This is a genomic window from Clostridium sulfidigenes, from assembly GCF_000732635.1.
Lineage (GTDB): Bacteria > Bacillota > Clostridia > Clostridiales > Clostridiaceae > Clostridium_J > Clostridium_J sulfidigenes.
This window is the reverse complement of sequence record NZ_JPMD01000013.1, coordinates 57,672-114,490: the sequence shown is the minus strand read 5'-3', so window position 1 is coordinate 114,490 and position 56,819 is coordinate 57,672. Positions and strand designations below refer to the sequence as shown.

Sequence of the window (56,819 nt, the reverse complement as noted above, 5' to 3'; positions counted from 1 at the left end):
ATAAATAGAATAAATAACCCCTTTTTATTTATACGTATAACCTAACCCCAAGGGTTATACAAGTTATTTTATGTCGAATATAATTGTATATTATTGCAAGGAAAAAACCCATTGGTTACCCCCGATGGGTTTTTTCTTGTAATAAAATTTATTTTTGGAAAACATATGTTTAAGAAGTTAAATATAGAAATTATGTAGCATATACTGTAAACTATATAATATGTAAATATCTAATATAAAAAACACATAACATTGATTTAATAGAGCAATAATAGTAAATAGATATACTAATTATAAACAGAGTTCTTAGTTTCGGCGAGAGTTTTAGAGATAGTTATCCAGGGACGTAGCAGCTTTTAACCCCAACTTTAAAAAAGATAGGAGTATTAGAGTTGGTAGTCATCGGATAAACAGAGTTCTTAGCTTTTTTGAAGCTTTAGAGATGGTAGGCATTATATAAAAAATAGTATGTATTAAGAGGATATATTACGTAAAGATGAGAAAAGTATGAAAGGAAGTGCATTATGAATATAAGAGAAGTACTTGTAAGCTTTATGAAAGAAAAAGCTTATAAACCGATGAGTTTAAAAGAGTTGTCTAAAATATTTGGTATAGGTAAAAAAGAGTCTAAAGAGTTTTTAAACCTATTAAATGAAATGGAGAAAGATGGAGAAATAATAAAAAATAGAGCAGAGCTATATGGAATTCCAGAGAGAATGGGTATACTTAAAGGGGTTTTTGCTGCTCACCAAAAGGGTTTTGGTTTTGTAATTGTAGAAGAAGATAGACCAGATATATTTATCCCTGCTAGTAATGTAAATAGTGCCATGAACAATGACGTGGTGTTAGTTAAAGTATTAAAAGATGAAAATAACGGTAAGAAATCTGAAGGAGAAATTATCAGAATTGTTGAAAGAAAGAATAAAAAATTAGTTGGAACCTATGAAGATAGCAAAAACTTTGGATTCGTTGTACCAGATGATAAAAAGATAGGTCAAGACGTATTCATTTCAAAAAATGATAGAAATGGGGCAAAATCAGGTCAAATAGTAGTGGTAGAAATCACTAGCTGGCCAGAGAAAAGAAGAAATCCAGAAGGAAAGATCATTGAAATCCTAGGAGAAAAAGGAGATAAGGGAATAGATATCCTAACTATAATTAGAAAGCACAATCTTCCTGAAGAATTCCCATTACAGGTAGAGGAATATGCGGAAAGAATAGAAGATATGGTTCCTCAAAGTGAAATAGACAGAAGAAGAGATCTTAGAGATGTGACTATGGTTACCATAGATGGAGAAGATGCAAAGGACCTAGATGATGCTGTTTCAGTAGAAGTTCTGAAAAATGGAAACTTCAAGCTAGGAGTTCATATTGCAGACGTATCACACTATGTAAGAGAAAATAATGTCCTTGATAAGGAAGCCTTTAAAAGAGGTACCTCTGTATACCTAATTGATAGAGTAATTCCAATGCTACCTAGAAAACTATCAAATGGAGTATGTAGCTTAAATCCAAAGGTAGATAGACTTGCTCTTAGTTGCTTTATGGAAATTGATCCTACAGGAAAAGTAGTAGACCATGATATCTTTGAAAGTGTAATAAAAACTAATGAAAGAATGACCTACACTGATGTAACTAAGATTCTTAGAGATGAAGATGCTGAAACTATAGAAAAATTTAAACACCTTCATGAAGACTTTAAGAACATGGGTAGATTATTTGAGCTCTTAAATAAAAAGAGATTATCAAGAGGTGCTATAGACTTTGATTTTGAAGAATGTAGAATAATCCTAGATGACACTGGTAAACCAATAGATATCCTACCTCGTGAAAGAGCCATTGCCAATAGAATAATAGAAGAATTTATGCTAATCTGTAATGAAACTGTAGCAGAGCACTTCTTCTGGCTTAATGCACCATTTGTTTATAGAGTTCACGAAGACCCAGATATGGAGAAGTTATTACACTTTAGTGAATTCGTATATAACCTAGGATACCATGTAAGATTTAAAGAAGATGAAATTCATCCAAGGGAGCTTCAAAAGATTCTAGAAAAGGTTAAAGGCAAGAAGGAAGAAACAGTAGTTAGTACCTTACTTTTAAGATCTATGATGAAGGCAAAATATTCCCATTTATGTGTAGGACACTTTGGTCTTGCTGCTAAATACTATTGTCACTTCACATCTCCAATAAGAAGATATCCTGACCTAGTAATTCATAGAATTATAAAGGAAATGATAAACGAAGGATTAAATTCTAAGAGAGAGAAGAGATTAAGAACCTTTGTAATAGATGCTTCAAAACAATCCTCTGATACAGAAAGAATGGCTGTGGATGCAGAACGTGAAGTAGATGACTTAAAGAAAGCTGAATACATGATGGATAAGATAGGAGAAGAATTCGAAGGAATCATATCCTCTGTAACTAGCTTTGGTATGTTCGTTGAACTTCCTAACACCATAGAAGGTTTAGTTCATATTAGTGAGCTTCATGATGACTACTATATCTATGATGAAAAGCATCTAGCTTTAGTTGGTGAGAGAACTAAGAATATCTACAGACTAGGAGATGAAGTTAAGGTAGTTTGCTCTAAGGTTGACATAGATGCCCACGATATTTACTTTGAAATAGTTAAACCACAAGTAGAAGAAGAGGAAGAAGAAATGTCCCTAGACATCGATGATTTAATTTTTGGAGAGTAAAATATAGTTAAGAAGAAAACTATAAGGATAAAAATTTAACATTATATAAGAAGAGATAAAATTTTGTTTATTAAATTAAATATGATTTTATCTCTTCTTTTTTATGTAATTTGCTATAAATTAAGGGAAACAAATAAAAATATAGGATAATTTTACATAGTAGAGCGTAAAAATCAAAAAAAGATTGTTAAAAAGTTAAACAAATCAGATAAATTTTTAACAAAGTACTAGTATTTTTAGAAAAAGGTGGTATACTAAAATTATAAATGTTAAATAAATAACAAAATTTAAAGTTTGTAATAGGGAGGTTCATATTATGGCACGTTTTACATTACCAAGAGATATATATCATGGAGAAGGAGCGTTAGAAACTCTGAAAACTTTAAAAGGGAAGAGAGCTTTCGTAGTTGTTGGTGGCGGATCTATGAAGAGATTCGGATTCTTGCAAAAGGTTGAAGACTACCTAAAAGAAGCAGGTATGGAAGTTGAATTATTTGAAGGGGTAGAACCAGACCCATCAGTAGAAACAGTTATGAAAGGTGCAGAAGCTATGAGAAGCTTTGAGCCAGATTGGATAGTTTCTATAGGTGGAGGATCTCCAATAGATGCAGCAAAAGCAATGTGGATATTCTACGAATACCCAGAATTTACTTTTGAACAAGCAGTTATTCCATTTGGACTACCAGAATTAAGACAAAAAGCAAAATTCGTTGCAATACCATCAACTAGTGGTACAGCTACAGAAGTTACAGCATTTTCTGTAATTACTGATTACAAAGCTAAGATTAAATATCCATTAGCTGATTTCAATATAACACCAGATATAGCAATAATAGATCCAGCACTTGCACAAACAATGCCTAAGACTCTAGTTGCTCATACTGGAATGGATGCTTTAACTCATGCTATAGAAGCATACACAGCATCACTAAGATCAAACTTTTCAGATCCATTAGCATTAAAAGCAATTGAAATGGTAAAAGAACACTTAATAGATTCTTATAATGGATGTGAAAAATCAAGAAACTTAATGCACGAGGCTCAATGCCTTGCAGGAATGGCATTCTCAAATGCACTACTAGGAATAGTTCACTCCATGGCTCATAAAACAGGAGCAGTATTCCACATTCCTCATGGATGTGCAAATGCAATCTTCCTTCCATATGTAATTCAGTACAACAGAACTAAATGTGAAGATAGATATGCAGACATAGCTAGAATGTTAAAATTAAATGGAAATACAGATTCAGAATTAACTGATTCATTAATAGAAATGATCAATGACTTAAATACAAAACTAAGTATTCCTCACTCAATGAAGGAATACGGTGTTACCGAAGAAGACTTCAAAGCAAATCTTGAGTTCATAGCTCACAATGCAGTGCTTGATGCATGCACAGGCTCAAACCCAAGAGAAATAGACGACAAAACAATGGAAAGACTATTTGAATGCACTTACTACGGTAACAAAGTAGAGTTATAAGTAAGAGTCTAAATCTTTGATTTAGTTACTCGAACTTACTCATTGGAACGAAGTGAGAAGGAGTTTCCTCTCGAGCAAAGCGAGAAAATAAATCTTTAATTTGTCATTGCAACATGGTAAAAAGGGGTTTAATTGCAATAGAGGGAGACAATAATTAATTTTAGTTAGTGGAAGAAACTCCACTGAAAAGTGGGGTTTCTTATATTATGTTATTAATTCTGTTGAACTAAGGTACAGCAGATTTAAAAAATATCCTTATAATTCATCAAATCAAATCAAATCAACTTGGAAGAGCTGTCTCAAAGTAGAGTTAAAAAAATTCTACCGTGAGACAGCTCTTCTAAGTTCTACTCCAAATCTTTGAGGAAATCCCTGAAACCCCCACAGCGCCAACAACTAGTTATATAGTTATATAGGTAAATAGTTTCCTATATAAAAATAGAGCTATTTAAAAAGTTTTCTATATAAATATTTTTAATTTTGAATAGTTAAAATGTAGGTGTTCCCTAGAGGGCTTAAATACAGTTATATCAAGGGATTAGCTGTGGAAGAACATAAGAACATAAAAACATAAAAAGCTAAAAACATGGGAATTGGAGAAACTAAATTAATATAAGTTATTATACATTCTATATAAAATATAATTACGTGATTTATCACAAAATATATAGTGATATTTTATTTATTTTTTTGTTTTTCTCTAAAACCTAATAAATAGAAGAAAGTTCCTATAAGAACAAATATATAAATAAATATATTTATTCCAGGTATGGGTATGTCCATGATGTCTTGGCCAACCCACAAGTACCAATGTAAATATGAAATTAATCTTTCAATGGTGTATATTAATCCACTTGATATAATAAAGACAGTACCTAGTTGTAAATAATTTTTTTCATTCATAAATACCTCACCTTTTGAAAATTATATGGCTATACTAAATATGTAATATGGATTACTAATATTAACCTACAATTATAGTGTAATATAACTATATTATATTGTAGCTAAGTCAATAGGTAAAGAAAATTTAGGAAAAAACTCCATATTTTTAAATTATATATTATACTTAAGATATAAACTTTTTAGATAGTCAAAATTCATATATTTCAAGGTTAATAATTACAATATTTATAATTTAGGTTATAATAAAAATAGGTTATACTATACAATACATTTTAAATTTAGTAAAATCACATGTATAATGAGAAAATTATATATTAATGATAAAAGTAGGTGAAAACATGGCAAAGAAATTAGGAACTAAAACTTTAGTAGAAAATAGAAAAGCAAGACACGATTACTTCATAGAAGAAGCTATGGAAGCAGGAATAGTACTTGTAGGGACAGAAGTTAAATCTATAAGAGCTGGGAAAGCAAACCTTAGAGATAGCTATGCAGATGTATACAATGGAGAAGTTTTCGTAAAAAATATGCACATAAGCCCTTATGAGCAAGGAAACATATTTAACAAAGATCCTCTAAGAGTAAGAAAGCTACTTCTTCACAAAGGAGAAATAGATAAACTTTTAGGATTCACGGCTCAAAAGGGGTACACTCTAATACCACTTAGCTTATATCTTAAAGACGGTAAAGTAAAAGTGAACCTTGGAGTATGTAGAGGTAAAAAAGATTACGATAAGAGAGATGTAATGCTAGAAAAAGCAGCTAAGAGAGACATAGACAGACAAATGAAAGAGAAATATAGGTAAGAATCTAAATCTTTGATTTAGTTATTCGAACTTACTCATGGGAACGAATGTGAGCAGGAGTTTCCTTTGCACAATAGAATTTTGCTATGAAGTATGGGAAGTTTAAATAGGGGGAGCGGTAAAGGATGAAAAGAATAATTACCATTCAACATACTCAATCAGTGCATCACACCAATGGGATGATTGGTTCATGGACAGATTGGGATTTAACTAACCTAGGAAAAGAACAAGCAAATAACATTGGGATAAAGCTTAAGGAAGAACTTTCAAAAGATATTGTCTATGTTATGTATTCTTCAGACTTAAAAAGAGCAAAACAGACTGCTGAAATTGTAGCAAAGCATTTAAACTTAGAACCCGTTATTAATGAAGATCTAAGGGAACGTAACCTTGGTTCTGCTGTAGGCAAAAGTGTACAATGGCTTAGAGAAAATCAAACAGCATGGGAAAAGACAATTGATGATAGATGTGTACCAGATGCTGAATCTAGAAGAGAAACTTGGAAGCGTCTAGAACCTTTCTACAATGACATAATGAGCAGTGAGGATGAGAATATAATTATTGTTTCCCATGGGGACACATTAAGTATTTTCAACGCTATGTGGTTAGGACTTAAACCAGATGATCTTAATAACTGTGATTTATTTGGATTTGCAGGTGGAGTTTCTCATTTTATAGAAGATGACAACGGAAAACATATCATAAAGAGACTAAGCGACATGTCTTATATAAAATAGTTTGAGCTACCTATATTCGATAAAATAAACTTATATTTGGTGTGAAAGTATCATTAAAAGTGGTACTTTTTTTACATATATAGATTTGCCAAATACCATATGTAGAATCTAAAGGAAATATGTCCATAAACACTATAAAACTTTTTACAAAACTTTACTTGCTATAAGGATTGATATTGTTTATAATGAATATACGTGGTAATCACTAATAATTACCACTACCTAACATGGGGGCGTACTGGTTTCGACGGGGGTACGTGACATATAGGAAGCGAGTAGAGGGAACTCATGGGCCCGCTTTAAAAAACTATGGGATTAAAGATAAACGCAGAAGACAATTTTGCATTAGCAGCTTAATATAGCCGCTCGTCCTACCTTTGAGTCCCACGGCTTAGGATAGGGCGCCGATTAGTGGGGAACCGAGCCATGGAAAGCTTTGACCATGGAACGGAATTTATGAAGCTACTGAAGTAGAAACCCGGTCTCTAGGGGTTCTATGGAGGGAATGTTAAAATAGAGACTGCACTCGGAGATGCTTATGTGGAATGGCTTTCGGACAGGGGTTCGATTCAAAAGAGTCGCCTTAGAGAGTAATTTCTAAGTGAAAACTTGGCTTTATCGGTGAAACCGTAACAGATGGTGCTGACGGCAATACCGAGTGGTATGTGAAGAAATTCAACAGCCGTGTATCGACTTATAGGTTCCTAAGGAGTAATCTATGGAATACTAGGATAGAAGATATCAAACTAAACTATGCTTCTATAATACGCCAAGTGTCCTATACAGTATTAAAATTTAATAAGGAGAATATAGGACAGAGATATAGTCAATACCTGCAGAGATGTAGGAAGGATATGTCCCCTCGCCTCCACCATGAAATCCACGACAGGAATGTCGTGGATTTTTCACGTTTGTAAGGAATCTTAGAATTGCAAAAGGTAATGCTTATCATACCAAATTCTAAAAGCAATATTGTAGATTTCATGAAAGGGATAAAGTTTGTATTTAACATGAAGAATAGAGAGTTGGTTAAAATAGTAGTAGGATTTTAGAAATGGCAAATAAAAATAATAGATTTATTGGATAAGATACAATATTAAATAGCAATAACTTATATAAGATATTAGACTTACAGTTGTGAGCTAATATCTATTTGTGTTTGTAATAAATGTGTGAAAAAGTAAATTGTATGATATAATTGTAAATAAAAAGGCTAAATATAGAAAATATTTGAAATATCAGTATATAAAATAGTATTATAAATATAAGTAGAGTTAATTTTATAATTATAGGAGGTATTTCTTTGAATATTTCAAGCGATATTAGAAAATTGAGAAGAATTCATGCTGAAAAAAGAATGATTCCATTTATAGGAGCGGGATTATCTGCTCCATTTAACATCCCTAACTGGGACAAATTGATTTCAATGCTAAGTGAAGATTTAATAGGTGATACAGACATAAAAGATATGATTCAGCAAGAGGTAAGTAATAAAAGATATTGGGATGCAATGGAATCAATTAAAAAGTTTAGTTTTAAAAATGACTTTTATATTCAGAAAACTGTTGTAGATATAATTAAGAAACAAGAGAAGGAAGCTATTGATCATAATTATTCAGACTTAGCTAATTTGAATGCCCCTCATTATCTAACAACTAATTATGATAATTACTTAGCAAACAATATGAAAAGTGGATTTCAACCTGTAGTACTAAGTGATTCAGACAACAGTACACAAGATTTGGCTATGGAGAAGGATGGAAAAAGAATTGTTCATTTACACGGAATTTTGTCCAAGCCAGGATCGATTGTGTTAGGAAAAACGAAATATGATGAGGTATATTCAGACGAAAAGTATGTGGCGCTTTTTAACTTTTTTAGAAGTGGGTATACTTTTCTATTTTTAGGGTTTTCTTATTCTGATATATACATTGAATATTTAATGAAAAAGTATAACTACATATTTAATGACTATCATTACATATTGCTAGCAAATCCGACAGATGAAATAAGACGTAAGTTTATGGATGAATATAATTTAACAGTAATTGGATATACTGTGGTGGATATAAATAATTCACAAGAGCACATTGTAGCAATCAGAGAGATTTTGAATGCTATTAATTCTAATGAGGTGAGCGGAAATTTTTAGAAGCTCCTCCGACTAAAGATGAACTTAAAAAGTTGGAAGGAGCGCTTTTTGTAAAAAAAACTAAAAAAAGAAGAAATAGACAATGAGACAATCGGATATAGTAAAAAGACTTTTTTTTTATGCCGATGGTTATATAAGAAAGTTAGAAAAATATAATTTACCTATTGAAGTAGTAGAGGATACATTTAGCGCCTGTTACAATGTATATTCAGATATCAGATATAGAATGTATAGAAAAAATAAGAACAGCCAAAAGCTCGTTGAGGAAGTAATGGATAATCTATCAGACCATAACTTCAGTAGTTTAAACCTTTATGTACAGCCTAAATCTGTTCAAAAAACTGGAATAATTCATATATTAGCTAATGATGGAAAAAGAGATGTGTTCTGGGGAGAGGTAGATATAAATGAGTAGCGTAGATTTGCCAGTTTCCATAAAATTAGTTTTTGAAAATAAAAAATTGTTAACTATGAACTTACTCGTAACTGCATATATTCTTACACTTAGGAAAAAGAAGATAAATATTTACGAATGCTTATTTTACTATATATTATCTCTAACAAGTTTTAGTGAAAAGGCTGAACCTAAGTATGATAAAAAGGAGTTTCAATATAATTATTTTAAAATAGATAAGACATTGAAAGAACTATTGATTTATCTCGCTAACAGTGACCTTATTAGTTTAGACAGTAATAGTAGTAAGAATCTTTCTGAAATATCAATAATAGTAACTGATAGGGGAAAAAAGATGGTAAGCGACTTGCAAGGACCATATTTTGTTGATTTGAAGGAAAAGATAAAAGTCAGTTCTACTACGCTTAAGTATAAAAAGCAATATTATAAACAGTTTGTAGGTGAGGTTTTATGAAAGGAATTTATGTAAGTAAATTAAGAGTAGAAGGTGAGCATTATAGGAGAACTCTCCAATTTGATAGAGGGCTTAATATTATAGCTGGAGATATTTATTCAGGAAAATCATTAGTATTAAGATTAATTGATTATATTTTTGGTAAAGGGAAAATTAATTTAAAGGTTCAAAAAGCTCTAGACTTATATTGCGATAAAGTCTTTCTAGAGATTGAAATAAGCGGGAAAATATATACATTTAGGAGAAACTTGAAAAAAGCCAGCTCTAAGTTTTATATATACTTTTGTGAATTAAATCGAATTGCAGATTTTACCCCTAAGGTTATTGATAAAGGTGCATTTAGTAATTTTATATTAGATTTATTAGGTATGCCTTCATGCAAAATATTAAGACATAAAAGAAACAGCCCTGATAGACAATTAGAGACAATCAGCATTAGGGATATTTTTAGGTTTGTTTATATAGATCAGCACGATTTAGGTACAAACAATTTTTTAAAGAATAACGTAGAAAATAAAGCTAGAAAGAATAGGCCTACCTTTGAGTTAATAACAAATTTTATTGTTGAAGATAAGGAAGGCATTAAAGAAAAAATTGTAGAAGAAACCAGTGAAGTAAATAACATAGGTAAAATTGTCTCAGGTTTAAAAACATATTTAAGTGAATCGGATTTTATGACTTTAGAAGATACTAAAATTAAAAGGACATTTGAGCAGGAAAAGTTGGATAACCTAATTATTAAAAAAGAGAATTTTATTAATGATATAAAGAAAAAGAAAGGTGAAGTTAGTCCAGTATATAAACAAATAATAGGGGATATAAGAGATATTATAGATAAGGTAGGAAGTATAAATAAGGATATAAATGATTTAGAACTTGATTTAAGCGCAAAGAAGCAATTATTAAATACATATATTAAAGAAAAAAAAAGAAATTGAAGCCACGAAAGAGGCTAACTTTCATTTAGAGGAAATAAAGCATGAACTACAGTGTCCGTTATGTAATTCAAAAGTAGTAAGCATAAAATATTCTAATATAAATGAAACTATATTATCTAATGTGGATCATGAGCTAAATGAAAAAATACTAATGTTAACAAATTTAATTGATGGTATAGAGAAAGATAAGGAAGAACTTATATGTGAAAAAAAGTATTTGCAGTCAAAGGAGCAATTTCTTCAGAAGGCAGCTGAAAAATATAAGAAAAATGATGAAGTTGAGTTACCATATATAGCTGAAATTGAAAATATTAATATACTTATTGAAGAGGCTAGAAAGAATATTTCAGCATTTTCAGAAGTAGTGAAAATTTATAATAAGGTTGATGAGAAAGAAAAAGAGCGAGAGCGTAGACAAAGCCTACTAGATAATCTTAATGAGAGTCTAAATTCTCTGTTAAAAGATATAAAATTTAAAGATAACATATTAGAAAAAATAAATGATTCTTATATAACCTTACTTGATGCACTAGGGTACTCAATAGAAAAAGATAAAACATACATATCTAAAGAAGATTATGTAGCATATTATGATGAGGCTAGTGTTTTTGAACATGATAGTGGCGGAGTTTTGGTTTGCATTCAAATTGCATTTATAGGTGCTATACTTATGACGCAAAACGCGTTTGAGGAATTTGGCTTAAACCATCCTAACATACTAATGCTCGATACAATTGGAAAATATCTTGGAGCATATAAATCTATCTATACTGATAAAGATGAAAAGTTTGAGGTTATGGATGAAGAATTATATAAAAACTTATATGAATTACTAAAGATTATATCAAAACAGAGTCAAATTATTATAGTAGACAATACACCACCAGCAGAGGAAAAAAAATATATCAAATATATCTTTAGAAATGAAGATACCAAGAAAAAGACCATTAGTAAAAATGGGCTTATAGATTTAAGTAAAAATGAAATTTAAATATCTAAACGTGGTACTAATTGTTCAAAATATCTAAGCTAGTAGTAAGAATTTTAAAAAAGTGAGTTGTTAAACTGCCTTTTATTTAAGGTATACTTGTTGCTACTGACCAATGGCTTTGGCGAAGATTAGGTATGTACGTTTGGAAGAGATGGAAGAAAGTAAAAACAAGATATAAAATGCTTAGAAAACTTGGATTAAACTACAATAATGCTAAAAAGTATTCGTGCACAAGAAAAGGCTACTGGCGAATAGCCAAATACTAAACTGTACTATAACCGATAGGAAGTTAAGAGCTGCAGGATATACATTTTTCTTGGATTATTCTAAAACTGTAAGAGCATAAGCTGAGAAACCGCCGTATAAGGAATCGTAAGTATGGTGGTGGGTCGGTAGATACATAATTATTTACCTCGATTTTAAAGGATTATGAAGCCTTTAAGATTAGGTCATCTGCAAAAAAGTTACTTTATTCAAGAGGTATAGGCATAGTGCATAAACTTATTGAAACAGTCCTTATAATATCTTAATAAGGGCTGTTATGTCGTTAAAGCTGCATTTATTAATGTTATTAAGAATTTTAAGTTAAGTGAAATTAATTTAAAAAAGTAAGTGATATGATAATATTGAGTTGTGGATTAAATAGGGATACTCTTAGATTCATAAAGGCTAATATAATAAATAAATTTCAGAAATACATTGAAATGTAAGATGTAATAATCAAAAATTTAAAAGACATATCTAATAGTATTAAGTTGATTTTTCAAAAACATAAGAATTTACGGGGGGAATTATGAAATTTATGCAAGTACGAATATTAAAATTAAAGAATTATTTTAAAGAATGTAAACTGCGTACAAAGATAGCGGGACTTTCTATTATTTTATTATTAAATGCAAGTTTATCTTTTTGTATCAAACCTCATATATTATTGAATGAAAATCAGATTCTTTATTTGATGTCAACTATGGCACAAGTAATTGCTGGACTTTTTGGATTAGTGTTAGCTGCTTATGCAATCATTGATCCAAAACTTAAAGAAGTTGGTAGTAAAGATGAGCAATTAGCTGATAGTGTAGAAATACTACGCCATAAATATTTTAATAATATTATTATCTTGTCATTTATGTGTGCAATAACAATTATATCTTGCCTATTTACATTAAGTTTATATTATGAAATTTCAAGTAAAACAATACCTATACTTCTTAATCAATCAACATTATTATGTATTGGTAGTATTGTATTGTTTCTTTATTTTGGATGTTCGTTGTTGAATCCAAATGCACTTTCTAATTTAAGCAAAGAGGAATTGAAAAATATAGAGAAAGAATATGGCGGTATAGATAAAGACTTTAAACCATTTGTGGCTTATTATAATCGATTAGAGTCATTAATAATTGGATATGCCACAGAATTAATGAATCAGGAATTAAAATTAACAGTTAGCTACAAATATGTAGATTATAAGAAAAAACATATTCAGATTATACAGGCCTTGGAAATTCTTGGCATGAGAAAAATTATAAATCGGAATATTTATAATAAAATTGATGAATTAAGAAGGTATAGAAATGCTTTAGTACACAGCTTAGATGATGAAAAAGTAAACCCTATTATTTTTGAGGAATTAAAAAGTTTATACCAAAAGCTATATGATGTATATCAGAATAAGGATAATGAAGATTTATGGAATCAAAAAAGATTAGAACTTTATCAATATGGTGAACAAATAACACTTAGCGAAATGGACAAAATGATACTTGAGATGATAGAACGTGATTCTAATGTTACATTGGGGGAAATTGCAAATAATCTTGAAATTTCTAAAGCTACTGCAAGTAGAAAAATTAATTTACTATTAGAAAATCAATGGATTGAGAAAAGTAAAGATGGATATTTTATTAAAAATAAATCATAGATTTAATAAGAGAAGTCTTAAAATAAGAACGGGGAAACATTTGTTTTGTTTATTTAGGGATTTTAGAATAACTAAATATACTGTTGTGAAAAAGGTTATATAAAATTATGTCAATGAAGTATAAATATAAAGTAAGTAGTGGGTTTTAAAGGTCACCCCTCGCTTCCACCATGAAACCCACGACTAATTTGATTAGTCGTGGGTTTTTTCCTATGTATAAGTTAGAATAACTTATTGTGAACCGTGCCATAAGTAAATGAGGTTTATAGCATTAGGCGTTGATATAAGTTGCCTAATGCTGTTTTTATAACTAAAAATACATATTAATTAGGAGGTAGTATTATCTTATATGGTATAATAATAGTATTAAAATATATATTAAAGTAAGTTTTAACAGAGGGGGATAAATGGATGGCATGTAAGGTAACGTCAATAATAAATATGAAAGGTGGGGTTGGTAAAACAACCATAACAATAAATTTAGCATATTACTTAGCGTCAGAGTTAAATAAAAGAGTATTAATAATAGACTTTGACCCACAGGCAAATGCTAGTAGTGCATATCTAGAGTATGAACAGTATGATAAAATGTTAGATGATAGAAAAGTGATATCTGAAATATTTACAGATATAGATAGAATTGTAGGGCCAATAACTAAAAGAAATCCTAAACTATTAACATTAAGTGATTTGACTACTAATGTTAGAAATTTTGATGGTGGAGGTAGAATTGACTTAGTTGCATCAGAGCTTGAACTTTCTAAGGTTTTAGAGAGAACTGGTGGAGGTGCCATAGAGGAGCGATTAGAATTATTGTTAGCAAACAAGAAAGAAGCGTATGATTATATATTAATTGATTGTAGTCCAACTTATTCTGTATTAACTAATAATTCATTAAGAGCAAGCAATTATGTATTAATTCCAGTAAAACCTGATCCTTTTTCAGCAAGAGGAATTCCGTTATTACTAGGAAAAATTAAGCAGCATAACAGTGTAAATAAAAATAATAATGTAGAAGTTTTAGGAATAGTTTTTAATATGATTAATGATGATTTGAAATATATGGATAAGGTTAAGGCTCAGATAATGAGAGAACATAGTAATGTTTTTCAAAGTGAGATTTTAGCTACGGAGAATTATTCAAAGGGCTTATTAAATAATAAGATGATTTTTGAAACAAATGCTAGAAAAAGTTTTACTGATAATTTTTCAAACTTTTGTAATGAATTTATAAGAAAAAGTAATTAAGAAAAGAGGGGATAGTTTTGAATGGAAAAAATAATAAAAGTGAAAGAATAGTAGATTGCTTTAGAATAGATGTTATTATGAATAATCTCAGAAATGCTGTAAATAAAAATATTTTAACTAATGAAGAATATGAAGAGGTTACATGGTTACTTAAACTAGTACTTAAGTCTAATGAATTTTTTAAAACAACTGGAGAGGTTGACAATTTATTAGCTAATATTTGTGGATTTAAGCATAATACTAAAAGTACGGGAAGAGATAGAATTGTAGATTGGTATTTTAGAGAGTTAGAAAAATTAGAAAACGAAGAAAAACTATTGATTTTAAAGAAGATAGCTAAATATTCATTCATTGATATCCCACAAGATTATAAGGGGTGGAAAAATATACTTATAAAAAAGGGGAGATAATATAACATTATGCCAATAAGTTTGCATACTAATAAAATTAAAATTGAGAAAGATTGTTTCATAGAGGAATTATATAAAATTATTTTAAACAAGGATGAATTAATTGATGGGACATTGGACGGTAAAGCCACTCAATTGCATAAATTTTATCTAGCAATATATATTATGAATCATTACAATAAAAAACAGCAAAATTCTCAATACTTCGATTATTTGATAACAAGTATTATTGAAAGTGAATCATTATTTGTTATAGGATTTACTAATGCTGGTATGATGGCTTTAAGAAGTGCATTAGAATGTAGTTTGAAATTTTTATATTATGAATATCATCCAATAGAGTTACAATTAAATGAAATAGGAGAATTTGATATCAGAGGAATAGAGTATAGAAATTTCATGTATTCAATTCCAAATTTTAAAAAGCTAAATTTTATTATGAAAGATGACATTGAGAGAGTATGGAATGAATTATGTAAATATTCTCATTATGATATTAGTGTAATAAAAGAGATTAGCGTTATTTCGGATATAAAGCCAATATTTAATGATGGTGAGAGTTTTAACAATATAAAAAAAGTTATAAAAGATGTGTTTAGAATAATAATTATTATTATGTTTACAGTAAATCCAGCATGGCTAGAAGATGTAGAAAAATCATATTTTGATTATGTTTTTGAAGTGCTATTTAAAGCAGAGGAAATTATAAATATGAAAATATCATTAAAAATTATATAGTAGAAAATCGCATTTGCCATGTATAAAGAGAAACGTATCATAAATAAGTGAGGTTTTCAAAAAATGTAATATAAGTTATTGTATTTAACTTTGATATTTTAGTATGGTTATTTTTCTAGGCGGTGTTGTTATGTTATATAGAATGATTAAAATTAAATTTAAATATGATTTTGATTAGTGCTTTATTAATTATTATGAGAATAAGTATTATTTTTTATATTGTGGATTAGATAATAGATAGAATTAAAAGTCACGCCTCGCCTCAACCATGAACAAATAGCTACATCACAATCTGATGTAGCTATTTTACATTAATGAATTCTTCATAAAACATCTCTTTTTTAGCAAGCTGTTCATCTGTATACCTACCATTCCTAGGGGTAAGAGCTTTATACTGAGTTATTATCATTTCTGCACGTTTTCTTTTAGATTCTATAATTAAGTAAGGGTAAATATCTTCTAGTAATTTAATAGCATTATTCTGCTTAATTACAAATGAATAAGATAATTTATGTTTTTCAGGGTTATAATTTTTTTTCTTTATTATTACTCCATATCCAATGGTGTCTTTTAGCCAAGTTAATAATTCTATAGTAGTGGAGGCTATTGATACGCAAGGAGCAGGATATTGATTTGTATGAAACCGCTGTAACATAATACTTCCTTCTCCATCAATTATTCCAGCTATATAGGCTTTTTCTATTTCTGTCATTTAACCACCTCTATAGATAGTATTTACTGGTTTCTCAATATTATCAGAAATAAATAAATAGGGTAATAATCTTTATGGTAATAGATCATTAATAGTATAATTAAAGTAATATACTGTAAATTATACAATGAAATGCATATTATTTATATACTAAATTAACCAAATACTATATAATGGAATCAGGTCGTTATTGTAAAATGTGATGAAATAATTTAAAGAGGATTACAAAATATATCTGTTTTGTGACAGCTCTTATGTGTTTCAGAAATTATGAATTTAGGAGATTAAAAAGCAAATGGTTGAAGATGATGATGAATTAGAAATAGTTAGAGAATTCAAGGAAGCTCTAAGCACCATTAAAATCCACGAACACTTATATTAATTGAATATAAGTGTCTTAATTTATTTAGAACTATCGTATAAAATGAAAGGGAGATTTTAATAGTGAACCAAGAATTTTTTTATTTACATCCTTTATTAAATAAAATATAAATGTATTTATAATCTAGATGTGTATACATATAATTTTTAAAATATCATATACACAGTTATGATATAAAATGTAAATAACACAAGGAGGAAATAATTTGGGTACAAAATCTATTACAAAAAAGAGGTTTGTTTATTTAGATTTTATAAAGGTACTATCAATTTACTTTGTATGCTGTTATCATTACAATAACCTACCTAAAAATTTCTTAACAGAACCATCAATATCAACATATTTCAACTATCTATTTACGGGGATTTTGAGTACCGGAGTTCCTTTATTCTTTATGGTAAACGGAGCTTTGATGTTGAACAAAGGCTACTATCTAAAAAAACATATAAAGAAAATCATAAATATTATTCTGCTTACAGTTATATGGGGAATTATAACGTTATTAGTATTAGCGATAATAAATAATAAACATTATACATATGTAGCGTTTAATTATTCCTTATGGTCTTGGGAAAATGGAAGTATTAATCATTTATGGTTCTTGCAGGCTTTAGTTTGTGTATATTTGCTATTTCCTTTAATAAAAGAAGCATATGATAAAGAAGATAAGACAATTTTTAAATACATAACTATAGTTGTATTCATATTGACCTTTGGAAATGTATTTCTAAATATAATAGCTAATATTATTAGAGGTGTGTTTGGGATTAATATCATTGAAGCAACTTTGGGAATAACGAATATTACTGGAAATGGGTTTAACTTCTTCAATAACTTCAACGTATTTAGAGGTTTTTATGCTTATACAATAGTGTACTTTATAATTGGAGGTATAATACTAAATCGAATTAATAATAAAGTAACTATCAAAACAACGCATATAAGTATATTATTTATTGTAGGTATGGTTTCATTATTTGCATATGGAATTATGATAAGTCGTATTAATGGTGCAATTTATGATAATATTTGGAATGGGTATGATACTGTTATGACACTAGGAATTTCTATAGCTATATTTTGTTTTGCTTATGAATTTAGAAATAAATTAGAAAAAATATCTAATACTATTGAGGTAATAGGATCAAATACTATTGGGATTTATTTTATTCATAGAATAGTAGGAACTCTGATAAAACCTATTTATGTTCAGCTACCATACAGCTATAGTCTAGCACCAAATCTAATATTTGGATTTGTGGTTATGAGTTTGTCTTTGGTTATAGCTTTGATTATCAAAAAGATTCCTTTAGGTAAATATTTATTTAGTATATAAGTACTATCATAGGGATAGAAAATTATAATTTATATCAGAAAAATTAATTCGTGGGTATTATTCCTGCGATTCGCCTCCACCATTCAAAACCACGACATCATGTCGTGGTTTTTTCCTTTGAAATATTTTTATCTTCCTTTTTCTTCGTTATATTGTCGTTTATAATTCTAATATAATCATCAATAAACGTATGTTTAACTTTACTTACATCAAATTTAAATAATGTAAAGGCAAATTGAACAAAATATCCTAATCCAATTACCATAATTAAAGTACCAACCCCTACGGTTCCACTTAATATATAACCTATTACTAGCACTGTTAACTCAATACTATTTCTTATGAAACGAACAGATTTTTTAAACTTTTTTGTTAAAGGAACCATGAGACCATCTCTTGGTCCGGAACCAAGTCCAGCACCAATATAAAAGTAACTACCTATACCTATAACAAACATTCCGAGAGCTAGCATTAAAAATTGGGCAAATATATTATTGACTACGGGAATTAAGTTATTAAGCATTAAAACATCCATAAAAATACCTATGAAAAGCATATTGCAAATAGTTCCTATACCTAACTTTTCTCCTAATATCCAATCAAGAATTACAAATATAAAACCAACTATTATACTTGCTTGCCCCATAGTAATACCAATATGGTTAGAAACTCCTTGATGAAAAACTTGCCAAGGAGAAAGTCCTAAATTTGCGTTTATTGTCAAAACTATTCCTGCAGCATAGAGAAAAAGACCTAAAAATAATCTCCCTAAAGTTAACAATAATTTCTTCATAATAAAACCTCCTACATATATATGATTTATGATGTAATTATAAAACAACACAGTGTAGAACAGTCAAATGTTAAGTGTAACAGTTCTGATGAGTTATAATCATTTTTAATTTAGTTCGGAGAATATATTATATAGAAATATAGGTGTTTTTTCTTCTGTACGTTTCTTTTAGATTCTATAATTAAGTAAGTATAAATATCTTCTAGTAATTTAATAGAATTATTCTGTTTAATTACAAATGAATAAAGATACCGTTTGGCACAAACAAATATTATTTGGTAGTCATTACCTCAAACCCCAACTAAAAATGATATAATTAACATATATGGAAGAGTTAAAATAGTTTAAATTAGAAGTATAAAAGTATATTAATGAGAGGTTTATATGAGTGATATAGTTGTTTCATTAACAGGTATACAAAAGCTTAAGGAAGAGTTAAATACATTAAATGAAGAGTACCTAAAGTTATATGAGAAAATGGAAGATTTAAAGAAGGAAAAAGAGTATTTAGAGAGTCTTTATATGTGTAAACTAGGGGCTTTGATATTCTTAAGATTGGAAAATGAAATTAAATATAGAAGATTAAAGAAGAAGTTAACTTTGATAATTATGAGTAAAAATAAAGGTGAAGAAATAAATATTGAAGAAATAGAAAGAGTTTTAGAAGAAGAACTAGCAGAGTTTTATCGAGATTTAGAGGAGCTGCGTAATAATTTAAAGAATTCTAGAGAGTTTTTCGAACTTCCATCATTAACGGATGAGGAAGTAAAAAAGGTTAAAGAGATATTTAGGGGGTTGGCTAAAATACTGCATCCCGATATAAATAGAGGTTTAGATGAAGAGTTGATGGAGTTGTGGCTTAAAGTTAAAGAAGCTTATGAGAATAATGATTTAATAACATTAATAATTCTTGAGGGAATAGTAAAGCACAATGAGATTAAAGAAGATATTAAGGTAACTTCTATAGAAGAAAATATAGTGGTATTAAAGAAAAAGATTAATGAACTAAAGAAGTTTATAGATGAAGAAGAAAATAGCTTTCCTCTAAGTATAAAAGAACTTATAGATGATAATGAGTATATTAAAGAGAAAAAGCAGGATATAACTAATGATATACATGAGTATGAAATAATGATTACACAGGTTGAAAAGAGTATTTGTCAGATATTAAAGGAGCAGAGTTATGGATAAATCAATAACAAGCTATAGTGGTGGAGGGAAATTAGCTAACATAATAGAAACAGGTGGACTAGCATTGCCCTTTGAAAATACTATATATCTTCAATCTGTAAGGATAGCTGGAATGAAGTACTATGTAAAGGATGGGTTTATTTTATTAGAGAGAGATAAAATAAAGTTAAAAAGAGAACCTGATAATGTATATGATAAATATGCTATAGAATTATTTACAGTAAAGGGTGAAAAGATAGGTTATATACCAGCAAAAACAAATAAAATATTTGCAAGACTTATGGATGGAGGAAAAATGTTAACAGCTGAAGTGAGAACTGTGGATTATTACTTTGAAAAGTTGCAAGAGGTGTGGATAAGAATATTTTTAAATGATTTATAGTTTTAGAAGTTAAATTAATCATTGTGAAATACATTGGGAGTTGCTAGAGTAGTGTACATTAATTTATGATAAAATTTGTGAAAGATAAATCATTGAACATTATTTTAAAATAATATTATGCTAAGTTTGTTTTAAATACATAAAAAAATATAGTATTTATGGAGGAAAGCTAAATGCCAAGATATGATTGCTTAATAGTAGATGATGAGGAGGCACTGTCTCAAAGTACCTGTGAGTTTTTCAACATGTTCGGCGTAAAAACCTTTTGGGTATCAGATAAAACAGCATGTTTTGATTTTTTATTGAAGAATAAGGTTGATTTAATATTGCTGGATATCAATCTAGGACAATCCTCAGGTTTTGAAATTTGCAAAGAATTGAGAAAGACAATGGATACACCAATTTTATTTATCAGTGCTAGAACAAGTGATGATGATGTCCTTTTGGCATTAAACATTGGTGGAGATGATTATATTCAAAAGCCATATTCCCTAAATATACTGATGGCAAAGGTTAAAACTGTTTTAAAAAGATATAAGTCTAACTATGCCAGTACCGTAAGTTTTGGTAGATTTTCTATTGATTTATATATGGAAAAGCTTATGGTAGATGGTAGGGAAGTAAAATTAAAATCAATGGAATATAGATTATTATCATATTTAATTAAAAACAAAAACCGAACCATTTCAAAAGATGAGCTTTTTCAAAAAGTATGGGGCGATGCAATTACAGGGGAAGGAACCTTGAATGTACATATAAGAAGACTTCGTGAGAAGATTGAGGAAAATCCTAATGAACCCCAGTATATCAAAACTGTTTGGGGCACTGGATATGTCTTTGAGATGGGAGCTTCATATGAACATTAAAAGAATAGTAGTTATAAGTATCATTGTTCTTTTAACTTGTACAAGCCTCACATTTTTTGCGTTTAAATATAAAGGGAAAATTGAAATTGAAGTGCCTAAGGTAAATGATATTGCTCAGTCTCTTGCAAAGGAATGGGACAGTCTGGAATATGCAGAGTTGCCATGTTTGAGCTATAAATTAGATTACGTAGTACTGGACAATGAAAATCGTTTTATCAAAGCTACAAGAGATGGATTAAACAATGATTTAAGTTCAGCAATACGTAATAGGGACACTATAGTTGATGTAAAATCTCAGGATAAGGTACTTGGAAAAGTAATAATATATAATAATACAAATAATGAATGGATAAAATTTAGAAATTTACTCCTTATTTTTGCCCTTTGTGTAATAATAGTTGCTGCAGCATTTTGTAGCTTATATTTTGTTTTTATTGACAGGTGTATTCTATATCCATTTAGAAAACTTCAGGGCTTTGCACGACATGTTGCAGAGGGGAATTTAGATATGCCTCTAGATATGGACAAAAATAATTTCTTCGGTGCATTTACAGAAAGTTTTGACCTCATGAGGGAGGAGCTTAATAAGGCAAGGGAAAATGAAAGGCTTGCTAATCAAAGTAAAAAAGAACTTGTTGCTTCACTAAGTCATGATATCAAAACCCCAGTGGCATCAATAAAGGCTGTTACTGAAGTTATGCATGTAAAGACTTCCGATGAAAACCAAAGGAGGCAGCTGGATATAATTAATTCAAAGGCTGATCAGATAAATACATTAATAACAAATATGTTCAGCGCCACACTAGAGGAATTGCAGGAGCTAAAGGTTATAGTCACTGAGCAATCTAGTCAGGTTCTATATGATTTGATTAAGACGGCAGATTATAATTGTAAAGCAAATATTGGAGGCATTGCTGAGTGTATAATTTTAGCAGATGGGTTAAGGTTATCTCAGGTTGTTGACAATATAATCAGTAATTCCTACAAATACGCAGGGACATCTATTTATGTTTCTTCAGTTATTAAGGGTAAATACCTTGAGATAGGATTTAAGGATTATGGTAGAGGAGTTTCTGAGGAGGAGCTACCTCTGATATTTAATAAGTTCTATAGGGCTAAAAATTCTAAGGAAAAGGGAGGCACTGGATTAGGACTTTATATTTCTAAGTATATGATGGAAAAAATGGAGGGATACATTTACTGCGAAAACTCAGTTGATGGATTCACTGTGTTGTTAAAACTTTTAATTGCTTAAAAATTTAAGAACTTAAAAGATTTAAGGATTAGTTAAGGATTGGGTAAAGACCTGTTAAGGAATTTTCAACTATAATAGGACTGTAAGAAAAACAGTCTTATTTTTTTATTGAAAGGGATGTTATCATGGAGAATGTTATTATATCAACAAATAAGCTCTGCAAGACATTTTCAAACGGTGGAATGCAACAGCATGTACTTAAGAACCTTGATATTGAAATATATCAGGGAGATTTTACAGTAATCATGGGCTCCTCTGGTGCAGGAAAGTCAACACTACTTTATGCCCTGTCAGGAATGGATAAACCAACTCTCGGTTCTATAAAGTTTGGAGAGAATGAAATTTCAAAGTTATCAAATGATAAGCTTGCAATTTTTAGAAGATTAAACTGCGGTTTTGTTTTCCAACAAATATTTCTTATGGATAATATGAGCATACTGGATAATATCCTTGTAAGCGGTCTCCTTATAAGTAGTGATAGAAAGACAATTGCAGAAAGGGCAAAGGTACTTCTTACACAAGTGGGACTAACTGAAATCATATGGAGTAAGTTTCCATCACAATTATCTGGAGGCGAGGCTCAGCGTGCCGCTATTGTAAGGGCATTAATTAATAATCCCAAGGTGGTCTTCGCAGATGAACCTACGGGAGCACTTAATTCTTCGGCAGGACAGGCAGCCCTAGATGTTTTAACTGAAGTGAATAGAAGTGGTCAAAGCATAATCATGGTTACTCACGATTTGAAATCCGCAAGGCGTGGAAATCGTATTTTATATATGCGTGATGGTGCTATTCAGGGAGTATGTGACCTAGGAAGCTATGTCAGTGGTGACAAGGAGCGTCATAACAAACTCCAAGGATTTCTCAATGAAATGGGGTGGTAAGTTTGAGAAAGATATTAATGCTGAGTTTTGCAAATATAAAGAAAACCAAGGGGCATACAGTATCCATTCTTTTCATGTTTATCATTGCAGCTATGCTACTTAATCTAGGACTTCTGGTGTTTGTAAATTTCGGAAGCTACTTTGAAAAGGTAACTGAGGAGCTAAATTCTTCTGATGAATATTATTTAATGCCGGAAAGCTTATATAGTCAAAGGGTGAGTGAATACATCAAAAGCAATGATAATATTAAAAGGAGCCAAAAGGAAAGTTCCTTATTGGCAAAAGGAACCATTCCTTACAACAATGATAACCGTGAATTTAATTTTCTCATCAATGATGTAGACCAGAAGAGAGATTTTTCAAAATGGAAATTCGTTGGAGAGCATGAATCTCCTGACTCAATGTCCATATACCTACCCTATGTAATGAATATTGATGGTGGATATAAAGTGAATGATAAACTTAAGGTGAGTTTTGAGGATGTAGACATCACCTTTACCATTAAAGGATTTACAGAAGATATATTTTTTAGTTCACTAGATACAGTGGTTATGGGGGTTTACTTACCTAGTGGTACCTATGATAGGGTTGTTGAAAAGCTAGGAGTAAAATATAAAGCGTCACTTATTTTTGCTGATTTAAGAAAGAATAATATGGATGTTGAAAATGGAATAAAGGAGATAATAAAGGAGAAAAACCCTAATATACTAACTGATGACGTAAGTATATTTTTCAGTTTAGATAAGGGAGTTGTGAGATTATCTCGTTCAATTATGGCAAACATTGTTTCCGTAATGATGATGGTCTTTGCTACAATAATCGTTGTTGTATGTCTTATTGTTGTAAGGTTTAGAATTGAGAATAGCATAGAGGAGGATATGACTAAGATAGGTTCATTAAAGGCAGTTGGTTACACCAGTAGGCAAATAATATCATCAATCACTATACAGTTTTCATTAATTGCCTTGGTTGGAAGCATGATGGGTATAACACTGTCTTACCTGGCAACTCCTGCAATATCAAAGGTTTTTGCACATCAGTCGGGTCTTATGTGGGTGCAGGGGTTTGACGGTATGATTAGCAGTATTTCCTTGTTTGTTATATTGTTGGTGGTGATATTGGTTTCCTTCATATCTTCAAGTCGTATTAACAGGCTGAATCCAATTGTAGCCTTGAGGGGCGGAATAATAACTCATAGCTTTCGAAAGAACTATATGCCCCTTCACAAATCAAGGGGAAGTCTTCCTTTTGTTTTATCTATAAAGCTGATGTTACAGAACATGAAACAGAGCCTAATGATAGGTATGATATTCCTAGTTGTTTCCTTTGCAGGTACCTTTGCATTAAGTATGTTTTATAACTCAGTAATAGACACAAAAATCTTTAAAGAAATTCCAGGTGTCGAATTGTCTAGTGTTATTGCAGTTTGTAATCCTATTGTAGATAATACATCTGTGGTTGAGAATATAAAAAATATGAAGGGAGTACGAAAGGCTCAGTTTCTTGATATAGTAATGATGAAATCAGATAGCTACGAAGTAGCTACATATGTAATGGATGACTATTCTATGAAAGAAACTAATACTATTTATGAGGGTAGATACCCACTTCACAGCAATGAAGTTGCAATTTCAGGATATTTGGCTGAAAGGGTGAAAAAGAACATAGGAGATAGTATTATTTTGAAGGTCAATGATAAACAGAGTGAGTATATTATAACGGGTTATTGCCAAGGGTCCTATATGGGTAAATTTAATATTGCTTATATTAGGAGCGATGGTATTTTAAGTCTTAATCAAGAGTTCAAGCAGCGGGGTTTTCAAATATATATTGATAAGGATATTAAAGCTTCAGAATTTAAAATGGAAATTGATAAACTTTATGGTGATGATTTTCTTAAAGTAGTTGATTTGGACAAAGAGGTTCAACAGGGGATAGGTCTTTACACAGGTATAGTATCCAAGGTTGGTATTAGCATATTAGTAGTTACAATATTAGTAGTTATGCTTGTTTTATATTTTGTTATTAATTCTTCAGTGATTAGGAAGAAGCATGACCTTGGCATACAAAAAGCACTTGGGTTCACAACTCTGCAGCTTATGCACCAGCTTTCCATGGGATTCTTGCCTCCGATTATTACAGGAGTGTGCCTAGGAAGTTTGTTAGGAATGACTCAAACCAATGCAATAATGGCGGTTCCCATGAAGGCTATGGGCTTAATGAAGGTAAATTTTATTGTAACCCCTCTATGGAGTATGTTGTTCGATGTTGGTATAGTAATAGTATCCTATGCAATTTCTATGCTTGTAACCTATCGCATACGTAAGATTACTGCATATGGACTAGTAAGTGAATAATATCACAGTGATTTGTGATGTTTTCAGGTTTTCTGAGAATTTTAATAGTTTTAATTTAATTAATACCTTTTTAGTACTTTGAGAAATAATAAAGTATCAACTTAATTTTAATAGTTAAAAGGGAGAGCAGGTAAATTTGTGTTTTCACAAATATATCTGCTCTCCTTTTTAGAGGTGTTTTATTAAATTTCCCAATTATAAAATAAAATTAATTATTTTATTCTTTAAAATATTAATTGAAATTTTAAAAAAAAGTTAAATTTATCATTTTATCTTATGGAATTTATTAAAAAAGAACAAATTGATGCATTTATTACCGCAGGAACAGTTAGTGAAATCTATGGTAATCTTGGAATAAAGGGAATCAAAAGTAAACCAAAAGTATTATTGGAAAACAAATAAAATCATTAATAATTATAGCTATGTAAGTTTAAACTTATGTAGCTATTTTTAAATTAATGATTTTCTTATAAAAATTTTTTTAGCAAGTAATTCTTATGTATATCTACTATTTTTAGGAGTAAAGAAGTTATAATTTCAACATAAATATATACATGAATGTTAATGCTGGTTGATAGACATTGAAGGGTGAGAAAAATATAATAAATATGAAAGGTATGATAAATATGATTAATATAAATTTGAAAAGATTAAGGAAAATCAATCAATACACTCAAGAAGAGGTGGCAGAGAAGATTAATGTTTCTAGGCAAGCTGTTGCTAAATGGGAAAATGGAGAGTCAACTCCAGATATAAATAGTTGTATTGCTCTTGCAAAATTGTATAACGTTACTATGGATGATTTAGTTAATCATTCAGAAGATGATTCAGGTGTTGTTGTACCACCTAAGGGAAAACATTTCTTTGGATCCGTTGTGGTTGGAGAACGTGGTCAGATTGTTATTCCTAAAAAAGCTAGGGAGCTATTTAATATTAAGTCTGGTGATAATTTATTAATATTAGGAGATGAAGATAGGGGAATTGCCATTGTACATCAACGTGACCTTATAAATTTTGTAGGTCAAATTGGTGTGGTAACTAAGGAGTAATAGCTTTTAAGCAGAGGGGTTAAAAGGGGAGGATTATAATATGAGTAAGATAGTATTTTTTTGTATTCCTGCACATGGACATACGAATCCTACTATTGAGGTAGTGCGTGAATTATCATATAGAGGTCATGAAGTATGGTATTATTCTTTTGATGAGTTTAAAGAAAAGATTGAAGGAGCAGGTGCAAAATTTATTAGCTGTAATGAGTATCTTCCAGAATTAAAGCCTGGAGATGAGAAAAAAATTGGTAAGGATTTTGCTGCTTTAATTGAGATGATAGCAGATACTACTATAGCTTTAGATGAAAAAGTATGTAATGAACTTAAAGGGGTTAATCCAGATTGTATTGTATCAGATTCTTTATGTTTTTGGGGTAAGCTATTTGCAGAAAAATTAAATATTACCTATGTATGTTCTACAACAACCTTTGCATTTAATAAGTATACTGCAAAGATGATGAAGAAAGGTTTTAAGGAAGCTATACTTATGATTTTAGGCATGAGTCGTATTAATAAGAAAATAGAGCTTTTGAGAAACCATGGATATAATGTTAAGAATTTTGTTTCTATAATTCAAAATGATAATGATACAAATACCATTGTATATACTTCAAAGGAGTTTCAACCAATGGTAGAGACTTTTTCGGATAAATATTCCTTTATAGGACCTTCAGTATCTAATGTTAAGGTTGAATATGAGGAAAGAAAGCGTAAAAAAATATATATTTCCTTGGGAACGGTTAATAACAAAAATATAAAGTTTTATAAAAATTGTATAAAAGCCTTTGAAACTTGTGATTTTCATGTGGTTATGTCAGTTGGAAAAGATACTGTAATTGAAGACTTAGGCTATATACCAGATAATTTTAAGGTTAGAAATAGTGTAGAGCAAATTATAGTACTTCAAAATACAGATGTATTTATTACTCATTGTGGTATGAATAGTGTTAATGAAAGCTTGTATTATGGAGTTCCTATGGTGTTATACCCACAGCATGAAGAGCAAGGAATGGTAGCAAAACGGGTTGCGGATTTGAAAGCTGGGATCTTTTTAAAAGGTAATAATCCTAAATCCATAAAAGATGCGGTATTACAGGTTATGGATAATGATGATTATAAAAAAAATGCAAATAAATTAGCAAAAGGTTTCAAAAATGCTGGAGGTTCAAAGAAAGCAGCTGATTCTATATTAAAGGTTATAGATACTAGAAATTGACGGTTATAATCACACACTGTATAATAAAAAGTATAAGATAAATAGTGTAAAAAACTTTACACTAAGGATAAAGGGTAGGGGGAGAAAAAATGATAGATAAATATTGGGAAGGTAAGCATTATGCTTTTCATCAAAATAAGGAATGTGAATATTTCCCTTGTCACAAAACTAATAAACCTGAGGAGTTTAACTGCCTATTTTGTTATTGCCCACTTTACGCATTAGCTGATAAATGTGGTGGTAATTTCAAAATTACTGAAGATGGAATAAAGGACTGTAGTGGATGTATGGTTCCACATGTTAAAGATAACTATGGGCTTATAAATAGTAAGTATAGTGAAATTATGAAACTAGTAAAAGAGCAATTAGATAAAGATAAATAAGCAGATAATAAATAAGCTAAAAAGCTAGATACTAAGTTGTATCTAGCTTTTTAGCTTATTTATTTAGTTATAATATTAAGGTCGAAAAGAGATAATACTATTTATAATGTTAACTATTTCTTTAGGAGATTCCTTTAAATCATTGTCTAGCCATGTTTGAACAACTGAAACAACCCCTCCTACAGAGTATTTTATAAAGTAATCTAAAAATTTATCATCTACTTTTGAATCTCTAACTAGCTTATCAATTTTAGATTTGCTTGCTACGTAAATAATACGGTCCATAATGTTATTTTCCATTTGTTTACTGAATAAAATCTGGCATAATTCTTTGTTTTCTTGAATTAATTCAAGAGCTTTAAGTAATAAAACATCTTTGTATTCTTCAACTGGGGTTTCTTCGATATATTCTAAGATTTGATTAAATAGTTCATCCTCTAATGATTTAAGTAAGTCATAGGTATCTTTATAATGGGTGTAAAAAGTTCCCCTATTAATATCTGATTTTTTGCAGATATCAGTAACGGTAACCTCATGAATTTTCTTATATTTAAGTAAGTCAATTAAACTTTCTTTTATTATTTTTTTAGTATATAAAATTCTTCTATTTCCTTTAACGCCTGCCATTTAACTCATCCTTTTTTAATATTTATTAAAGCAATTATTAATTATATGTTATTAAATAAACAAAATTCGTTAAAATGTATATTTAATAACACTATGAAAATATGTGATTATTGTAACTAATCCATATATTATTTATACTTGAATTATAGCATTAACTAAACAAGGTGTCTATTTAATAACATTGAGTATTTAAAGGTAGTAATGATTAGGGAGGGCAACATGTCATACATAGAGATAAAAGATGAATATAAAAGATACAAGGTTGGAGAAACTACCATTGCAGCAAATAATGGTATTAATTTTTCTATAGAAAAGGGAGAGTTTACTATTATTCTAGGACCAAGTGGTGCAGGTAAAACAACTGTGCTCAACATACTTGGAGGAATGGATACTTGTGATGAAGGTGAAATAATTATTGATAACATTGATATATCTAAGTTTAACAAGAGACAGCTCACTAAGTACAGAAGACATGATGTGGGGTTTGTATTCCAGTTTTATAATTTAGTTCAAAATTTAACTGCAAAAGAAAATGTGGAATTGGCTACACAAATTTCAAAGAATGCTTTAGATGTAGATAAAACTCTTGAGTTAGTGGGACTTGATCATAGAAAAAACAATTTTCCATCCCAATTATCAGGAGGAGAACAGCAAAGGGTTTCCATAGCTAGAGCTATAGCTAAAAATCCTAAGTTGCTTTTATGTGATGAGCCAACTGGAGCTCTTGACTATAAAACAGGAAAACAGATTTTAAAGACATTACAGGATACATGTAAAAACACAGGGACAACAGTAATTGTTATAACCCATAATTCAGCCCTTGGGCCTATTGCAGATAGAGTTATAAAAATTAGGGATGCAAAGGTTACAAGTGTTGAAGTGAATAAAAATCCTGTTTCAGTTGAAGACATAGAGTGGTAGAGGGTAGAAGATGAAAAATGGAGCATATAAAAAATCAATAACAAGGGAAATATTATCTTCTAAAGCAAGGTTTATATCAATACTTGCTATAATTTTTTTAGGAGTTGCTTTTTACTCTGGAATTAAATCCAGTGGACCAGATTTAAAAGAGTCCATAAATGAATTTTTTAGAGAGCAAAACCTAATGGATAGCAAGATAGTGTCTAGTATAGGTCTTAATGAAAATGATCTAAAGCTACTTGAGAATAAGGATGAAATTTTAGATTACTTTGGAACATCTACTATAGACGTAAATTTAACTAATATAAATAATGTGGTTAAATTTATGGAATATAATAAGAAGGACTCTAGTAATATAAATAAATTTATTGTTACAAGAGGGAGATTGCCTGAAAATAGTGGTGAGATAGCTTTAGATGAAAATGCTTTAAAGGAAGATAAAAATTTAAAGATAGGTGATACCTATACCATAGAATCTGATGAAGAGCTGGATGAATACTTTAAGAAGAAAACTTTTAAAATTGTTGGATTTGTACAAAGTCCTATGTATATAGAAAATATATCTAGGGGAACAACTACCGTTGGAAAAGGAAGTGTAGACTATTTTGCAATATTAAATAGCTTAGATATATCCATGGATGTGTATACGGAAGTATATGTACGATTTAAAAATGTAGCTAATCTTGGTGCATATAGTGATGAGTATAAAGATAAGATGGAGGAAAATAATAAGTATCTTAAAAACTTATACTCAAATAGAGTGGTAGAAAGAATTGAAGAAGTAAAATTAGAGGCAGAAAAGGAGCTTAGTAAGGCTTATAAAAAAATAGAAGATGGTGAAAAAAAACTTGAAGATGCTGAAAAAGAATTAGATGAAGGTAGAGCAAAGCTTATTAATGGTAAAAATCAATATGAAGAGTTTGCAGAAAAGTATCAGCAAGAAATCAAAGATGGTGAACTGAAATTAATCGAAGGTGAAAGAGAGTTAGATAAAGGTCAAAAGGAACTTGATAAACAAAAAGAGCAATTTTTACAGGGTGAGAAACAGCTAGAGGCAGGAAAAATTCAACTTGATAATGCTAAGGAAGGATTTTTAAAACAAGGCATTGATCCAACTAAAAGCACGATAGAGTATGAAAACCAAATAGATAATTTAGAAGTTTTAATAGGGACATACAATGCACTTTCTAGTGATATGAGAGAAACAGCAAAGAATACTAAAGAAGGTGAAAAAGTTTCAACGGAGAAAATTCAGTATTGGAAAGGTGCTTTATCTAATCCTAATTTAGGTTTAAATGAATTAGGTAGTTTAGTAAGTAGTTTAGAAAAAGACCCAACTAATATTTCTTTAGTGATTAGTATGGCACAAGGAGTAGAAGGTGCTAGTAAAAGTGCAAGTGAGAATAAGTCTAAGGTAGAAACTTTAGTAGCTGGAATAACTCAGTATCAACAAGGTATAATTGCCTATGAGGAGAAAGTTAAAAGTTTTAATGAAGGCAAGATACAACTTGAAACAGCTGAAAAGCAACTACTCATAGGGAAAGAGGAACTTATCAAAGGTAAAAAAGACCTTGAGGAAGGTAAAAAGCAAGGACAGTTAGAACTTGATAAGGCTAAGAAGGAACTTGAAGCTTCAGAGAAAAAACTTCTTCATGGAGAGAAGGATATCAAGGAGAACAAAGCAAAACTTGCAGATGGGCGAAAAGAGATAGATGAAGAAAAGGAAAAATTAAGTGATTTAAATAATAGTAAGTATTATTTCTTTGATAGAAATGATAATCCTGGTTACGCAACTTACAAAGGATCAATTGATAGCTTAGATAAGATAGCTTCAGTATTTCCTGTGTTTTTCTTCCTAGTTGCAGCACTTATATGCTTAACTACAATGACTAGGATGGTGGAAGAAAATAGAGTGGAAATAGGAACTTTAAAGGCATTAGGCTATAAGGATTTAGAAATAGCTAGGAAATTCATAGTTTATGCAGCATTAGCTAGTATTGTTGGTAGTGTCCTTGGTATTGTAGTTGGAAGCAGCATCCTTCCATATATAATTAGTAAAGCTTATTCATCTGCCTTTGCATTACCAAAGGTAAAAATATACTATTATCCATCCTATATAATTCAGTCTTTAGTAGCTTCAATACTTTGTACTGTGGGAGCATCATTAATTGTATTAAAAGAGGAATTAAGAGAAAATCCTTCTAATTTAATGAGAATAAAAGCTCCAAAGGTTGGTAAAAAGATATTATTAGAAAGAATTACTCCTTTATGGAAAAGACTGAACTTTAATCAAAAGGTTACCTTTAGAAATCTTTTTAGATATAAGCAAAGGATGTTAATGACAATACTTGGTATATCAGGATGTATGGCTATGCTTGTTGCAGGTATATCTCTTGAAAAATCCAATTCTTCAGTTATGGATATTCAATTTGGGAAATTATTAAAGTATGATGCTATGGTAGTATTTGATGATAATAATAGTAAAAAAGAAAATGAGGAATATGAAAGTAGTTTAAATAACTTAAAAGGATATGAAAGTAGCTTAAATATTCATCAAGATTCAGTAACCTTCATAAAAGAAGGTGTAAGTAAGCAAAGTGCTATTATGTATGTACCAGAAAATATAGATGAGTTAAGTAAATATATATTATTAAACCATAGAGAAACTGGAACTGAGTACAAACTATCAGATAGTGGAGTAATTATAAATGAAAAGCTGGCAAATGTTTTAGGGGTATCTGCTGGGGATTATGTAACTTTAACAGATTCGGATAATAATTCTCATCAGGTTAAAGTAGACAACATAGTAGAAAATTATGCTGGACATTATATATATCTATCACCATCCTATTATAAAGAGATATTTAAAAGTGCTCCAAAATATAATGCACAATTATTAAAGTTAAATTCTAATAGAGAAGATGATAATAAAATATCTACTACCCTTATGGACAATGATAAAGTAGTAAATGTTACCCTTGCTTCAAAGCTAAGAAGCTTAAGTGAATCTGCTGATTTAGGCTTAGTTATGATAGTAATAATAGTTGCTTCAGGAAGTTTGGCATTTGTTGTATTATATAATTTAATTAATATAAATGTGTCTGAACGTATAAGAGAGATATCTACAATAAAGGTATTAGGCTTTTATGATAATGAAGTTGCCATGTATATATTTAGAGAAAACATAATACTAACAATATTAGGTATACTTGCAGGGTCAGTTATGGGTAAAATATTATATGTATTTTTAGTGAGTACAGCAGAAATGGACAATATGATGATGATACCAACTGTAGACATGAGCAGTTATGTAATCTCTGGAGTAATTACAATGTTTTTTGCCATATTAGTTATGATAATGATGCATATAAAATTAAAAAATATAAATATGATTGATGCACTAAAATCCATAGAGTAAAGTTTAAATTAAAGGGAGTCGCAAATTGCGGCTCTTTTTTTTTATCCAAAATGTTAGGTTACTAGCAGTATTTTTACCAGATCTAATACTTTCATCTTTTTCAAAGTGGGAGTAAAGAACTCTGTTTATGATGTTATCATGGAACTAAATAGATATTTTTAATTGTAAATCGAAATGCAACCCTAAGTTGTAAATCGAGATGCAACCCTTATTTTTAAGATAAAGAGATATTGTTTAAAAGAATAAAGATATATTGAAAAACAATAAAAGCAATGATATTATATATAAATAAAGAGTGAAATATTGGTAAATTACTACTGGTTTGTTACTCTGTAAAAAGAAAGTAGTAATAGATATTTGTTACTATCATAGCTTTTGAAAAGGAGACAATTTATTGTGAAAATAAAGTTTATTTTACCAGCATTAGAAGAGGCAAAAAGTCCATATTGGAGGCCTATAAAATATTCACTATTTCCTCCTTTAGGCTTGGCTACTTTAGCATCATTGTGTGATGACTCAGATGAAATAGAAGTAGTTGATGAACATATAGAAGAAATAAATTTAAATGATGAACCAGATTTAGTTTGTATTGAAAGTTATATAACTAATGCTAATAGAGCTTATGAAATTGCAGATTTTTATAGAAAAAGAGGAATAAAGGTTGCCATTGGTGGAATACATGCAACTTCATTACCTATAGAGGCTAAGAATCATGCAGATACTGTATTACTTGGTCTTGGTGAAAGAAGTTTTCCAGAGTTTTTAAAGGATTTTAAAGAGGGAAATATAAAGGAGTTTTATGAGCAGGGGGAAGTTTTATTAGATAATCTACCTTTGCCAAGAAGGGATTTATTTAAACAAGAGAAGTATTTAGTTCCAAATTCCATGGTCTTTTCAAGAGGGTGTCCTAATAAATGTTCCTTTTGTTATGTTAGTTCATTTTATAAAGGCGGAAAATCTTTTTTTGTATATAAAGTGGACAGGATATTAAAAGAAATTGAAAGTATGAAAGGGAGACATTTATACTTTCTTGATGATAATATATTTGCAGATAAAAAGTTATCAAGGCAAGTTTTCAAAGAAATGAGGGGAATGAATAGAGTTTTCCAAGGTGCAATAACTGTGGATTCTATTCTTCAAGATGACACAATAGATCTTGCGTATGAGGCTGGATTTAGGAGTGCTTTTATTGGGTTTGAAAGTATTAATAAACAGAACCTAATTCAAGCTAATAAAGGGTCTAACATAGGAAAAGATTATAGTAAAGCAATAAAGAAATTAGATGAATTAGGAATAATGATAAATGGAAGTTTTATTTTTGGACTGGACAGTGATACTTTAGATGTCTTTGATAGAACTACAGAATGGGCTGTTAATAGCGGTATAACCACAGCAACTAATCATATTCTTACTCCTTATCCTGGTACGGGGATATTTAATAAAATGGATGAAGATAAGAGAATTATTACTAAGGATTGGAGATTATACGATACTAGGCATTTAGTATTTAATCACCCTAATATTACAAAAGAAGAAATGGAAAGTGGATATAATAGAGCTTATAAAGATTTTTACAGATGGAGAAATATATATAAGGCATCAAAGGAACATGAAGAACTTAGAATGAGATTAAAACATTTCACTTATGCAGGAGCATGGAAAAAATTTGAGCCAGTATGGAATTTTCTAATTAAGAATGAACTTCTTTCAAAGAGTAGAAGTTCATTGGTAAGAACATTAAAGTAATTGAGTATTTAAATTAGATGGTTTTATTTTTTAAAAGTTGGATTATTAATGTTAACTGTATTATAATTAAATAGTATATATTTGTTAATTATTAATATAAATTGGAAATATATTTTCGTGGGTAAGATATAAAAATTTAAAGGGGTGTATAAGAATGAAAGCAGCGTTTCTAATAATTGATATGCAAAAGGGATGTTATGACTTTTGTAAATGTCAAAGAGAGTTTGATGATGCAGTAGAGTATATAAATGAGGCAGCACGTATGTTTAGGGAAAAAGGATTGCCTGTTGTTAAAGTATTGGATATAGAAGTGGGAGAGGGGCCTGGTTCTGAGAAGTTTGAATTTGTTGATTCTATTATTCCTAGTGCAAATGATATTGTTATACATAAAGAGTATAATAATGCATTTTTCAAGACAGAGCTTCATGATAAGCTTCAAGAACTTGGAGTTGAATTTGTTGTTATAAGCGGATTTGCAGCAGAGTATTGCGTATTATTCTCTTATAATGGAGCAAAAGAGATGGGATATGGAACATCATTACTTCAAAATGGTATTGCAGGTGTTGAATATGAAGAAGTGAAAAAAATGCAACTCTTAAGACCAGTAATTAGTCTTGAGGCATTAGAATATTTTTTTAAAGTAAAAAAGACCTAATTTGATTTAAGTTTATTGGGCAAAATGTATGATATGAATTTATGAGACTAAAGCACTATTCTTTATGGATGGGTGCTTTTTGATTTTACTTTTAATATTAAGCTAAATATAGCTAATAGAAATCTTCAAACATTGTAAATTTTGATATTTTATGATAATATTTGCTAAGGAAAAATTAATATTATCATAAAATATTCTAAGTTTTACCCAAATGAATTATAGGTAATTATTTTCTAAATTTATAAGGATTTTATATTAATGGAGTTGATTTTATGAGGATGATTAATATTAGGGACATAAAAAGAATTTTAAAGATTTATATTGCAGTCATCATTCCTATTTTTATTATTACTATATCAATTTTTGATTATCTTTCTAAGAGTGAAATAGAAAAAACAAAAGAAATACTAAAGGAAGGACAAAAACAAAGAGCAGAAGTTGTTAACTATGTTATAGAAAATGATCTAAAGAGAGCATATGATGACTTATTAGTTATTAAGAATTCCAACGAGTTAGATGGATATATAAATAATATAAATGAGGACACTATAACGCAAATGAAGGAACTTCTTTTGAGAGTAGCAACTAATAAAAAAAAACTTTGATCAATTACGTCTACTAGATAATAGTGGAAAAGAAATTATTAGAGTTGATAATGAGGATAAGGGAACTTATTTAGTACCTAATGATAAATTACAAGATAAAAGTGATAGATATTACTATAAAGAAACAAGTAAACTAAGCAAAGATGAAGTTTTTATATCGGATATGGATTTAAACATGGAAAATGGAGAAATAGAAGTTCCGTACAAGCCAACTATTAGAATTTCTACTCCTATATATTCATCTGATAATGTTTACCAAGGGATTTTGAGTGTAAATTATTTAGCACAAGATATATTAACTACTATTAGCAAACAGTATGGAGATTCATCTTATAGTTTCGTTAAACCAGCATTAATAAATGATAAAGGATATTATCTTTGTAATATAGATAGCAATAAAAATTTTGGATTCATGTTCCAAGATAAAAAGGATAATACTATAGCTATTGATGATTTAGAATTATGGAATGAAATGAAATCAAAAAAAACTGGTTACTACGAAAATGGTAGGGAAGTTAGTTTTTTTATGAATGTAAATCCATTGACAACAATAGGTGTAAAGAGTGAATATGATTACTCTTGGTTTATCTTATATAAATTTAACTTAGATGATTTACCAGTAGTTCAGAAAAACACTTTTTTTGGTATGAATAATAGAGAATTATTTATGTTACTTGGAATTGCCTTACTTACACTAATAATAGTAATAATAAATTACTATTCAAAGAAAGATAAAGAAGAGTTAAATATTTTAAGCAAAATATCTGAAAATATTAATGAGGCAGTTGTTATAACTGATAATAATACGGTTATAACTGATGTAAATAATTCATTTGAAAAAATAACTGGATATAGAAAAGAAGAAGTTTTGGGATTAAAAACTAGGTATTTTAAATCAGGTAAACAGTCTGTTGAGTTTTATAAAGATATGTGGGAATCTATAATAACAAGAGGATACTGGAGTGGAGAATTGTGGGACAAGAGAAAAGATGACTTTTTGTACCCGAAAAAACTTAATATTTATTCAATTAGAGATAATTCAAAGGGAGATATTATTAAGTATATAGGTATATTCAGTGACTTGACAGAGCATGTTGAAGAGCAAGAATATGTAGAAAAATTGAAGAATTATAATTTAAAAACTAATTTACCTAATGAAAATCTAACCAATAGATTGATAAATGATATTATCAAGGACAATAAAAATAATTTTAGCCTTATCTATTTTTCTATTGAAAATTATAATAATATTTTGTTAAAAGCAAATAATAATAATTTTATTAAGGAATTAATTAAACGTACAAGAACTTTACTTAAGGGAGAAGATTTTATTGCTCAAATAACAAAAAATAATTTTGTTATAGGTCTATCATCTTGTGATAGTAGAGAAGAAGTAGGACACTTTATTAATAAATTTTTTAATGAAAATAAAAAATCATTTAATATTAAAAAGGAAGAAGTTTTCTTTAATATTAAAGCAGGGATTTCTGTTTATCCTGAAGATGGAGTTACTTCAGAGGAACTTATTATTAATGCATACATTGCGTTAGAAAATGTATTAAATGAAAAGGGAAATAAATACATATATTATAAACCTAATCTAAAAATAAAAATGGAAAAAGAGATTAAAATGGATACCATGCTAAGAAAAGCTATTTTAAATAATGAACTGAATGTTTATTATCAACCTCAGGTAGATATCGAGAAAGAAAAAGTTGTAGGTGCTGAGGTATTATTAAGATGGGAAAATGAGGAGCTTGGAAATGTATCTCCAGTGGCTTTTATTCCTTTAGCAGAAAAAACAGGTGAAATTATTGAAATTGGTTATTGGTTAATAGAAAGAGTGTTTAAAGATTATTCTTTGATGAGAGATAAAATCGGTACGGATTTTAGAATTTCTATTAATATCTCACCTTTACAATTTAAAGACGAGAAACTTGTATATAAATTCAAAGAATATGCACAAAAATATAATGTAGATTTTAAGAATTTTGAAATTGAGGTAACGGAAAGTATTTTTATGACAAATGTTGATGGTGTTAATGACAAGTTAAACAAGTTTAAAGAGATTGGTCTTACAGTAGCTATAGATGATTTTGGAACAGGGTTTTCATCTTTGAGTTATTTAAAAAAGCTAAATGTAGATAAATTGAAAATTGATAGAAGTTTTATAAAAAACTATCCTGAAAAAGATGGTGGTGAAATTGCTGAATTAGTAACAGATATAGCAAAAAAATTAAAATTAAAGGTTATAACGGAAGGAGCAGAAACTAAAGAGCAAGTTAATTATTTAAAATCAATAGGATGCAATTTAGTTCAAGGATATTATTATAGCAGACCTTTGAATAAGGCTGATTTTTATAAATATATTAGTAAATAATTTTTAAAAATATTTGTTATAAGTTGAAGTTGGTAATTTATATAAGTAGATAAGCTATATAAAAAGAAATAATACAAACATGGGAGACTAATATCGGGCATTACCTAAAAAAATACCCTAGTAATTTTATGTGATTTAGGCTTAAATAAATATATAGAGAAATATATATTAGGAGAGCGTTATGATAAAGAGTAAAGAATTATTGTTAATGAGATATATATCATTTTGTATATTAACTTTTCAAGTGTTTATAGAAGTAGGAAATAAGAGCATAGTAAGTCTAGTTTTTCTTCTATTATTTATTATAAATAATCATTTGAGAATGTTTTATTTAGAGAAAGAGAGAAGTGCTATTCTTTCAATAATAATAGAGCTAGTATTTATACCATTGGCACAACTGAACTTTGGAGGAACTATTATTTTTTACTTAATAGGGGTATCCATAGATTTATTCCCGTTGAAAAATAAGATAGTTAAGTATGGATTAGGGCTTATAATTTTATTTTTTGGAATTTATCCGAAGTTTAGTGGGCCTATTGAAGATGGCATTATTAATTTTGTTTTACTTGGAATCTTCTTTATTCTTTTAAGTTATATATCTAGACTTTTTAGTACAAAGGTGGAAGCACAGCAACTTTATGATAAGCTTAGAGTTTCAGATGAAAAACTTATAGAAGCTAATAAGGAGCTTGAAGGGTATGTAGAATCTATTGAGGAATTAACTTTATTAAAGGAAAGAAATAGAATATCAAGGGAAATTCATGATAGTGTTGGACATACTTTATCTACTGCTATGATTCAGTTATCTGCCATGGAAGCTATTGCAGAGAAGGAAAATAGTTCTATGAAAGATATGATAGGAAATTTAAGGGCTTTTATTAATGAAAGTTTTCAAGATGTGAAGAGAGCTGTAAGGGAGTTAAAGCCCGATGAATATGATAATTACCAAGGAATTTTAAGACTTCAAGAGTTATGTAAAAACTTTGAGAGGATGTCTGGAGTAAAAGTTAAGGTCATTATATCAAAGGGTGATTGGAATTTATCAACTAAGCAGATTAATCATTTATATAGAATGATTCAAGAGATTTTATCAAATTCTTTAAAGCATGGTAAAGCAACTATGGTTAAGGTTATTATGAATTTTACAGAAGATGAATTTGTAATATCCTTTAGTGACAATGGCGTGGGAACAGATAAAATTGTGGAAAGTGGACTCGGACTTAGAAGTATAAGGGAAAGAGTAACAGAAATAGAGGGTATAGTTCATATGAAGTCTAGCAAAGACAATGGTTTTTTTGTTAAGGTTATAGTTCCAAGGGAAGCGGAGGTGTAGGAATGAAGAAGATTAAACTTTTAATTGTAGATGATGAGAAGTTAATAAGAGAAGGCTTGAAAGTAATGCTTTCAGTTTATGAGGATATTGAAGTTGTTGGGATAGCTGAAAATGGTTATAAGGCTTTGGAAGTTTGCAAAACCACTGATGTTGATGTTGTTCTTATGGATATAAGAATGAAAACTTGTGATGGGGTTATGGGGACAAGACTTATTAAGGAACAGTTTACAAAGATAAAGGTTATAATTCTTACCACCTTTAAGGATAAAGAGTATATAAGAGAAGCCATGAGGTATGGGGCTTTTGGTTATATGCTTAAGGATAGCTCCCATGATGTAATTTATGAAGGTATAAAAATGGCTTATAAAGGTAATATAGTAGTTCATCCTGATGTGGCCATAGAAATGATGGGAAGTAATGGAGTAATTAAAAGTGATATAGATAAGTATGGACTTTTGGAGAAAGAGCTTAAGATAATAGAAGCAATAGCTAAAGGATTAACTAATAAAGAGATTTCAGAAGAGTTGTTCTTGTCAGAAGGAACAATAAAAAATAATATTACAAATATACTATCAAAGTTGAAGCTTAGAGATAGGACGCAGATTGCAATTTTTGCTTTTAAAAATGGAATAGTGACTTAAGTCATTTATGTAGTGACCTTAAGTTATGGCCATCCCCCTGGAAATATCTTATTATAATAGTAAGATAAGTCTAGGGGGTAATTTTATGAGTATTATAGAAGTAAAAAACATCAGTAAAAGATTTAATGATAAGTTAGTTTTAGATAATATTAGCTATGAAGTAAAAGAAGGAGAGATATTTGGCTTTATTGGACCTAATGGAGCAGGTAAGTCAACTTTAATAAATATTATGACAAGCTTATTAACACCAGATAGTGGGACTATTGAAATATGTGGATATGATATTTTAAGGGAGCCAATTAAGGCAAAGGAATGCATGGGATATGTTCCACAGGAGTTAGCTCTAATGGAGGAGCTTAATGCCTATGATAATTTAGAATTCTTTGGAGCTTTATATGGACTAAAGGGGAAACTTTTGAAGGAAAGAATAGCAGAGGCCCTTAAAGTAACTGGATTAGAGGAAACTAAAAAGCAAAAGGTTAAGAAGTTTTCAGGTGGAATGAAAAGAAGACTAAATATTGCAGTATCAATTCTCCACCATCCAAAGGTTTTAATATTGGATGAGCCTACCGTTGGTGTAGATCCGCAATCAAGAAATCATATATTTTCTTTCATAAAAAATATATGTAGGGATTGGGGTACTACAGTAATTTATACTTCCCATTATATGGAGGAAATCGAGGAGCTTTGCAAGAGAGTATTTATAATTGATTTAGGGAAGGAAGTATCCTATGGAGATAGAGAAGAGATTAAGGCTTCAGTTTTCTCCAACAATAAGGTGATTATTGAAACTCAAGAGATAAGTGGAGAAACAATAATGAAGTTAAAGGATTTAGAGGGAATCGATAAGGTATCAGATAAGGATAATGTACTTACTTTAACTATTGATTCAAAGTTTAAGCTGGCTAGTGTACTTTCATTATTAGAAAAAGAAACCGTTAATATAAAGAAGATTAGCTATGAAGAGGCAAAGCTTGAAGATGTATTTTTATCATTAACAGGAAAAACTTTAAGAGATTAGGGGGAAGAGCTATGAAGGCATTATATTATATAAAAACTACCCTTAAAGGTATGTTTGCAAATGGCGTAGTTACCATAGCAACTTTTATCTTATTTCCTATTTTACTTGCATGTTTTATGGCATTTTTTCATCATTTGGATGATGAAAATCCATTAAAGCTTAAGGCATTAAATGTTCAAATTGTTGATGAAGACAACACTGAAAATTCAAAAAGGCTTGTAGAACTTTTAGGCAGTGATGATTTGAAAGAGGTTGTAAATATAGTAGATAAAAAGCCAGATGTAGAACTAATAATAAAAGAAGGATATGAGAAAAATGTTTTATCTTTAAATAAGGGAGATATAATTATTAATAAAAAAGTAGAAGGCATGGGAATGTCCACTGACACATTAAAGGTAATATTAGATAGATATCATCAAAGTTTATATGTATCTATAGCTGGTGGAGATATGGGGAATTTAAATAGAATTATGGAATCATCTATAGTTGAAGATATCACAATAGATACTTTAAAAACCAATAATCCCTATGAAAAGATATCAGCATCCATGATTGGCTTTGTAATTACCATTCTTATATATACAATGATTCATGGCGGTTATGCAGATATTAGCGTAAATTTAGATAAAAGAATTAATGCAACTCCTATTACAAAATTACAATATCTTTTTTACGAGACTATGGCTTTGATAGTATATGTGTTTATAATAATCAGTGGATATGTAATTTTCTTTAGAGTAGCTGGATTAAGTTTTAAAGGTAATATTTTAGATTTAATATTATTAATATTAATGGGAACTATGCTAGTAGTATCTATGTCTAAAAGTATATCTACTATATTTGGGGCTAAGTATGGAAAAATAATTGGGACTATAATATTTACCTTACCCCTAATAAGTGGAGAGATATTTTCAGGTGAAGGTAATAAAATTGCGTTGCTAACACCAACACATTATTTAAATAATGCATTTAATTTATACAATTTAAATGGAAATTTAGAAGGCTGTGGGAAATGGATATTAATTATATTTGCAATGTCAATTATTATATACTCTGCAGCAATAATTAAAGCAGTAATTCAGGGGAGGAAAAAGGTATGCGCTTAATAAGATTAGTATTAATTAATATGAAAAGACAATTAAAAAGTCCATTTATGTTACTAATGACCTTGATATTTCCTGTTGTTATGATTTTAGTTATAAATGGTGGAGGTTTAAGTCACGGATCAGGAAGCATAGGAATTATAGATAGAAGTAATTCAAATCACTCTACTGAGGTTATTGAGAAATTGAGTGAAGAATATTCAATAAATACACTAGATGGACAGATAGAAGACAATTTCGATTTGCTTAGAGAAAATAAATTAGGAGCAATTTATGTTATAGAAGATAACTTTCAAGATTTATTAGATAATGGAGAGCTTCCTAAAATTCAGTGTTATAGTACAGAAGCTGCTAGTGGCTCAATAATGGCAGAAGATATTATAACAAACTATGTATCTGGAGTTGTTGAGGAAGAAGTAAGTGCGGGATTAAGCACAAATTCTACTACTGCAGTTATTGTAGATGAAGAAGTAGACAGTAAAGAGGATTATAAGATGACTATATTATTGATATGTTATTTTATGATGATAGGTGGTTCCGTTATTGCGGGAGAAATAATTAAGCTTAGAGAGCAAAAGGTATTAAAAAGAACAATAGCAACTAGTAATTCAGATATAACTATTTTAGGTAGTTTATTTATTTCATCCTTTATAATTCAAGGAGTTTTAAGTTGCTCAGCTTTTATAATCTTAACACTTGTATTAAAGCTTCCTAACAACAATATTCCTCAAGGAATACTAATCATATTTCTAAGTAGTTTAGTTACAACATCTATTATTGTAGCAGTAACAAGATGGATTAGAAATGTAACCTTAGCAAGTCTATCTACAGTTGTTTTTGGAATAGCTGCCTTTGGTATGGGGATTTTTGGGTCAGAGTTAGATAGCTTTGATAATGTTCCAGAAATAATAAGTAGAATCAGTGTAATATCACCATTTACTTGGCTACTCAGAATAATAAATACAGGAAAAATTATTATTCCTATCTTAATTATATTTTTAATGTCTATTATGTTATTTACAGCAGGTAGCTTTAGGTTGAGGGAGTTTGTTAAAGAATAATGTGGATTTAAAATTAGTAGCTTTCAATTTAGGTTGGAGCTACTATTTTTTTATGTGAATTTATTTCAGAGAAATATTAATTAAGTACGTATATATTTATTTAGAATAATCTAGATTTTTAATGGGCAAACTTAAATGGAATAAAAGTTACAAATTTTAAAAGAGGGTGTAAGAACTTTACACTAACCCAAATAGTAAAGGAGAATGATTATGAAAAGAAAAATTAAAATTATTGTAGCGTTAGCAATGATGGTATTTATTATCCAAATGCCTTTAGTGGCAAGTGCACAGAGTATTTTACATATTCAAATTGATACCATGAAAGAAATGTCAGAACCAAAGGACATAGTGGATATAGCTACAAGTGATGGCAGATTTAAAACTTTAACAGCAGCTTTAGAGGCGGCAGGATTAGTTGATACCCTAAAGAGTGAAGGTCCATTTACAGTGTTTGCACCTACAGATGATGCATTTTCAAAACTTCCAGCAGGAAAAATTGATGAGCTATTAAGACCAGAAAATAAAAATGTGCTTACAGATATTCTAACCTATCATGTTTTCAAAGGTAAAGCTACTGCTGCAGATGTTGCCAAATTAAATGGTAAGGAAATAACCATGGCAAATGGAAAAAATGCTAAAATAGAGGTTAAGGGTGATTCAGTATTTATTGATGGAGCGAAAGTTATAATTACTGATATTATGGCTAAAAATGGAGTTATACACGTAATTGATACTGTAATGATGCCTTAGTAGATGGATTATACAAACAGTTTAAATTAAGGTAAAAGATGCTAATCATCTTAGGATGAAGCATCTTTTTTGCTTTTTATTTCATATTAAGATTGATAGCTTTAATTTGATATTTCAATAGTAAACAAAGACATAAGTATTTAATGAATAACATATTAGAATAAATAATTATTAAAAGTATAAACTAAAAAGAGGGTAGTTATTATAGAAGTTTATATCTATAATTTATATAAAACGAAGAAGAAAAGGAGATAGGATGAAAGAAGGAAAAGCATTAATAGAAACAGGATTCAATTTGGAAAACAGTTATTCTGGACTACCGGAAAAATTTTTTGCAATGCAAAGACCTAGTCATGTGCCATCACCTAAACTAGTTATGCTAAATTATCCGCTAATAAAATCTTTAGGATTGAATGCCGAGGAACTACAAAGTACTGATGGAGTAGATATACTTGCAGGAAATAAGATTCCAGAAGGAGCTATGCCTATTGCTCAGGCATATGCAGGACATCAATTCGGCCATTTCACCATGTTAGGTGATGGGAGAGCTGTTCTCATAGGTGAGCATATTACTCCATTAGGTGAGAGAGTTGATATTCAGCTTAAGGGTTCAGGTAGAACTCCATATTCACGAGGAGGTGATGGAAAAGCATCACTAGGTCCAATGCTGAGGGAATATATCATAAGTGAAGCAATGAATGCACTAGGTATTCCTACTACTCGTAGTTTAGCTGTGGTTACAACTGGTGAGTCAATAATGAGAGAAACACAGTTACCTGGTGCAATTCTCACTCGTGTAGCAGCTAGTCATATTCGTGTTGGTACATTTCAATACGCATCAAAATGGAGTACCATTGAAGAACTTAGAGCTTTAGCTGATTATACTTTGCAAAGACATTTTCAAGAGGTAAAGGATAAAGAAAATCCATATCTTTTATTACTTCAGCAAGTAATTAGGAATCAGGCTGAGCTTATTGCAAAATGGCAGTTAGTTGGGTTTATCCATGGTGTAATGAATACTGATAATATAACAATTAGTGGTGAAACAATTGATTATGGGCCATGTGCTTTTATGGATGCCTATGATCCTTCTACTGTATTTAGTTCTATTGATATTCATGGTAGATATGCTTATGGTAATCAACCTAATATTGGTGCATGGGATCTTACCAGATTTGCGGAGGCTCTGTTACCATTGTTACACACTGATGAGAATGAGGCATTAAAGCTAGCACAAAAAGAAGTTTCACATTTTGCTGATTTGTATAAGAATAATTGGATTAGAGGAATGAGAGCAAAACTTGGAATTTTTAATGAAGAAGTTGCTGATGAAGCTTTAATTGAGGAACTTTTAAGTATTATGCAAAAGTATGGTGCAGATTATACCAACACCTTCCGTATATTAACTAGTGGAAAGATAGAGGATAATATACTCTTTGGCAAAGAGGAATTTGATAAATGGTATAAGCGATGGCAGGAGAGATTAACGAGACAAGAAGAATCGGAAATTTCCTCAAGGGAGCTTATGGAAAGAAGTAATCCAGCAGTGATTCCACGTAACCATAGGGTAGAAGAAGCACTAGAAGCTGCGGTAAATCAAGGAGATTATAGGGTCATGGAAAGACTATTAGATGCTCTCTCAAAACCATATGATCACTCTAGAGAACTAGATTATTACACTACATTACCAGAAACATCAACGTGCCCATACCGAACCTACTGTGGAACTTAATATAAACTTAATTTATTATAGTATTTGATTTTATTTTATGAAAGAATTAAATAGATTGATTACACTAAAGCACATGATTAACAAAAATAAATATTAATCATGTGCTTATTAATTTTATGTTTCAAACTAATTATTATACCAGAATGATATAATGTATTATACAATATATTATAAAATTAAAGTAAATTGTAAAGAGGAAATTAATTATAGGTGGAGGGTATTATGAAATACTTAAAGATTTGCTCAGATATACTTTTATGGGGAGGTAGAATATTTATCATTGTACTATTAGGTTTAATAATATTGCTAAATTTTATAGCTGTGCCAACTAATTCATGGTTTAGTATATTCAGGACTGAAATTGTAGGAGTTTCAAATATATTAATAATAATAGCACCATTTTTACTAATCATTGGTCAAGCTATAAAGAAAATATATATTGAATTAACTAAAATAAACAACAAATTGAATTAGCTTTCTTAACTAGGGTATAGAAAAATAGATGAACTTAATTATATAATAAAAGTAAATTAATATTTACAAAAAAGCATAGTAAAATAGGGGGAACATATGAAGACAATAGAAGTAGTAGCAGCAGTAATAAAACATAATGATAGAATATTTATTACACGTAGAGGATACGGTGACTTTGTTGATATGTGGGAATTTCCTGGAGGAAAAATAGAAAATGGTGAATCAAAAGAAGAAGCACTTATTCGTGAGATAAAGGAAGAATTAGAATTAGATATAAAAATATCAGATTTTTTAACCACAGTAGAATATGATTATCCTGGTTTTCATCTTATTATGCATTGTTTTATTTGCCAAATTTCTGGTGGAAAATTAAATCTAAATGCTCATAATGATGCTAAGTGGATTACCTTTGATGAATTAGATGGTGAAAAGTGGATTCCAGCGGATATTTTAGTTATTGATGCTCTGAAGAATATGTAAGAAAAGGGACTTAGCAAATTAAATTACTTTGCTAAGTCCTTTTACATTATGAAGTAATGTATTCATAAATATCTTCTCTTACAGGTGTAATTAATTGATATTTAATTTCTACAGCTGTTTTATTAGTGTTTTTCATAATGAATTGGACAGGTGTTCCTACAGCTTTAATTTTTCCAAGGAAGTAAAATTCTTTTGAAATTTTATCATCTTTATTTTTTCTCAGGAATAAGCTCATTTCAACACCAGTTTCTTCAGCTTTATAAGCTTGTACAATATCATCAGAAGTTATTGTTCTACCTGACTTTGATATAGCAATTAACTGGGATGGAGATAGAAATCTATCTTCATAGTTAATAGTATCAGTAATATCTTCAGATTTCTCATAGTTGATAAATACAGGATATGTTTTAGTGGTTTTATCAAATTTATATCCACCAATGTTAAGTGCAACTTCACCTTTTTCCCACTCAAGTAGTCTACAAACATCCTCATAGGTATATTTTTGATATAACTGAAAACTAGTATTCATATAACTTTTACTGTAGAATTTTTTATATCTTTCTATTCCAAAATAGATTAACTCCTCAACCATATATTTAAAATCCTTATTTTCAAGATGATTCTTAAAGGATTTAGAAATTCTATAATCAGAATCCCACACTTCTAAGAAGACACATTTTTCATAAGTTTTTTTACCAGTGCCAGTGAGAAATTCATTTGTAAGAACGTTAACCACATTAGTTTCAGTGGTAGCTTTAAAATCTATATTATAATCATCTTTTAGCTCTTTTTTTAGTCTGTGAATTAGATTAGTTTCATGGTTAATAGCAAGCTTAAGCATAAGCAGTTCATGAATTCTTTTACCGGAAGCTAGCTTTTTAGAGATGAATTCAATAAATAATTCTTCAGACTCATTAAGTTCTATAGCATAGTTCTTCTCATATTTTTTTAAGAATTTATAATATGAACCCAGGCTTTTATTATCAAATATTCTTAAAGGGTCAATAGATTCATAAGTATCAAAATCTGTTAAACTTGGTATTCTACCAATCTTTTGCTTAAGATTATTGTAACTTTCTTTAATTAGCTTAATATCATTAAAGTTAGCTTTATCAATGGATTCAAATATTTTCTTTTTAGATATTTCATCAAAATTAATAGTGGAGCAACCAGGTATTATTCTTGTTCCTTCCATAACATATTTTCTAATGGAATCCTTGTTAAAGGTTCTATCTCCAGATAAAGCAATGGGAATTAAAAAATTGCTGTTATAGTTTCCTATAAAATCTATAATAACAACATATTCTTTAAACTTATGTTTTCTAAGTCCTCTACCTAATTGTTGAACGAAAATTATAGCTGACTTAGTTGGCCTTAACATAACAACTTGATTAACAGCAGGAATATCTACACCTTCATTAAATATATCAACTGTGAAAATATAATCTAGAGAGTTATTTAATTCTTCTTGCTCTAAACGTTGAATTGCTGCTTCTCTTTCATCCTGAGTATTTTCTCCAGTTAAGGCTACTGTTTTATAACTGCGAGTATTAAATAAATTTGAAAGTTGAATGGCTTCCTTTTTATCACTACAGAATATTAACCCCTTTACTCTTTCACCACAATATCCATAAAAATTAATTTTATCAATGATATGATTAACTCTTTCTTCAGCTACTAAAGCTCTAAAGTCTGATTTTTCCTCTAACTCCACGCCATTAACACTAATATCAGATACACCAAAATAATGGAATGGACAAAGTAAATCTTCTTCTAAGGCCTGTTGAAGACGTATTTCATAGGCAATGTTGTAGTTAAACATTTTAAAAATATCAAAGTCATCACTTCTTTCAGGGGTGGCTGTCATGCCAAGTAAGAATTTAGGATTAAAATATTCAACAATCTTTTGATAACTATTAGCTCCTGCTTTATGAACTTCATCGATGATAATATAATCAAATTCATCTTTGCTAAAACTTTGAAGCACCTCATCCTTTGATAGTGTTTGGACTGTACAAAAGATAAAGTCTTTATTAATTTCCTTTCGGCTTCCAGAGAGAATTCCCATGCTTCGAGTATCACCAAATACATTTTGAAAGCTATTTAGACCTTGATTGGCTATTTGTTCTCTATGTACTATAAATAGAGCTTTTTTAGGATTATAATTTCTTAACTCAAAAGCAGATAGATAAGTTTTTCCAGTACCAGTAGCAGAAATTAAGAGAGCCTTATCTGCACCATTTTCCCTGAGCTTATTTAATCCTTGAATAGCAGCTACCTGCATTTTATTTGGCTTAAGCTTATATTGTGCTAGCCTTGGAATATTACTTTTTCTTGCGTATTCAATTTGCTTTTTATAAATATCTTCATAGGTTTCTATCCAATTTAAAGTTAAGTCATCAGCATCCTTCCAAAGTTCCTGAAATTCATCAATTACATTTTCAGTTAAGGAACCTGCCTCTAAAGAAGAAATTTTTAAATTCCATTCCTTATTTTTTGTTAATGCTGATTGAGTTAAATTCGAACTTCCTACAATTAATTTATAATGATCTTCATATTTAAATATATATCCTTTAGTATGAAAGTTTTCTTTGCTATATAACTTAATTTCAATATTTGAAAATTCAAGTAGCTTCCTTAATGCTTTAGGCTCACTGAAATTCAGATAATCTGTAGTTAAAATTTTACCCTTAACACCTTTTTTATTTAAGTATTTCAAGGTTTCTAGTAAGGGGGTTATGCCACTACTTGTAATAAAAGCAACGGATATAAAAAACTCTTTACATTTTGTTAATTCAGAGATTATTTCATTTAAAACTTTGCTACCTTTTGAATAGTCATTTACTATTAACTTTGGTGTTAAAGCTAAATTTGAATGGATTAAGCTATTTACTAAACCAGTTTCACTAGCTTTAATAATCTCATCTTTAATTATATTTTTATCATTTGTATCCATATCAATAGTCTTAAAGTTAATACTTACTGGTGTATTAACTATATCTGTTTTAGTTATAGTACTCATATTTACCTCACATTTAAATTATCATAGTTAAAGTGTAAATAATTTCATCAATTCTTATATTATAACATAATTATACGATATGGATTTTACTATATAATGATATAATGTATTTAAATAGAATTTATAATACCAAAAGTAAGGTGAACTGTGAATATTAAAGAATACTTGATATTGATATAAAGTAAATTAAATAAATAATTTATAGGGAGATGTCATTAAAATGGGTACAGAGTTTAGTTTAGTTAACTATTTAAATGAAGGGGTAGAAAGCATTGTAAAGGGTGCAATGAAGGCTTCTTTTCAAAATCCCAAAGAGGCAAAATTCATTATGAAATATATTTTAGAAAGCAAAAAAGCTGCTAAAAAAAGAAAAACCTTTGAAGAAAAAGGACAACATATTCCACCTTTCCTAATCTCAAGCATCACTAGTAGCTGTAATCTCTTTTGTAAAGGGTGTTATGCAAGAGCCAATAATACCTGTGGTAAAAAGTCAAATAAAGATCAAATGACAAGTGATCAATGGGAAGATATATTTAAACAGGGGAAAGAACTTGGAATTTCTTTTATATTACTAGCTGGCGGAGAACCTTTAATGAGAAAGGATGTTATAGAAAAAGCGTCTCAAATTAAAGAAATTATTTTTCCTATATTCACAAATGGGACTATCCTAGATGAAGAATATATTAAGCTATTCGATGCTAATAGAAATCTTGTGCCTGTTATTAGTATTGAAGGTGATGAGAACAAAACTGATGCTAGACGTGGTAAAGGAACCTATGAACTTCTCATAAATAAAATAGATTCACTTAAATCTAAAGGAATATTATATGGAACTTCTATAACTGTTACCACAGAAAATATCTATAATGTGGCTAGTAAAGAGTTTATAGCAGAATTATATAACAGAGGTTGCAAGTTAGTAATTTTTGTAGAATATGTACCAGTAGTTGCTTCAACTAAAGATTTAGCACCAACTGATAAAGAAAGGAACTATCTTGAAAGTGAACAAGCTCGTCTTAGAGAAATTTATGAAGATATGATTTTTATTTCTTTTCCAGGAGATGAAAAACATTCAGGAGGATGTCTTGCTGCTGGAAGAGGTTTCTTTCATATTAACACAAGTGGAGGAGTAGAGCCATGTCCATTTTCACCTTTTTCAGATACAAGTTTAAAAAATTCTAGCTTGTTAGATGCATTACAATCACCTTTATTTAAAAAATTAAGTGCAGAAGAAATGCTTCTTGGTGAACATAAGGGTGGATGTGTATTGTTTGAAAAAGAAGAAGAAGTAAAAAAGCTTTTGATATAAAACAAAAAAATATAAATTGTACTTAAGAGGTGTAATATATGGAGAATGTAGAACTAACAAATATGGTTATGATAATGGATAAAATAAATAATAAAGTTCTTGTTCAGAACCGCATTAAAGGAAATTGGACTGGCATAGCTTTTCCAGGGGGACATGTAGAAAAGGGTGAGTCTATTGTAGATTCAGCCATCAGAGAAGTTAATGAGGAAACTGGCCTAGTAGTAAATAATTTAGAAATTTGCGGTGTTAAAGATTGGTATAGGGCAGAAGATAATAAAAGGTATATGGTTTTTCTTTTTAAAACTGATTCATACCAGGGAGATTTAATAGAGCATGGTGAAGAAGGTCATGTATTTTGGCATGATATAGATAAACTTAATTTATTAAATCTTGCCCATGGATTTGATAGGATGGTTAAAATAATGTTAGAGGATAGACTTAATGAGTATTTTATTACAGAGAATCAACAAAAATCTCATTGGGAGCATATGCTAAAATAAAGATAAGTCAATTATAAGATTTAAGATTTTATGTTTCGCTTATTTTGAATGTTTCTGGATTATTGTGTGTAAAATATAAGCAATATAAGTATCTAAGTTCTTAGTAGAATTTCTGAGAATATGCGAATAAATTATTAATAGAACCTTATCTTAGAAATTTAACAAAGCTTTTTCAGTCAATTATACAAATGAAAAATGTTATGAATTTTATGGAGGTAAACTTGTGAAAAAAATAATTATTTTAGCAGAGAGCGGGGCAGATATTCCATTAGATTTAGCCACAGTACATAATATTCAGGTTATCCCCATGCACGTGATAATGGGAGACTCATCTTATTTAGATGGTTCAATACCTGTAACAGAAGTCTATGATTATTATAAAAAAACTAAAAAAATACCATCAACTTCAGCAACAAATCCAGAAGAATTTCATCTTTTATTTAAAAAAATAAAAGATGAAAATCCGGGTTGTATTATTCTTCATATTGGATATACATCTAAAGCCTCTTGTGCTTACCAAAATGCACTTATTGCTTCAGAAGGAATGGGAGATATTTATCATGTTGATTCTTTAAATGTCACTGGTGGTCAAGGAGCAATTGTTTTAAGAGCAGCTGAAATCATAGAAAAACATCCAAATATAATGATAACTAATTTAATTGAAGAAATTCAGGATTACGTGGCAAGAGCTAGGGTATCTTTTATCCCTGGTGATCTTGCATATCTGAGAGCTGGAGGGCGTGTATCCAATGCTGCATACTTGGGAGGGACTTTACTACAAATAAAACCCCTCATTGAAATTATAGATGGAAAGTTAATTTCAACACAAAAGTTTCGTGGGAAAATGGTTAGTGTTGCTGATAAGTATATGAAAGAATATATTAAGAGATACAATTTTGATAAAGAACAATTATATCTTATTTATTCTTTGGGTCTTGATGAATCTATAAAACATAACATGGAGGGAATTGCTAAAGAAGAGGGATTTAGAAAGATTATATGGATTCAAGCAGGATGTGTAATTACATCTCATAGTGGTCCAGGAGCTATTGGAATAGCAGGATTTGAAAAGGTTAGTTCTAAATAAAAATAAGGCTCTATAAAATTAATTTTTTAATTTTATAGAGCCTTACTTTATTAGAGAAAGGTATCCACTACAATTATATTTGCTTGTTCATTATTATCCATAGGAATAATAGTACATTAGAAGTATTATGTTACTTAAGTTCTTTTTTATATAAGATTTAAGATTTTATTTTTAGTTATTATTTTGAGAATCTTTCTGGATTATTACCAATTTCATTACATAAAGATGTGATTACGTTGCATGTATTAGATAAGTTTTCTTTATTGATCTTATCAGCGGTATCTTTATCCGTATGGTAGTCAACAAATGGGCCATATTCAAAATATGCCACTGGTATACCAGCTGCTTCAAAAGCTACATGATCACTTCTGTTACTTTCATCTCTTCTATTATCGTATTGGAAGTTATTCATACAACTTACTGCTAAATCTGCAGTTAAAGAATCCTTAGAGCTATCCATTGTGTAAACACATAAATTATCACCGATACCAACCATATCGGCATTTATCATTGCAATAGTATTTTGTAAATCATCACTATTTAAAGATTGAACATAATAATTTGAACCCACTAAACCTATTTCTTCAGCACCAAATGCAATAAATTTAATATTACAATCAAGGTTTTTCTTAGATAAAATCCTTGCCGATTCCATTACAGTAGAAATACCTGAAGCATTGTCATTTGCAGCTGGGGTATCTACTCCATCATAGTGAGCTCCAACTATTAAGGTTTTAGCATCTTTCTTTTTAGATTTTAATGTTGCAATAATATTTTTTGATTTACTATCTATACACTGACTATCAACCTTTAGTGTGGCTTTAAGGCCTTTTTTTGAGGTTATTATGGTTGAATTAAGATATTCTGCATCAGCTTTAGATATTGTAACAGCTGGTATTTTTGTAGGTTCAACTAGGGTAGCGGATAGAGGTTCTTCACTATTAGGATCAAAAAATATAACACCTACAGCACCCATTGCAGTAGCTCTTTCAGTTTTATTTTTAAATGTATCACCACCACGTTGAATAATAACAAGTTTATCTTTTACTTTAGCTTTTTCCAAATCAGTTTGTGTTCCCATATATCCATTAACGACTTCTGAAGTTAAGCCTTCCTTTGGAGTCTCTTTACTAAAGGTTAAAGCCTTAGATTCAACAACTTTACTTTCAGGTATATCTATTTTTACTTCTACATCATTACATTTAAATGCGGTTACAGGAAACTCTTGTTCATCAACACTAAGTCCCATGTCTTTAAACTCTTTAGAAATATATGATGCTGCATCCTTTTCTCCATCAAACCCGGTTATTCTAGCATCATCCTTTGCTGAAAGTTTCTCTATAGTGCTATATATCCTATCTTCAGAAATATCCTTTGAAAAATCTTTGAATTTTATGCTAGTTATATCACTTAAGCTAGAGGACTTGTCTTTAACACCATTACAACCCACAAGTGATGTTATAACAATTAAAGAGCAACATATACATATTATTTTTTTTATGCCTTTCAAAATTAATCCCTCCCCAAAATTATTAGTAAGTATAACCTTTGTTTAATCTTAAAATAGATAAAATTTTATACTCCTTTCATTTATAACTAAATAGTATTTGTAATGTAGTTAGTACAATTCAACATATGCTATTTGTAAATTATATGAATATATTAACACTTAATTACATTTAATTCTAGTAATAAATTAAGCACACTAACACTTTTTATGAACTTTATCTATTAAAGATTTTAATAGATAAAGTTTATCCTAAATATTAGAAATAATGTTATAATATTAGTACGATTATTAACAAAAATAAAAATAAATTATTATGAAGTGGTGGAATGAAAGAGCTATTAAATAAAGTTTGTGAGGTGTACTATGGAAAAGTTAAAGATGAGCCAATTTAAAAATATAGAGGAGCATATATTTAGTAATGGTAGAGATATTGAAAAAGTAAAATGGAATTATACTTTTAATAAGGGTAGTAAAGAGGATATAGTATCAGAACTAATAAAATATCAAAATGAGGATGGTGGTTTTGGAAAGGGATTAGAAGCTGATATGCTATTACCATCATCAACAAGTATAGCATCTACTGAGGCCATTTTTATTGCATATGATTATGACCTTAATTGTGAGGAGCCTTGGTTTGGAAATTTATTAAATTATTTTGAAAAAACCATTGAAGATACGCCATCATTCTGGGAGAAGGTTCCAAAGGAAGTTGAAAACTTTCCCCATGCACCATGGTGGATATATGCTCCAGATACAAAATTTACTCCTAACCCTTGTGCTGTTGTTGCCTCAGCTTTTATCAAGTATGGTAATGCTGTTCAAAAGGAGATAGGTAATAAAATTGCAGCTAGATGTATAGAGTTTTTAAATAGTAATGAAGAGTGTTCTGACCATGATTGTTATTGCTTACAAAGACTATTTATAGTTTTAAAAGAACTAAATTCAAACTTAATTAGTGATGTAACTATAAGGTCTATGGAAAGAAGAATATTAGACTGTCTTTGTATAGATGAGACTAAATGGATGGAATATGTATCACAACCTTTAGATTTAGTAACTTCACCTGAGTCGCAATGGTATAAGTTAGTTGAAGCTTTTATAGAAAAGAATTTTTCTTTTTGGATTAATACATTGAAGGAAGAAGGTTTTTGGCAACCTAATTTTTCTTGGGGAGTAGATATTGAAGTAGCTAGAAATGTTACTAAAATTTGGACTTGCTACATAGCTGTGAAAAGAGCCAGGATTTTCAAAGATTTTGGGCTAATAAATCTATATTAATTTTAAATTAATATGTAAATAAATTTTGAATTTAATGTTGGTGTCTCGCCTCCACCATAAAACCCACGACAATACAGCAATGTATTGTGGTGGGTTATTTCATGTACAGGATATATTCTTAGGTTTGCTATGCATTGGAAGTTATTTCTAATAAATTGTAGAGTGAGGTAGTATTAATAAACTTATATTTTTATGATAATATTATTACAAGCTTATTAAAAGATAAAATTAATGAAGGAAACTTAAGAGGAGATAAAAATGAAATATCGTGAAAATATTAAAAATTCAAGAAGAATAATTATAAAAATTGGTACTTCAACCTTAACCTATGACAATGGAAACATAAACTTAAGAAGAATTGAAAAAATAGCCATGTCAATATCTGATTTAATAAATAGTGGGAAAGAAATAATCCTTGTAACATCTGGATCTATAGGTGTTGGAGTAAGTAAAATGAAC

Annotated in this window: 50 protein-coding genes and 1 other RNA gene (1 of these 51 only partly in view); 45 read left to right on the top strand and 6 right to left on the bottom strand. The window is 29.6% G+C overall.

All coding sequences use genetic code 11. From position 1 onward, the window contains the following. The first annotated feature begins 524 nt into the window (after window positions 1–524). Both rnr and IO99_RS05885 read left to right on the top strand, forming a co-directional pair. On the top strand, window positions 525–2,702 hold the full coding sequence (gene rnr, locus IO99_RS05890; protein ID WP_035131320.1) for a ribonuclease R: 2,178 nt from the start codon (window positions 525–527) through the stop codon (window positions 2,700–2,702). Window positions 2,703–3,018: 316 nt separating this feature from the next. Next, on the top strand, window positions 3,019–4,185 hold the full coding sequence (locus tag IO99_RS05885; RefSeq protein WP_035131319.1) for an iron-containing alcohol dehydrogenase: 1,167 nt from the start codon (window positions 3,019–3,021) through the stop codon (window positions 4,183–4,185). Between the two features lie 678 nt (window positions 4,186–4,863). Here the strand turns inward: IO99_RS05885 and IO99_RS05880 are convergent. Continuing rightward, the gene (locus tag IO99_RS05880; protein ID WP_035131318.1) at window positions 4,864–5,088 is read right to left on the bottom strand and encodes a hypothetical protein; all 225 of its coding nucleotides are present in this window, start codon (window positions 5,086–5,088) and stop codon (window positions 4,864–4,866) included. A gap of 341 nt (window positions 5,089–5,429) precedes the next feature. Here IO99_RS05880 and smpB point away from each other — a divergent pair, with 341 nt between their 5' ends. The 13 genes from smpB to IO99_RS05825 all read left to right on the top strand — a co-directional run bounded on the left by smpB (window position 5,430) and on the right by IO99_RS05825 (window position 15,901). Then, entirely contained in the window at window positions 5,430–5,897 is a 468-nt protein-coding gene (smpB, locus tag IO99_RS05875) for an SsrA-binding protein SmpB (protein ID WP_035131317.1), read from the top strand. Window positions 5,898–6,022: 125 nt separating this feature from the next. Further along, entirely contained in the window at window positions 6,023–6,634 is a 612-nt protein-coding gene (locus IO99_RS05870) for a histidine phosphatase family protein (protein ID WP_035131316.1), read from the top strand. A 237-nt stretch (window positions 6,635–6,871) separates the two neighbouring features. After that, window positions 6,872–7,206, top strand: a transfer-messenger RNA (tmRNA) gene (gene ssrA, locus IO99_RS18665). 731 nt (window positions 7,207–7,937) lie between these two features. Continuing rightward, window positions 7,938–8,786: an SIR2 family protein gene (locus IO99_RS05865; RefSeq protein ID WP_051823949.1), complete on the top strand. Its 849-nt coding sequence runs from the start codon at window positions 7,938–7,940 to the stop codon at window positions 8,784–8,786. A gap of 82 nt (window positions 8,787–8,868) precedes the next feature. After that, on the top strand, window positions 8,869–9,201 hold the full coding sequence (locus IO99_RS05860) for an ABC-three component system protein (protein WP_035131315.1): 333 nt from the start codon (window positions 8,869–8,871) through the stop codon (window positions 9,199–9,201). Then, a complete protein-coding gene (locus tag IO99_RS05855; protein ID WP_035131314.1) occupies window positions 9,194–9,655 on the top strand; it encodes a hypothetical protein in 462 nt (153 codons plus the stop codon). The genes IO99_RS05860 and IO99_RS05855 overlap by 8 nt, the downstream gene beginning before the upstream one ends. Continuing rightward, window positions 9,652–10,593, top strand: a complete 942-nt coding sequence (locus tag IO99_RS05850; RefSeq protein WP_035131313.1) for a hypothetical protein — start codon at window positions 9,652–9,654, stop codon at window positions 10,591–10,593. Before IO99_RS05855 ends, IO99_RS05850 begins: the two co-directional genes overlap by 4 nt. 151 nt (window positions 10,594–10,744) lie before the next feature. Next, window positions 10,745–11,584, top strand: coding sequence for a hypothetical protein (locus tag IO99_RS05845; RefSeq protein ID WP_035131312.1), 840 nt, complete (start codon window positions 10,745–10,747; stop codon window positions 11,582–11,584). Window positions 11,585–11,676: 92 nt separating this feature from the next. Then, window positions 11,677–11,850, top strand: a complete 174-nt coding sequence (locus IO99_RS19810; RefSeq protein WP_423219420.1) for a hypothetical protein — start codon at window positions 11,677–11,679, stop codon at window positions 11,848–11,850. A gap of 527 nt (window positions 11,851–12,377) precedes the next feature. Beyond that, complete coding sequence (locus IO99_RS05840; protein ID WP_035131311.1) at window positions 12,378–13,505, top strand: MarR family transcriptional regulator; 1,128 nt, start codon at window positions 12,378–12,380, stop codon at window positions 13,503–13,505. Window positions 13,506–13,916: 411 nt separating this feature from the next. After that, window positions 13,917–14,753 (top strand): ParA family protein, encoded by an 837-nt coding sequence (locus IO99_RS05835; protein WP_035131310.1) that lies wholly within the window; start codon window positions 13,917–13,919, stop codon window positions 14,751–14,753. A gap of 17 nt (window positions 14,754–14,770) precedes the next feature. Next, window positions 14,771–15,163 (top strand): hypothetical protein, encoded by a 393-nt coding sequence (locus tag IO99_RS05830; RefSeq protein ID WP_035131309.1) that lies wholly within the window; start codon window positions 14,771–14,773, stop codon window positions 15,161–15,163. Between the two features lie 9 nt (window positions 15,164–15,172). Further along, a complete protein-coding gene (locus tag IO99_RS05825) occupies window positions 15,173–15,901 on the top strand; it encodes a hypothetical protein (protein WP_035131308.1) in 729 nt (242 codons plus the stop codon). A 301-nt stretch (window positions 15,902–16,202) separates the two neighbouring features. On the opposite strand, the gene IO99_RS05820 is transcribed toward IO99_RS05825, so the two are convergent. Next, window positions 16,203–16,613, bottom strand: a complete 411-nt coding sequence (locus IO99_RS05820) for an LAGLIDADG family homing endonuclease (protein WP_035131306.1) — start codon at window positions 16,611–16,613, stop codon at window positions 16,203–16,205. 587 nt (window positions 16,614–17,200) lie between these two features. Between IO99_RS05820 and IO99_RS05815 the strand changes: the two genes are divergently transcribed. Next, window positions 17,201–18,331: an acyltransferase gene (locus IO99_RS05815; RefSeq protein WP_035131304.1), complete on the top strand. Its 1,131-nt coding sequence runs from the start codon at window positions 17,201–17,203 to the stop codon at window positions 18,329–18,331. A 97-nt stretch (window positions 18,332–18,428) separates the two neighbouring features. On the opposite strand, the gene IO99_RS05810 is transcribed toward IO99_RS05815, so the two are convergent. After that, on the bottom strand, window positions 18,429–19,124 hold the full coding sequence (locus IO99_RS05810; RefSeq protein WP_035131302.1) for a YczE/YyaS/YitT family protein: 696 nt from the start codon (window positions 19,122–19,124) through the stop codon (window positions 18,429–18,431). A gap of 384 nt (window positions 19,125–19,508) precedes the next feature. Here IO99_RS05810 and IO99_RS05805 point away from each other — a divergent pair, with 384 nt between their 5' ends. The 9 genes from IO99_RS05805 (at window position 19,509) to IO99_RS05765 (ending at window position 28,707) form a co-directional block, all read left to right on the top strand. Further along, the gene (locus tag IO99_RS05805; protein WP_035131300.1) at window positions 19,509–20,315 is read left to right on the top strand and encodes a J domain-containing protein; all 807 of its coding nucleotides are present in this window, start codon (window positions 19,509–19,511) and stop codon (window positions 20,313–20,315) included. Beyond that, window positions 20,308–20,697: an HIRAN domain-containing protein gene (locus IO99_RS05800; RefSeq protein ID WP_051823948.1), complete on the top strand. Its 390-nt coding sequence runs from the start codon at window positions 20,308–20,310 to the stop codon at window positions 20,695–20,697. Before IO99_RS05805 ends, IO99_RS05800 begins: the two co-directional genes overlap by 8 nt. Before the next feature lie 173 nt (window positions 20,698–20,870). Beyond that, on the top strand, window positions 20,871–21,563 hold the full coding sequence (locus IO99_RS05795; RefSeq protein WP_035131298.1) for a response regulator transcription factor: 693 nt from the start codon (window positions 20,871–20,873) through the stop codon (window positions 21,561–21,563). Continuing rightward, the gene (locus IO99_RS05790) at window positions 21,529–22,818 is read left to right on the top strand and encodes a HAMP domain-containing sensor histidine kinase (protein WP_198028561.1); all 1,290 of its coding nucleotides are present in this window, start codon (window positions 21,529–21,531) and stop codon (window positions 22,816–22,818) included. The genes IO99_RS05795 and IO99_RS05790 overlap by 35 nt, the downstream gene beginning before the upstream one ends. Before the next feature lie 125 nt (window positions 22,819–22,943). Beyond that, window positions 22,944–23,702, top strand: coding sequence for an ABC transporter ATP-binding protein (locus IO99_RS05785; protein WP_035131294.1), 759 nt, complete (start codon window positions 22,944–22,946; stop codon window positions 23,700–23,702). 2 nt (window positions 23,703–23,704) lie between these two features. Beyond that, window positions 23,705–26,059 carry an ABC transporter permease gene (locus IO99_RS05780; RefSeq protein WP_035131292.1) on the top strand — a complete coding sequence of 785 codons (2,355 nt, stop codon included), beginning with the start codon at window positions 23,705–23,707 and terminating at the stop codon, window positions 26,057–26,059. Between the two features lie 626 nt (window positions 26,060–26,685). Further along, complete coding sequence (locus tag IO99_RS05775) at window positions 26,686–27,108, top strand: helix-turn-helix domain-containing protein (protein WP_035131332.1); 423 nt, start codon at window positions 26,686–26,688, stop codon at window positions 27,106–27,108. A gap of 40 nt (window positions 27,109–27,148) precedes the next feature. Beyond that, entirely contained in the window at window positions 27,149–28,324 is a 1,176-nt protein-coding gene (locus IO99_RS05770) for a macrolide family glycosyltransferase (protein WP_035131290.1), read from the top strand. A gap of 89 nt (window positions 28,325–28,413) precedes the next feature. Then, on the top strand, window positions 28,414–28,707 hold the full coding sequence (locus IO99_RS05765) for a cysteine-rich small domain-containing protein (RefSeq protein ID WP_035131288.1): 294 nt from the start codon (window positions 28,414–28,416) through the stop codon (window positions 28,705–28,707). A gap of 75 nt (window positions 28,708–28,782) precedes the next feature. On the opposite strand, the gene IO99_RS05760 is transcribed toward IO99_RS05765, so the two are convergent. Further along, window positions 28,783–29,334 (bottom strand): TetR/AcrR family transcriptional regulator, encoded by a 552-nt coding sequence (locus tag IO99_RS05760; protein WP_035131286.1) that lies wholly within the window; start codon window positions 29,332–29,334, stop codon window positions 28,783–28,785. 219 nt (window positions 29,335–29,553) lie between these two features. Here IO99_RS05760 and IO99_RS05755 point away from each other — a divergent pair, with 219 nt between their 5' ends. The 15 genes from IO99_RS05755 (at window position 29,554) to IO99_RS05685 (ending at window position 47,654) form a co-directional block, all read left to right on the top strand. Beyond that, window positions 29,554–30,255, top strand: coding sequence for an ABC transporter ATP-binding protein (locus tag IO99_RS05755; protein ID WP_035131284.1), 702 nt, complete (start codon window positions 29,554–29,556; stop codon window positions 30,253–30,255). 10 nt (window positions 30,256–30,265) lie between these two features. Continuing rightward, entirely contained in the window at window positions 30,266–33,673 is a 3,408-nt protein-coding gene (locus tag IO99_RS05750) for an ABC transporter permease (RefSeq protein ID WP_035131282.1), read from the top strand. Window positions 33,674–34,069: 396 nt separating this feature from the next. Continuing rightward, window positions 34,070–35,419 carry a B12-binding domain-containing radical SAM protein gene (locus IO99_RS05745; RefSeq protein WP_035131280.1) on the top strand — a complete coding sequence of 450 codons (1,350 nt, stop codon included), beginning with the start codon at window positions 34,070–34,072 and terminating at the stop codon, window positions 35,417–35,419. Window positions 35,420–35,573: 154 nt separating this feature from the next. After that, window positions 35,574–36,074 (top strand): cysteine hydrolase family protein, encoded by a 501-nt coding sequence (locus IO99_RS05740; RefSeq protein ID WP_035131278.1) that lies wholly within the window; start codon window positions 35,574–35,576, stop codon window positions 36,072–36,074. Between the two features lie 272 nt (window positions 36,075–36,346). Continuing rightward, complete coding sequence (locus tag IO99_RS05735; protein WP_035131276.1) at window positions 36,347–36,679, top strand: hypothetical protein; 333 nt, start codon at window positions 36,347–36,349, stop codon at window positions 36,677–36,679. Next, window positions 36,663–39,059, top strand: a complete 2,397-nt coding sequence (locus IO99_RS05730) for a putative bifunctional diguanylate cyclase/phosphodiesterase (RefSeq protein ID WP_423219419.1) — start codon at window positions 36,663–36,665, stop codon at window positions 39,057–39,059. The genes IO99_RS05735 and IO99_RS05730 overlap by 17 nt, the downstream gene beginning before the upstream one ends. Before the next feature lie 181 nt (window positions 39,060–39,240). Beyond that, entirely contained in the window at window positions 39,241–40,392 is a 1,152-nt protein-coding gene (locus IO99_RS05725) for a sensor histidine kinase (protein ID WP_035131271.1), read from the top strand. Window positions 40,393–40,394: 2 nt separating this feature from the next. Next, window positions 40,395–41,033: a response regulator transcription factor gene (locus IO99_RS05720; RefSeq protein ID WP_035131269.1), complete on the top strand. Its 639-nt coding sequence runs from the start codon at window positions 40,395–40,397 to the stop codon at window positions 41,031–41,033. Between the two features lie 85 nt (window positions 41,034–41,118). After that, on the top strand, window positions 41,119–42,054 hold the full coding sequence (locus IO99_RS05715) for an ABC transporter ATP-binding protein (RefSeq protein WP_035131267.1): 936 nt from the start codon (window positions 41,119–41,121) through the stop codon (window positions 42,052–42,054). Between the two features lie 11 nt (window positions 42,055–42,065). Next, on the top strand, window positions 42,066–43,160 hold the full coding sequence (locus IO99_RS05710) for an ABC transporter permease (protein WP_035131265.1): 1,095 nt from the start codon (window positions 42,066–42,068) through the stop codon (window positions 43,158–43,160). After that, a complete protein-coding gene (locus IO99_RS05705) occupies window positions 43,151–44,218 on the top strand; it encodes an ABC transporter permease (protein WP_035131263.1) in 1,068 nt (355 codons plus the stop codon). Before IO99_RS05710 ends, IO99_RS05705 begins: the two co-directional genes overlap by 10 nt. 210 nt (window positions 44,219–44,428) lie before the next feature. Continuing rightward, complete coding sequence (locus tag IO99_RS05700) at window positions 44,429–44,968, top strand: fasciclin domain-containing protein (RefSeq protein WP_035131261.1); 540 nt, start codon at window positions 44,429–44,431, stop codon at window positions 44,966–44,968. Window positions 44,969–45,224: 256 nt separating this feature from the next. Further along, window positions 45,225–46,700 carry a protein adenylyltransferase SelO gene (locus IO99_RS05695; protein WP_035131259.1) on the top strand — a complete coding sequence of 492 codons (1,476 nt, stop codon included), beginning with the start codon at window positions 45,225–45,227 and terminating at the stop codon, window positions 46,698–46,700. A gap of 222 nt (window positions 46,701–46,922) precedes the next feature. Beyond that, window positions 46,923–47,174 carry a hypothetical protein gene (locus IO99_RS05690; RefSeq protein WP_035131257.1) on the top strand — a complete coding sequence of 84 codons (252 nt, stop codon included), beginning with the start codon at window positions 46,923–46,925 and terminating at the stop codon, window positions 47,172–47,174. A gap of 96 nt (window positions 47,175–47,270) precedes the next feature. Then, on the top strand, window positions 47,271–47,654 hold the full coding sequence (locus tag IO99_RS05685; RefSeq protein ID WP_035131255.1) for a (deoxy)nucleoside triphosphate pyrophosphohydrolase: 384 nt from the start codon (window positions 47,271–47,273) through the stop codon (window positions 47,652–47,654). 46 nt (window positions 47,655–47,700) lie between these two features. Here IO99_RS05685 and IO99_RS05680 read toward each other — a convergent pair whose 3' ends face one another. After that, window positions 47,701–50,676 carry a DEAD/DEAH box helicase gene (locus tag IO99_RS05680; RefSeq protein ID WP_035131254.1) on the bottom strand — a complete coding sequence of 992 codons (2,976 nt, stop codon included), beginning with the start codon at window positions 50,674–50,676 and terminating at the stop codon, window positions 47,701–47,703. A 220-nt stretch (window positions 50,677–50,896) separates the two neighbouring features. Here IO99_RS05680 and IO99_RS05675 point away from each other — a divergent pair, with 220 nt between their 5' ends. From IO99_RS05675 to IO99_RS05665, 3 genes are all read left to right on the top strand, one after another. Beyond that, the gene (locus IO99_RS05675) at window positions 50,897–51,985 is read left to right on the top strand and encodes a radical SAM/SPASM domain-containing protein (RefSeq protein WP_035131252.1); all 1,089 of its coding nucleotides are present in this window, start codon (window positions 50,897–50,899) and stop codon (window positions 51,983–51,985) included. A gap of 38 nt (window positions 51,986–52,023) precedes the next feature. Next, entirely contained in the window at window positions 52,024–52,485 is a 462-nt protein-coding gene (locus IO99_RS05670; protein WP_035131251.1) for an 8-oxo-dGTP diphosphatase, read from the top strand. 223 nt (window positions 52,486–52,708) lie between these two features. Further along, window positions 52,709–53,572: a DegV family protein gene (locus tag IO99_RS05665; protein ID WP_035131249.1), complete on the top strand. Its 864-nt coding sequence runs from the start codon at window positions 52,709–52,711 to the stop codon at window positions 53,570–53,572. 178 nt (window positions 53,573–53,750) lie between these two features. Here IO99_RS05665 and IO99_RS05660 read toward each other — a convergent pair whose 3' ends face one another. Continuing rightward, window positions 53,751–55,082 (bottom strand): DUF4910 domain-containing protein, encoded by a 1,332-nt coding sequence (locus tag IO99_RS05660; protein WP_035131247.1) that lies wholly within the window; start codon window positions 55,080–55,082, stop codon window positions 53,751–53,753. Window positions 55,083–55,445: 363 nt separating this feature from the next. Here IO99_RS05660 and IO99_RS05655 point away from each other — a divergent pair, with 363 nt between their 5' ends. Beyond that, entirely contained in the window at window positions 55,446–56,360 is a 915-nt protein-coding gene (locus tag IO99_RS05655) for a hypothetical protein (RefSeq protein ID WP_035131245.1), read from the top strand. A 258-nt stretch (window positions 56,361–56,618) separates the two neighbouring features. Next, window positions 56,619–56,819, top strand: the beginning of a protein-coding gene (gene proB, locus IO99_RS05650) for a glutamate 5-kinase (protein ID WP_035131243.1). Its footprint extends 612 nt past the window's final position; 201 of the gene's 813 nt are visible here — the first part of the coding sequence; it begins with the start codon at window positions 56,619–56,621; the stop codon falls past the right edge of the window.

Bases quoted from the DNA above. Each gene is read 5' to 3' on its own strand.
- rnr (WP_035131320.1), top strand. From the start codon at position 525: ATGAATATAAGAGAAGTACTTGTAAGCTTTATGAAAGAAAAAGCTTAT.
- IO99_RS05885 (WP_035131319.1), top strand. From the start codon at position 3,019: ATGGCACGTTTTACATTACCAAGAGATATATATCATGGAGAAGGAGCG.
- IO99_RS05880 (WP_035131318.1), bottom strand. From the start codon at position 5,088: ATGAATGAAAAAAATTATTTACAACTAGGTACTGTCTTTATTATATCA.
- smpB (WP_035131317.1), top strand. From the start codon at position 5,430: ATGGCAAAGAAATTAGGAACTAAAACTTTAGTAGAAAATAGAAAAGCA.
- IO99_RS05870 (WP_035131316.1), top strand. From the start codon at position 6,023: ATGAAAAGAATAATTACCATTCAACATACTCAATCAGTGCATCACACC.
- IO99_RS05860 (WP_035131315.1), top strand. From the start codon at position 8,869: ATGAGACAATCGGATATAGTAAAAAGACTTTTTTTTTATGCCGATGGT.
- IO99_RS05855 (WP_035131314.1), top strand. From the start codon at position 9,194: ATGAGTAGCGTAGATTTGCCAGTTTCCATAAAATTAGTTTTTGAAAAT.
- IO99_RS05850 (WP_035131313.1), top strand. From the start codon at position 9,652: ATGAAAGGAATTTATGTAAGTAAATTAAGAGTAGAAGGTGAGCATTAT.
- IO99_RS05845 (WP_035131312.1), top strand. From the start codon at position 10,745: ATGTTAACAAATTTAATTGATGGTATAGAGAAAGATAAGGAAGAACTT.
- IO99_RS05840 (WP_035131311.1), top strand. From the start codon at position 12,378: ATGAAATTTATGCAAGTACGAATATTAAAATTAAAGAATTATTTTAAA.
- IO99_RS05835 (WP_035131310.1), top strand. From the start codon at position 13,917: ATGGCATGTAAGGTAACGTCAATAATAAATATGAAAGGTGGGGTTGGT.
- IO99_RS05825 (WP_035131308.1), top strand. From the start codon at position 15,173: ATGCCAATAAGTTTGCATACTAATAAAATTAAAATTGAGAAAGATTGT.
- IO99_RS05820 (WP_035131306.1), bottom strand. From the start codon at position 16,613: ATGACAGAAATAGAAAAAGCCTATATAGCTGGAATAATTGATGGAGAA.
- IO99_RS05810 (WP_035131302.1), bottom strand. From the start codon at position 19,124: ATGAAGAAATTATTGTTAACTTTAGGGAGATTATTTTTAGGTCTTTTT.
- IO99_RS05805 (WP_035131300.1), top strand. From the start codon at position 19,509: ATGAGTGATATAGTTGTTTCATTAACAGGTATACAAAAGCTTAAGGAA.
- IO99_RS05800 (WP_051823948.1), top strand. From the start codon at position 20,308: ATGGATAAATCAATAACAAGCTATAGTGGTGGAGGGAAATTAGCTAAC.
- IO99_RS05795 (WP_035131298.1), top strand. From the start codon at position 20,871: ATGCCAAGATATGATTGCTTAATAGTAGATGATGAGGAGGCACTGTCT.
- IO99_RS05790 (WP_198028561.1), top strand. From the start codon at position 21,529: ATGTCTTTGAGATGGGAGCTTCATATGAACATTAAAAGAATAGTAGTT.
- IO99_RS05785 (WP_035131294.1), top strand. From the start codon at position 22,944: ATGGAGAATGTTATTATATCAACAAATAAGCTCTGCAAGACATTTTCA.
- IO99_RS05775 (WP_035131332.1), top strand. From the start codon at position 26,686: ATGATTAATATAAATTTGAAAAGATTAAGGAAAATCAATCAATACACT.
- IO99_RS05770 (WP_035131290.1), top strand. From the start codon at position 27,149: ATGAGTAAGATAGTATTTTTTTGTATTCCTGCACATGGACATACGAAT.
- IO99_RS05765 (WP_035131288.1), top strand. From the start codon at position 28,414: ATGATAGATAAATATTGGGAAGGTAAGCATTATGCTTTTCATCAAAAT.
- IO99_RS05760 (WP_035131286.1), bottom strand. From the start codon at position 29,334: ATGGCAGGCGTTAAAGGAAATAGAAGAATTTTATATACTAAAAAAATA.
- IO99_RS05755 (WP_035131284.1), top strand. From the start codon at position 29,554: ATGTCATACATAGAGATAAAAGATGAATATAAAAGATACAAGGTTGGA.
- IO99_RS05750 (WP_035131282.1), top strand. From the start codon at position 30,266: ATGAAAAATGGAGCATATAAAAAATCAATAACAAGGGAAATATTATCT.
- IO99_RS05740 (WP_035131278.1), top strand. From the start codon at position 35,574: ATGAAAGCAGCGTTTCTAATAATTGATATGCAAAAGGGATGTTATGAC.
- IO99_RS05735 (WP_035131276.1), top strand. From the start codon at position 36,347: ATGAGGATGATTAATATTAGGGACATAAAAAGAATTTTAAAGATTTAT.
- IO99_RS05725 (WP_035131271.1), top strand. From the start codon at position 39,241: ATGATAAAGAGTAAAGAATTATTGTTAATGAGATATATATCATTTTGT.
- IO99_RS05720 (WP_035131269.1), top strand. From the start codon at position 40,395: ATGAAGAAGATTAAACTTTTAATTGTAGATGATGAGAAGTTAATAAGA.
- IO99_RS05715 (WP_035131267.1), top strand. From the start codon at position 41,119: ATGAGTATTATAGAAGTAAAAAACATCAGTAAAAGATTTAATGATAAG.
- IO99_RS05710 (WP_035131265.1), top strand. From the start codon at position 42,066: ATGAAGGCATTATATTATATAAAAACTACCCTTAAAGGTATGTTTGCA.
- IO99_RS05705 (WP_035131263.1), top strand. From the start codon at position 43,151: ATGCGCTTAATAAGATTAGTATTAATTAATATGAAAAGACAATTAAAA.
- IO99_RS05700 (WP_035131261.1), top strand. From the start codon at position 44,429: ATGAAAAGAAAAATTAAAATTATTGTAGCGTTAGCAATGATGGTATTT.
- IO99_RS05695 (WP_035131259.1), top strand. From the start codon at position 45,225: ATGAAAGAAGGAAAAGCATTAATAGAAACAGGATTCAATTTGGAAAAC.
- IO99_RS05690 (WP_035131257.1), top strand. From the start codon at position 46,923: ATGAAATACTTAAAGATTTGCTCAGATATACTTTTATGGGGAGGTAGA.
- IO99_RS05685 (WP_035131255.1), top strand. From the start codon at position 47,271: ATGAAGACAATAGAAGTAGTAGCAGCAGTAATAAAACATAATGATAGA.
- IO99_RS05680 (WP_035131254.1), bottom strand. From the start codon at position 50,676: ATGAGTACTATAACTAAAACAGATATAGTTAATACACCAGTAAGTATT.
- IO99_RS05675 (WP_035131252.1), top strand. From the start codon at position 50,897: ATGGGTACAGAGTTTAGTTTAGTTAACTATTTAAATGAAGGGGTAGAA.
- IO99_RS05670 (WP_035131251.1), top strand. From the start codon at position 52,024: ATGGAGAATGTAGAACTAACAAATATGGTTATGATAATGGATAAAATA.
- IO99_RS05655 (WP_035131245.1), top strand. From the start codon at position 55,446: ATGGAAAAGTTAAAGATGAGCCAATTTAAAAATATAGAGGAGCATATA.